The organism is Streptomyces polyrhachis (genome assembly GCF_042663125.1).
In the GTDB taxonomy this organism is placed as follows: domain Bacteria; phylum Actinomycetota; class Actinomycetes; order Streptomycetales; family Streptomycetaceae; genus Streptomyces; species Streptomyces polyrhachii.
Window position 1 is genome coordinate 1 of sequence record NZ_JBHSZO010000042.1, and the last position, 45,455, is coordinate 45,455.

Annotated in this window: 37 protein-coding genes and 1 pseudogene; 16 read left to right on the forward strand and 22 right to left on the reverse strand. The window is 72.1% G+C overall.

Annotated elements, in window-relative coordinates; genetic code table 11:
• Positions 1-131: 131 nt before the first annotated feature.
• The 6 genes from ACFQLX_RS21925 to ACFQLX_RS21950 all read right to left on the reverse strand — a co-directional run bounded on the left by ACFQLX_RS21925 (position 132) and on the right by ACFQLX_RS21950 (position 9,643).
• Entirely contained in the window at positions 132-530 is a 399-nt protein-coding gene (locus ACFQLX_RS21925) for a hypothetical protein (RefSeq protein ID WP_386417725.1), read from the reverse strand.
• Positions 523-4,977, reverse strand: a complete 4,455-nt coding sequence (locus ACFQLX_RS21930; protein WP_386417781.1) for a nucleic acid/nucleotide deaminase domain-containing protein — start codon at positions 4,975-4,977, stop codon at positions 523-525. Before ACFQLX_RS21930 ends, ACFQLX_RS21925 begins: the two co-directional genes overlap by 8 nt.
• Positions 4,978-5,528: 551 nt before the next feature.
• Positions 5,529-6,812: a hypothetical protein gene (locus ACFQLX_RS21935; protein WP_386417727.1), complete on the reverse strand. Its 1,284-nt coding sequence runs from the start codon at positions 6,810-6,812 to the stop codon at positions 5,529-5,531.
• A complete protein-coding gene (locus ACFQLX_RS21940; RefSeq protein WP_386417729.1) occupies positions 6,805-7,407 on the reverse strand; it encodes a DUF6114 domain-containing protein in 603 nt (200 codons plus the stop codon). Before ACFQLX_RS21940 ends, ACFQLX_RS21935 begins: the two co-directional genes overlap by 8 nt.
• A gap of 101 nt (positions 7,408-7,508) precedes the next feature.
• Complete coding sequence (locus tag ACFQLX_RS21945) at positions 7,509-8,165, reverse strand: DUF6230 family protein (RefSeq protein ID WP_386417730.1); 657 nt, start codon at positions 8,163-8,165, stop codon at positions 7,509-7,511.
• A 491-nt stretch (positions 8,166-8,656) separates the two neighbouring features.
• Entirely contained in the window at positions 8,657-9,643 is a 987-nt protein-coding gene (locus ACFQLX_RS21950; protein ID WP_386417732.1) for a tetratricopeptide repeat protein, read from the reverse strand.
• A 278-nt stretch (positions 9,644-9,921) separates the two neighbouring features.
• Between ACFQLX_RS21950 and ACFQLX_RS21955 the strand changes: the two genes are divergently transcribed.
• Entirely contained in the window at positions 9,922-10,590 is a 669-nt protein-coding gene (locus ACFQLX_RS21955; protein ID WP_386417733.1) for a TetR/AcrR family transcriptional regulator, read from the forward strand.
• A gap of 19 nt (positions 10,591-10,609) precedes the next feature.
• On the opposite strand, the gene ACFQLX_RS21960 is transcribed toward ACFQLX_RS21955, so the two are convergent.
• From ACFQLX_RS21960 to ACFQLX_RS21990, 7 genes are all read right to left on the reverse strand, one after another.
• Positions 10,610-11,395 (reverse strand): polysaccharide deacetylase family protein, encoded by a 786-nt coding sequence (locus ACFQLX_RS21960; RefSeq protein ID WP_386417734.1) that lies wholly within the window; start codon positions 11,393-11,395, stop codon positions 10,610-10,612.
• A 98-nt stretch (positions 11,396-11,493) separates the two neighbouring features.
• Positions 11,494-13,212: an acyl-CoA mutase large subunit family protein gene (locus ACFQLX_RS21965; RefSeq protein WP_386417736.1), complete on the reverse strand. Its 1,719-nt coding sequence runs from the start codon at positions 13,210-13,212 to the stop codon at positions 11,494-11,496.
• 153 nt (positions 13,213-13,365) lie between these two features.
• Positions 13,366-14,148, reverse strand: a complete 783-nt coding sequence (locus ACFQLX_RS21970) for a hypothetical protein (RefSeq protein WP_386417738.1) — start codon at positions 14,146-14,148, stop codon at positions 13,366-13,368.
• Between the two features lie 87 nt (positions 14,149-14,235).
• Entirely contained in the window at positions 14,236-14,994 is a 759-nt protein-coding gene (locus ACFQLX_RS21975) for an AIM24 family protein (RefSeq protein WP_386417740.1), read from the reverse strand.
• Positions 14,991-15,641 (reverse strand): AIM24 family protein, encoded by a 651-nt coding sequence (locus ACFQLX_RS21980; protein WP_386417742.1) that lies wholly within the window; start codon positions 15,639-15,641, stop codon positions 14,991-14,993. Before ACFQLX_RS21980 ends, ACFQLX_RS21975 begins: the two co-directional genes overlap by 4 nt.
• Positions 15,641-16,279, reverse strand: a complete 639-nt coding sequence (locus tag ACFQLX_RS21985; RefSeq protein ID WP_386417744.1) for an AIM24 family protein — start codon at positions 16,277-16,279, stop codon at positions 15,641-15,643. Before ACFQLX_RS21985 ends, ACFQLX_RS21980 begins: the two co-directional genes overlap by 1 nt.
• Before the next feature lie 63 nt (positions 16,280-16,342).
• On the reverse strand, positions 16,343-16,705 hold the full coding sequence (locus ACFQLX_RS21990) for a DUF3817 domain-containing protein (RefSeq protein ID WP_386417782.1): 363 nt from the start codon (positions 16,703-16,705) through the stop codon (positions 16,343-16,345).
• Positions 16,706-16,953: 248 nt separating this feature from the next.
• Between ACFQLX_RS21990 and ACFQLX_RS21995 the strand changes: the two genes are divergently transcribed.
• Together ACFQLX_RS21995 and glxA are read left to right on the forward strand one after the other, a co-directional pair.
• Entirely contained in the window at positions 16,954-18,789 is a 1,836-nt protein-coding gene (locus ACFQLX_RS21995; RefSeq protein WP_386417784.1) for a glycosyltransferase family 2 protein, read from the forward strand.
• 169 nt (positions 18,790-18,958) lie between these two features.
• Positions 18,959-20,878: a radical copper oxidase GlxA gene (gene glxA / locus ACFQLX_RS22000; RefSeq protein WP_386417785.1), complete on the forward strand. Its 1,920-nt coding sequence runs from the start codon at positions 18,959-18,961 to the stop codon at positions 20,876-20,878.
• A gap of 39 nt (positions 20,879-20,917) precedes the next feature.
• Here glxA and ACFQLX_RS22005 read toward each other — a convergent pair whose 3' ends face one another.
• Together ACFQLX_RS22005 and ACFQLX_RS22010 are read right to left on the reverse strand one after the other, a co-directional pair.
• Complete coding sequence (locus tag ACFQLX_RS22005; RefSeq protein ID WP_386417746.1) at positions 20,918-21,922, reverse strand: glycoside hydrolase family 6 protein; 1,005 nt, start codon at positions 21,920-21,922, stop codon at positions 20,918-20,920.
• A 148-nt stretch (positions 21,923-22,070) separates the two neighbouring features.
• Entirely contained in the window at positions 22,071-23,048 is a 978-nt protein-coding gene (locus ACFQLX_RS22010) for an ArsR/SmtB family transcription factor (protein WP_386417748.1), read from the reverse strand.
• Between ACFQLX_RS22010 and ACFQLX_RS22015 the strand changes: the two genes are divergently transcribed.
• From ACFQLX_RS22015 to ACFQLX_RS22025, 3 genes are all read left to right on the forward strand, one after another.
• Complete coding sequence (locus tag ACFQLX_RS22015; RefSeq protein WP_386417750.1) at positions 23,047-24,453, forward strand: MFS transporter; 1,407 nt, start codon at positions 23,047-23,049, stop codon at positions 24,451-24,453. The genes ACFQLX_RS22010 and ACFQLX_RS22015 overlap by 2 nt on opposite strands.
• Before the next feature lie 10 nt (positions 24,454-24,463).
• Positions 24,464-24,973: a MarR family winged helix-turn-helix transcriptional regulator gene (locus ACFQLX_RS22020; RefSeq protein WP_386417752.1), complete on the forward strand. Its 510-nt coding sequence runs from the start codon at positions 24,464-24,466 to the stop codon at positions 24,971-24,973.
• Between the two features lie 88 nt (positions 24,974-25,061).
• On the forward strand, positions 25,062-25,406 hold the full coding sequence (locus ACFQLX_RS22025) for a DUF3817 domain-containing protein (protein WP_386417754.1): 345 nt from the start codon (positions 25,062-25,064) through the stop codon (positions 25,404-25,406).
• Between the two features lie 238 nt (positions 25,407-25,644).
• Here the strand turns inward: ACFQLX_RS22025 and meaB are convergent, their stop codons facing one another.
• Positions 25,645-26,598 (reverse strand): methylmalonyl Co-A mutase-associated GTPase MeaB, encoded by a 954-nt coding sequence (meaB, locus tag ACFQLX_RS22030; protein WP_386417756.1) that lies wholly within the window; start codon positions 26,596-26,598, stop codon positions 25,645-25,647.
• A 64-nt stretch (positions 26,599-26,662) separates the two neighbouring features.
• A complete protein-coding gene (locus ACFQLX_RS22035) occupies positions 26,663-27,865 on the reverse strand; it encodes an acetyl-CoA C-acetyltransferase (RefSeq protein WP_386417757.1) in 1,203 nt (400 codons plus the stop codon).
• A gap of 311 nt (positions 27,866-28,176) precedes the next feature.
• On the opposite strand from ACFQLX_RS22035, the gene mce reads away from it, so the two are divergent.
• The 7 genes and pseudogenes from mce to ACFQLX_RS22070 all read left to right on the forward strand — a co-directional run bounded on the left by mce (position 28,177) and on the right by ACFQLX_RS22070 (position 37,171).
• Entirely contained in the window at positions 28,177-28,635 is a 459-nt protein-coding gene (gene mce, locus ACFQLX_RS22040) for a methylmalonyl-CoA epimerase (RefSeq protein WP_386417759.1), read from the forward strand.
• Between the two features lie 219 nt (positions 28,636-28,854).
• A complete protein-coding gene (locus ACFQLX_RS22045; RefSeq protein WP_386417761.1) occupies positions 28,855-32,196 on the forward strand; it encodes a hypothetical protein in 3,342 nt (1,113 codons plus the stop codon).
• A gap of 115 nt (positions 32,197-32,311) precedes the next feature.
• Entirely contained in the window at positions 32,312-33,247 is a 936-nt protein-coding gene (locus ACFQLX_RS22050) for a coiled-coil domain-containing protein (protein ID WP_386417763.1), read from the forward strand.
• Positions 33,248-33,404: 157 nt separating this feature from the next.
• Complete coding sequence (locus tag ACFQLX_RS22055; protein ID WP_386417765.1) at positions 33,405-34,391, forward strand: ATP-binding cassette domain-containing protein; 987 nt, start codon at positions 33,405-33,407, stop codon at positions 34,389-34,391.
• A gap of 5 nt (positions 34,392-34,396) precedes the next feature.
• Positions 34,397-35,176, forward strand: coding sequence for an ABC transporter permease subunit (locus ACFQLX_RS22060; protein ID WP_386417767.1), 780 nt, complete (start codon positions 34,397-34,399; stop codon positions 35,174-35,176).
• A 109-nt stretch (positions 35,177-35,285) separates the two neighbouring features.
• A pseudogene (locus ACFQLX_RS22065) lies at positions 35,286-36,263 on the forward strand (ABC transporter ATP-binding protein); the annotation flags it as partial.
• A gap of 32 nt (positions 36,264-36,295) precedes the next feature.
• Positions 36,296-37,171, forward strand: coding sequence for an ABC transporter permease (locus ACFQLX_RS22070; protein WP_386417769.1), 876 nt, complete (start codon positions 36,296-36,298; stop codon positions 37,169-37,171).
• Between the two features lie 76 nt (positions 37,172-37,247).
• On the opposite strand, the gene ACFQLX_RS22075 is transcribed toward ACFQLX_RS22070, so the two are convergent.
• Positions 37,248-37,580, reverse strand: a complete 333-nt coding sequence (locus tag ACFQLX_RS22075) for an ATP/GTP-binding protein (RefSeq protein ID WP_386417770.1) — start codon at positions 37,578-37,580, stop codon at positions 37,248-37,250.
• A 237-nt stretch (positions 37,581-37,817) separates the two neighbouring features.
• Here ACFQLX_RS22075 and ACFQLX_RS22080 point away from each other — a divergent pair, with 237 nt between their 5' ends.
• Positions 37,818-38,855, forward strand: coding sequence for an LLM class flavin-dependent oxidoreductase (locus ACFQLX_RS22080; RefSeq protein WP_386417771.1), 1,038 nt, complete (start codon positions 37,818-37,820; stop codon positions 38,853-38,855).
• 131 nt (positions 38,856-38,986) lie between these two features.
• Here ACFQLX_RS22080 and ACFQLX_RS22085 read toward each other — a convergent pair whose 3' ends face one another.
• A complete protein-coding gene (locus ACFQLX_RS22085) occupies positions 38,987-39,379 on the reverse strand; it encodes an SCO5389 family protein (protein ID WP_386417786.1) in 393 nt (130 codons plus the stop codon).
• Between the two features lie 168 nt (positions 39,380-39,547).
• On the opposite strand from ACFQLX_RS22085, the gene nucS reads away from it, so the two are divergent.
• Positions 39,548-40,225, forward strand: coding sequence for an endonuclease NucS (gene nucS / locus ACFQLX_RS22090; protein WP_386417773.1), 678 nt, complete (start codon positions 39,548-39,550; stop codon positions 40,223-40,225).
• Between the two features lie 65 nt (positions 40,226-40,290).
• Here nucS and ACFQLX_RS22095 read toward each other — a convergent pair whose 3' ends face one another.
• The 3 genes from ACFQLX_RS22095 to ACFQLX_RS22105 all read right to left on the reverse strand — a co-directional run bounded on the left by ACFQLX_RS22095 (position 40,291) and on the right by ACFQLX_RS22105 (position 44,428).
• Positions 40,291-42,858 (reverse strand): ATP-binding protein, encoded by a 2,568-nt coding sequence (locus ACFQLX_RS22095; protein ID WP_386417775.1) that lies wholly within the window; start codon positions 42,856-42,858, stop codon positions 40,291-40,293.
• Between the two features lie 164 nt (positions 42,859-43,022).
• The gene (locus ACFQLX_RS22100; RefSeq protein ID WP_386417776.1) at positions 43,023-43,364 is read right to left on the reverse strand and encodes an STAS domain-containing protein; all 342 of its coding nucleotides are present in this window, start codon (positions 43,362-43,364) and stop codon (positions 43,023-43,025) included.
• Between the two features lie 215 nt (positions 43,365-43,579).
• Complete coding sequence (locus ACFQLX_RS22105; RefSeq protein WP_386417777.1) at positions 43,580-44,428, reverse strand: 3-hydroxyacyl-CoA dehydrogenase family protein; 849 nt, start codon at positions 44,426-44,428, stop codon at positions 43,580-43,582.
• 266 nt (positions 44,429-44,694) lie between these two features.
• Between ACFQLX_RS22105 and ACFQLX_RS22110 the strand changes: the two genes are divergently transcribed.
• On the forward strand, positions 44,695-45,267 hold the full coding sequence (locus ACFQLX_RS22110; RefSeq protein WP_386417779.1) for a cob(I)yrinic acid a,c-diamide adenosyltransferase: 573 nt from the start codon (positions 44,695-44,697) through the stop codon (positions 45,265-45,267).
• Positions 45,268-45,455: the final 188 nt, after the last annotated feature.

Below are 45,455 nucleotides of genomic sequence, written 5' to 3' on the forward strand. Positions count from 1 at the left end.
AGCCCTCACCTGCTACAAGAGACTCGCGAAGCTCACCACGTGAGACATCCTCTAAGTCGCGACCATGTCGGACTCGCGAGGTCCCGTCGGCGCTATTATGGCTCGCCGCCGACGGGACCTGGCGAATTGAATCAGGACAAAAATCCCTTTACGTAAACTGCAGTCCCATGGGCGTGCCCATCCGCTTCTTCGACGTCAAACCCCGCCGATGAGAGGATTTCCAGAATAGCTCCCCGCATGCTGCGATGGACTGTTTCGAAATGACGAATTTCATAGGGGAGATCCAAAGGATCAACTCCACTCGCCAAGGAATTCACAGCGGCGACCTTCAGTTCCTCCCCCGTGTTCCATTCCACCAGAACGCCACTGGCGGAAGGGTTGTCTACGCGAACCTCCGCGCCGGGGCCGCCTTTCACCCCACCCTCAATATCTCCCCTACGAGCGGGAATTCCAGCCTGCATCAGTACATGGCAGGCTTTATTTGCCAGTGATTCGATGGCATTCGATTTCGAATCAAATTTCTCACCCATGAAGATTCTCCTCCTCTTCCTGTCGTGCTTCCGACAGGGAATTTGCCAAATGCGCACCACCTGCTTTTTTAATATATTCGGCCAAAAGCTCCTTCGCCCCGGACTCAATTCCGGCAAAATAGGGGACCGACCATGAGATCGGCGTTCCCTCTTTAAGCGCGGCAGCCAATTCGGACGCGCAATCTCCACAGGGTTGCCGCTCGGAGTACAGAGCGGTTATCTGGCGAGGATCAAATCCCTTCGCTTTCAGCATGTCCAAAATCGCCGTCTCCGAGTGGCCGGAAAAGCTGCTGCTGGCAACTACGAGATCTCCGGTCTTGGGATCATTCCAACCCGGCACCCTGGCGACAGCGACGTTGTGACTCGCTCCGTAGAAGCCGGACTCAGTCCTGAACTGGTAAGCCATATGGCTCAGTTCATCGCTGTTATAGAGGATCAAACCGATACATTCATCGCCAGGCACGGACGCTGAAGTGGTCAGGAGCATAGTGGCCCGGCTCCTAGTGCAGAACTGGACGAGCGCGTCCATCGCCCGGGAACCAATTCGAGCCACGACGTCGTCAGCCAGGCCAAGGGTACGCAGCGCCTTGAAGGCGTCGGTGAACCCGATGCCGGTCTTAGCGGCGGCGTCTATCGCCCTAACGGCATCTGCGATGGGGCGCAAGACCTTGCCAGCGAGTAGAGTCGCCACATCTACAAGTGCCCAGCCGCAGCCACCCCAGCTTCCGCCGTCAGTGGCAGGAGTGAGCTTATGGAAGCATCTGATCCAGCTACCGAAAAGAATATCGACCGGGTCGATATCCTTTTGGTATTCTGCGATTGTGATGGTGTGTTCAACTTCGTTGTACAGCGTTCCGGTCGTGTGCTCGCCCAGATACACCGTCACGTCAGAGGGGCATGTGTTCGCTATTACATCGGTGGTGCACAGATATAGGTCAAGATCGGCCTTGTATCCGATTTTCGCATTGATCGTGCAGTCACCGTCATAGACGAGATGGTTCCACCATCCATCACAGCCACTCGTCTTACTCAGTACCTGCGTGTCACCCACTTGCTCTATGTGTTTGACGACGTAGAACAGGCCCTTGATGGAGATGCCATTTTCGTCAAGGACCGTTCCGGTCTCGATCTGCTTGGCGTTCCCCGCATTTTCGGCTGCCTCGGCTGCCTGCTGAGCGGACTCGGCGTATTCCTGGGCCTGTTTGGCGGCTTCCTCTGCCGCTGTTGCTGCTACGTCGGCTCGGTCTGCGGCGGCGCGGGCGTCTGCGGCGGCCTGATCCGCTTGGGACGCTGCGGTACGGGCGGCGGCGGCGTCGAGCGCGGCCTGGTCTGCGGAGGCGCGGGCTGCTTCGGCGTGTCCTTCCGCGCGTCCGGCGGCCTGATCCGCTGCCAGAGCGTCTGCGGTTGCTTGTGCCTGGTAGCCGATGGTGCGGGCCAGGGACTGCTGGGCTTTGGCCGCTGCTGTTGCGGCGGCCGCTGCGTAGGTGAGGGCTTCCTTGGAGTAGCCGCGGGCCTGTGCCGCGTATCCGGCGGCATTCGCCGCGTGCTGGTAGGCGGCCTTGGCGTCTCCTTGTGCCTGGGTGGCAATGGCCTGGGCTGCCGCTGCTTCTTCTGCTGCGTTCACGGCGTGTGCGTCCGCGACGGCTTGCTGCTGTGCGGCGATCGTCTTCGACGCCTGCCCGGTCAAGACCACCAGCCCGGCGGCGGAGTCCTTGGTGACGTAGGGCGAGCCGAGCTGGATCGCGTCGTTCGCCGGAGCGGCCACCTGGGCGGCTGCGTTGCCGGCGTCCACTGCCGCCTGAGCGGTGATGTGGGCGAAGCCCGCTGCCTTGGCTGCTGTGACCATGGCTTTGTCGGCTTCAACTTGTGCGGCGTCCGCCTCACTCTTCGCGGTCTTGGCCTGTGCTTCCGCTTCATCGGCGGCCTTGACCGCGAAATTCGCCTCGCTGACGGCATGCTCCGCAGCGTCGATGGCGTCAGCAGCTGCGCTGGTGGCAGTGCGTACTGCGGCATCGGCCTTCAGCTTCGCGGCCTGGGCATCGTCTGCTGCTGCGCGGGCGCGCTTGGCGGCTGCCTCGGCACGGATGGCTGCGGCGTCCGCGTCGGCTGCCGCCTGGGTGGCTGCGTCGGCTTCCGTGCGTGCCCGGCTGGCTGCTGCTTCCGCTGCCGTCGCTTGCGCGTCCGCCGCATCGGCTGCGGCACGGGCTTCCTGGGCGTTGCTGTCTGCGGCGTGTGCCTCGGCGTATGCCTCCTTGGCATCGGCCTTGGCGCGCTCTGCGTCTGCTTTCTGCGCGGCGTCCCAGGCGTCGTCGCGTAGTTCCTTGGCCCGATCGCGGGCAGCTTCCGCATCGTTCTTGCGGGCTACCGCGGTGGCCTCTGACGCCTCGGCGGCGTTCTTGGCGTCGTTGGCCTTCACCGCTTCGGCTTCGGCGTTTTGCCGGTGCTGGGCGGCCTCGGCCTGCTTGGCCTCGGCGGTCTCCTTCTCCTTCTTCGCCGTCGCCTCTTCCGCCTCGGCCTTGAGCCGCTTGGCGTGCGCCTCGGCGGCAGCCGCCTTGGCATCCGCCTCCGCACTCAGTGTCTCGACGAGCTTGGCCTCGGCGGTCTCCTTGTCCTTCTTGGCGGCATCGCGGTGCAGCCTGGCCGCGTCCGCTGCCGCCTTGGCCTGCAGTTCGGCGGTGTAGGCGGCCTGCCGGCGGAACTCCGCCTTCGATTGAGCCGCCTGAGTCAGTGCCCGCTGCGCGATCGTCTCGCTGTCGGCGACTGCGGCGCGGGTAGCCGCCTCGGCGGTCGCAGCGGCCTTGGCCAACGCGGCCAGTGCGGCCGAGGCTCCCTGGGTGACCTGGGCTTTTTGCTGACCGACCAGCAGGCCCCGGCCCCGCGGAGCACCCTTGGCGTCCGCGATCGCGTACGCCGCCTGCTCGGCCGTGTTGCTGGCGGCGGCGGCGTTCACCGCGCTCGTCGCCTGCTTGTTTACCTCAGCTAGTTGGGCGAGTGCCCCGCTACGGGCGGCAGTGAGTCCTGCCTGGGCCTTGGTGAACTGGGTCGATGCCGGGATGGTGCCGTTGTGCGCGGAGACCTTGGGAGTGACCTTCTGGTTGGTCGTGGTGTTGCAGGTGGCCGCCAGCGCGTCCTGACCGTTGGTGAAGGTGGGGAAGTTCAGGCACTTGCCAAGCTTGACGTTCTTCAGCGTCGTGGTGGCTCTGGGGTTGAACTGCCACGGCTGCGTCGTCGTGCTGTCACAGGTCCAGATCTGGATCTTCGTGCCGTTGGTGGCCACGTCGAGGCACTTGTACGACTTCTCGTTGCGCAGGATCGCGCCGTTACTGTTGCCCTCGAAAATGCTCCACTGCTGGGCGGTCGTGTTGTCGCAGGTGACGACCTCTACTGCAGTCCCGCTCGTCGTAGCACCTCCCTGCACGCCGAGGCACTTGCCGGTGGCGCCCGGCACCTGGATGGTGAACGGGGAGGTGCCCAGCCAGCCGATGCCGCCGGAGGACCAGTAGTCCAGCCACTGGGTGAGGTGGTCGGCGACCCACGAGTGGCCGAGCAGTTTGCCCATCGCCTTGGATCCGGCGGTGAGCGCCTGGGTGGCGGTCTTGTTCGAGACCAGGATCTGGTTGCGCTGAGTGGCCTGGGAGGTGATCTCCTGCTGCCACTCTGCGGCAGCAGTGGCCGTGAGCGATCCGAGGGCCTTCTCCGGGTCAAGGGGGTCGCGCCAGGCACAGGCGGCGAACCGGCTCTTCAGATCCTCGACCGCGATCCGGTACTCCGCCGTACCTGGCGCCGGGGCCGTGCGGGGGAAGCCACCCGAAGAAAGGAAGAGGCGGGCATTGTCCGCGCCGACAGACTCAAGACCTCCCGGGTCTGTCAGATATTCGTAGGCTCGATGCAGGTCATACTGCCGGTTCCACTCGTTCGTCGGCAGCCCCGGATCCGGGTCGCTGCCGTACAGGGGCTGGCCCAGAGCCTTGACGGCCTGAACGGTCGCAGCGTCGGCCGGTGCGGTGGTGTCCTCGTAGAAGTCGCCGTCGCTCTTCGAGTACTGGTCGGCCACCCACTGGAGGAGGCCGGTCTGCTGATGGAAGGTCTGACCTCCATCGCCGCTGGTCCCGGGCGGCCAGTGAAAGCCCGCCACGGTGTAACCCCCCGGCGTCTCAAGGCCGGAGAGTGGCGCCTTCCAACTGTCGTGGAGCGTATCGAGGGCATCCAGCTCCGTGAGAGCGGCGGCCTTGTCCGTCGCGTAGGCGGCGGCAAGCGGAGTGTCGTCCCAGTAGTCGCGGTTCGCCAGCTCGTGCAGCAACTCCGGAGTCTTGTTGAGACCGTCCTTGCCGATGGCGGCCATCGACGGCCCACCCATCCGTAGGACTTCGGTCATCAGGCACTGGTCCTGCCGCAGCTGCTCAGCGGTGGTGTCCACATACCAGTCGTAGTCACTGGCCGGATCCATGGCCGGGTTAACAGGCTGATCGCCAATGGCCACACCGGCCAGCAGAGCGGCGGCCAGTAGGGACGGAATGACCTTGGCAGACGGTCGTGACCGCGCCAAGGAAGGGAACCTCAAGGGCCCCGATAGTCCGAAACGCAACTTCGCACACCTTTTGAATAGGAGTGCGGCCGGTCGATGGGAAGCTGGGATCGAGATTTCCGGCACTACGAACCAGACCCCCCGTGGGAATCAGGACGGCCGAACGCACGCCCCAACGGGCGGCATGGTGTGTTCTCCCCCCAGCGACCAGTTCCCCCCAGCCGCTTCTACAGTCTGCCCATATCCGGCGCGAACCCCGAACCGAGCTGCGTCAGTCTAAGTCGAAAACAAGCAGTTTGAACAGGGAAGATTGCCGCTGGCCTGTGACGGCACGCTGCGCGGCGGCTGCCGGAACGGCAGCCGCCGCGATACCCGCGTCGTTTCGACTCATCTTTGGAACGTCACACTGGCCAAGTGCCCACGGGCCTCCTACCCGCAGGGCCCCGCCCCCTTTTTCGCGGGTGCGGTGCGTACTACTCGATGGTCTGCAGCATGTGCAGCCGCAGGGTGCCGCCGAACTGGCCGGCCTGCTTGACCGTGGCATCGGTGAAGATCGCCAGCGGGACGTCCAGCGGCGGCGGGGACTCCGGGCTGAAGGTGACCGGGACCAGGCCGAAGAGGTTGCCCTTGAGCGACTCGGTGTACATCGTCACCGTGCCCTCGGTCAGGGTGGACGTGGTGCCCGCGGGCGTCCGGATGTGGGTCTTGTGGCCTTCGGGGCCCTCGACGATCTGGTGCAGGTCCTTGATGTCCACGCCGTTGGAGGCGGTGAACTTCAGGACCTTCTTGACCTGGCCCGAGTAGGTTTTGACCTCGACGATGCCGTGGTACTTCAGGCCCTTGAGCGTGAGCTTGGAGCTCTCCAGCGTCCACGGCTGGTCCGGCAGCAGGGGGACGTCCTCCTCCAGCTGCGCGGCCGCCAGCGCCTCCGCGTCGCGCTCGGGGCACGGGAAGCGCGGCTTGCCGTCCTCGCCGGTGGCGGTCTCCGGGTCGGCCGCGGGCTCGGTCGCGGACTCCGCCTCGGGCTCTGCCGTGGGCGCCTTGACGTCCTCGGACAGCTCCTCGACCTCGGCGCCCGCCTGCTCGGCCGCCTCGCGGATGCCCTCCTCGGAGGCGGCGTCGGTGGAGGCCCCCGCCTCGGGGGCGGTGGGCTCCGCCTCGGGGGCCGGGGACTCCTCCTCGGGGGCGGGGGCCGGCGCCGTGGGCTCCTGCGTCGTCGGCGCGGGCTCCTCGTCGGGGCCGTCCAGCAGGTCCCCGATCGTCTCGCCGATGCCCAGCGGGTCGAGCAGGCTGCGGGCCTCGGTCGGCTCCGGGCTGGGCGACGGGCTCGCCTCGGGGGCGGCCAGCGTCTCCTGGGTCGGCGTCTCGGCCGGCGCGGGCTCGGTGTCGGCCTCGGGCGCGGCACTCTCCTCGGGGGCCGGCGTAGGGCTCGCCTCGGGAGCGGGCGCGGCGCTCTCCTGCGGCTTGGGTGTGCTGCTCGCCTCGGGGGCCGGCGTCTCGGTCTTCGCCTCCTCCGCCGGCTCGTCGGACTGCGTCACGCAGGGCCCGGGAGCGAAGGGGAACGCCGGGTTGTCGTCGGCGACGGCGGGCTGGGGCGCGAGCGTCAGGCCGAGCAGGACGGCGGTGGGCATGGACGCCAGCGCCGCCGCCTTGCCGACGGGGAGGCGGTAGCGGGTGAACACCGACGTGCGCGGAGCGGCGTGCCGGGGGCCGTGCTTGACGGGCGCGGCCTCGGTAGCGGGGTGCTCACTACGCATACTGGCTCCCACCCGGCGCCTTGGTCACGGAGATGGTCGCGCTGCTGCGGCCGGGCTCGTCGTGGGGCTCGTCCTGGGCCTCGGGCGCCTCGGTGGGCTCGGTGTACTCACCGAGGAGCTGCTCACCGGAGACGTACCCGTCGTCGTGGTGCTCGTCGTACGGGCCCTCGACCTGCGGCGCGGACTGCCCGGCGTCCGGCACACCGGGCGCCCAGGATATGGAGAGCGCGCCGCCGACCATGGCGAACAGGAATCCGACGACCAGGCCGCCGAAGTTGGAGACGGGGAGCGACACCAGGGCCAGCACGATGGCGGCGACACCGGCGAAGACCCGCACGATGGAGTGGAACCACATCGTCAGCCCGAGGGTGAGCAGCAGGACACCGATGATCAGCGCGCCCGCGCCGGCTGTGGTGGCCATCCGCACGGTCATGTTGCCGAGCTGGAAGTTGTGGTAGGGCACGTACCCGATGGGAATGGCGCCCATGATGGTGAACACACCGGCCCAGAAGGGCCGTCCGCCCCGCCAGGCCTTGAAACGTCCTCGCAGGTGGCTCAGCCAGTGCTCGTCCTGGCCCGGGGACTCGACGCTCATGGAAAAACAGCTCCCTGCAACGGCATTGCGTAAGTGTGTGGTGGGGGGTGCGGGGGCGGGGACCCCGTGGCCGGGGACCCCGCCCCCGCAGCCTCAACTGCTCAGTAGCACTGCTTGTCGTCGCCCCAGTGCAGGCGCAGACTCAGGCCGTTGAGCGTGAACGTACCGGCGCTGGTCGCCCAGGCCGTCTGCTCGACGTCGGTCAGGACGGCCCGCTCGGCCTCCTGGGCGAAACCGCCAGGCGCCGTGTGGTCGCCCTTGCCGATGCCGGGTCCCTTGGCGTTCGGGCCCGAGGCGCCGGCGGCACCGGCGGCGACACCGATGTTGATGTTGGTCATCACCGCGTTGGCGTCCAGCGCCGACGAGTCGATGTAGAGCGTGTCCGCGGTGACCGGCTTGCCCTTGTGGCCGGCCTGAAGGCGCAGGGTGACCTTGTTCCCGCCCGGAAGCGGGGTCACGACGGACTGGCACATGTTGGTGATCTTGGCCGAGTCGAAGCCGGAGATGGCGACCGCGTGCTGCTTGGTCACCTTGCCGGACTCGTAGTCGACACCGGCGTCGATGCCGCCGTACTGGGTCATGCCCAGGCCGTCCAGCTCGTCGGCCGTGACCTTGAACTCCTGGCCGGAGACGGCGAACGACGCCGCCAGGGCGCCCTGCGCCAGCGCCACACCGATCACCGCGGTGGCGGCGACGGACGGCACCATCACGACCGCGAAGCGCTTCCATCGGGTCCCACCACGTACCTGGGACTGCATAGGTTCCTCCTTCTCGGGCATACGGGAAGGAGATGCGCACTGGCCGGCGCGGGCTGATATCCGCCCCGGCACCGGCGATCCACTCCCGAGCGACAACCGCGGCCGTACGTCACGTACGGCCGATGAAGACAGGCGCCGCCGGGTGGCAGCGACCCCCCTGTCCGCTCGGTGGGGTTCCCCTTCTCTTCGGCTTCGGGGTGGTCGAGTGATCGACGGTCGAATCCGTGGTCAGGGGACCGAGCTGAGGCGATCGTGGTCCATGCGGAGGAGCGACACAAGGGGTCCGTTACTCGCAGGTAACGGACCCCGAGCCCCCTGACACCCCGTCTACCGGGAGTGATTACCGAGGGTTGCGATTATGGCCGGGAAAGAGGCGGGCACTGTGGACGATTAGCGGACAATAGACCGCGCGCGGTCCACAGTCCGTCAACAATCGCCAATAGTGTCAAGATTTGGTAAACCACCGCCCGTTGTTATCGGTGCGTTACGACTCAGAACAGCACACGCGACAGGGCCCCGCGCGCCTTCGCCACCCGCGGGTCCTCGCCGCCGACCACCTCGAAGAGCGCCAGCAGCCGTACGCGCACCGCCTCGCGCTCGTCCCCGGCGGTGCGGGCCACGGTGTCGACGAGCCGGCTGAAGGCGTCCGGGACGTGGCCGCCGGCCAGATCGAGGTCGGCCACCCGCAACTGCGCCTCGATGTCGGAGGGGTCGTCGGCGGCGGCCTTGCGTACGGCCTGGGCGTCCAGCCCCTCGATCCGGTGCAGCAGCCGGGCCTGGGCCAGGCCGAGCTGCGCCTCGGTGTTGGCCGGGGCGTTGGCCAGCACGCTCTCGTACGCCAGGATCGCGCCCTCCAGCTCGCCGCGGTCCAGCGCCTCCGCGGCGGCGGCGAGCGGGCCGTCGTGCGGGCCCGCGGGCTCCTCGGCGCCCTCGTCACCCGGCTCCCCGGCGCCCGCGCCGGCGGGCAGGCCGGTGATGCCGAACTGCTGCTCGGCGACGGTGATCAGCTCGTCGAGGACCTGGCGGATCTGCGCCTCGGGCGTCACTCCGGTGAAGAGCGGCACCGGCTGGCCGGCCACGATCGCGACGATCGCGGGGATGCCCTGGATGCCGAGCTGCTGGCTGAACGCCTGGAAGATCATCTGGTTGGCGTCGACGTCGACCTTCGCCAGGACGAACTTGCCGTCGTACTCCTCGGCCAGCCGCTCCAGCACGGGGCTGAGCTGCTTGCAGGGCTGGCACCACTCGGCCCAGAAGTCGATGACGACCGGCACCTCCGTGGAGCGCTGCATGACCTCCTCCTGGAAGGTCGCCTCGTCGACGTCGACCACCAGCGGGACACTCGGCGCCGCTCCTCCGGCCGCCTGCCGGCGCTCGCGCTCACTACGGGCCTGCTCGGCCTTCTCCTTGGCCTCGGCGGCCGCCTTCACCGCGGCGAGGTCGACGGCGCCGCTCATGGACATGTTGCGTGGCTGCATGCGCCCATCCTCCCCGATCCGCCGTCGCCGTGGGGCCCCAACCCCCGCCGAGCCCCGTCCCGCCTGCCGTCCCGCGCCGTCCCGCCCGGTCCGGTCGCTCACCCCCGCGGAGCGACCGGACCGGGCCGGTTCGATCGCACACCCCCGCCGTAAGGGGGGCGGCGGGGATGCGCGGTGTAGCTGAGCCGGGTCCCCACCCGGCGCGTGCGGTTGCCGCTCGGTTTCGCTACGAGCCGTAGCGTAACTGATCCGATCGGGGCCGGGATAGGGTCCGCCGCATGAGCCGCAACACATCCGCCGGCCCTTTCGCCGACTCCGCCGACGGCACCGCCGACGGCACCGCCGCGCGCCGTACGGGACGCCCCCGCAGCCGCGCGGCGGACGAGGCGATCCTCGCCGCCACCCGGGCCGCGCTGGCCGAACTCGGCTTCAGCAGGCTGACGCTGGGCGACGTCGCGGCGCGCGCGGGCGTGGCGAAGACCACCCTCTACCGGCGCTGGCCGGGCAAGAGCGAGCTGGTCGTGGACGCGGTCGCGGACCTCTTCGACAAGCTGGAGCTGCCGCCCGGCGGGGGCAGCCTGGAGGCGGACATCGAGGAGGTGATCCTCCAGTTCGCGGCGCTGCTGGCACGCCCGGAGGTACGGACCGCGCTGATGGCGGTGGTCGCCGAGGCGACGGACGACGAGGCCCTGCGGGCCCGTATCCGCCAGGCGATCGTGGACCGCCAGAAGCGCCTGGTCCTCCAGGGACGCGCCCGGGCCCAGGAGCGCGGCGAGCTGACGCCGCCCGCCGACCCCCGCCAGGCGGAGTACGAGGCGGACCTGATCTTCGACACCCTGGCGGGCGCGGTGGTCCACCGCGCCCTGGTCAGCTGCGAGCCGGTGGACACCCCCTGGGCCACCGCCCTGGCCACCCTCGTTACCCAGGGGCTGCGCCCGCGCCCCTGAGAAAGCGGCGCTCAGCGGCTCACGGCCGGTAGACCTCCCCCGGCCGCGGCACGGCGGGCGCGAGGAGCTGCGAGAAGGTGACGAAGGTGTAGCCCTCGGCCTTCAGGCGGTCGATGATCGAGGGCAGCGCCGGCAGCGAGCCGGGGCGCTGGTCGTGCAGCAGCACCACCCCGTCGCGGCGTACGCCGTCGAGCACCCGCTGCTCTATGACCGCCGGGTCATGGGTCTCGTAGTCCTTCGCCGTCACGCTCCACAGCACCTGCGCCAGGCCCAGTTCGCGGCAGATCGCCGAGACCTGCTTGCCGGTACGGCCCTGGGGCGGCCGCATCAGCACCGGCGCGCGACCGGTGAGCCCGGCCAGGGCGCGCTGGGTGCGTTCCAGTTCGCGGCGGGCCTCGGCGGCCGGGATCTCCGTCAACCGGGGGTGGTTCCAGCTGTGGTTGCCGATCTCGTGGCCGGCGCGGTCGATGGCGCGGACCAGGCCGGGGTGGCGGGCGACGTGCCGGCCCTCCAGGAAGAAGGTGGCCGGGACATGCTCCCCGGCCAGGATCCGCAGCGCCTCGGGGGTCTTGGCCCCCGGACCGCCGTCGAAGGTCAGCGCCACGCACTTGGCGGTGGCGCAGTCCACCGCGCCCGGCCGGGGCGCCTTCGCGTCCGCGGCCTCCGCCGCCCGCTCACGCTCGGTGCGCGGCGAGAGGGTCTTCACGGCGAAGGCGTTGCCCACGGCCACCGTGACGGCGACCGCCGCCACCACGACCGCGAGCAGCGCCCACGCGAGTTTCGCTCTTCCCCGTATGTACTTCACTCAGGGAGTGTGTACAGACACCTCCGGCATGTACAGATCGATCCGGACAATTCGGACGTGACCTTGCCCACCGCCTCGGCGTCGGGCGGCCCTCCCGCTCAGAAGCCCGGCGGCTCCGTGTAGACGCCCCACTCCTCGCGCAGTACGTCGCAGATCTCGCCGAGTGTCGCCTCCGCGCGGACCGCCGCCAGCATCGGGGCGATCATGTTGGAGCCGTCGCGGGCGGCGGCCAGCATCGCGTCCAGCGCGGCGCGCACCTCGGCGTCGTCGCGGGCGGCCTTGCGCTCGGCCAGGGCGCGGGCCTGCTCGCGCTCGACCTCGTGGCTGACGCGCAGGATCTCCAGGTCGCCGGTGACCGAGCCGGGGTGGCAGTTGACGCCGACGACGCGCTTGTCGCCCTTCTCCAGGGACTGCTGGTAGCGGAAGGCCGACTCGGCGATCTCGCCGGTGAACCAGCCGTCCTCGATACCGCGCAGGATGCCCGAGGTGATCGGGCCGATGGGGTGGCGGCCGTCGGGGTGCGCCCGCAGGCCGCGCTCGCGGATCTGCTCGAAGATCTTCTCCGCCTCGGCCTCGATGCGGTCCGTCAGCTGCTCCACGTACCAGGAACCGCCCAGCGGGTCGGCCACGTTGGCGACGCCGGTCTCCTCCATCAGCACCTGCTGGGTGCGCAGCGCGATCTCCGCGGCCTGCGCGGAGGGCAGCGCCAGGGTCTCGTCCAGGGCGTTGGTGTGCAGCGAGTTGGTGCCGCCCAGGACGGCCGCGAGGGCCTCGACCGCGGTGCGCACCACGTTGTTGTAGGGCTGCTGGGCGGTGAGCGAGACCCCGGCGGTCTGGGTGTGGAAGCGCAGCCACTGCGCCTTGTCGCTCTTCGCGCCGTAGACGTCGCGCATCCAGCGCGCCCAGATCCGGCGCGCGGCGCGGAACTTGGCGATCTCCTCGAAGAAGTCCAGGTGCGCGTCGAAGAAGAAGGACAGGCCCGGCGCGAAGGTGTCCACGTCCAGCCCGCGGCTCAGGCCCAGCTCGACGTAGCCGAAGCCGTCGGCCAGGGTGTACGCCAGCTCCTGCGCGGCCGTGGAGCCGGCCTCGCGGATGTGGTAGCCGGAGACGGAGAGCGGCTTGTACGCGGGGATGCCCGCCGCGCAGTGCTCCATCAGGTCGCCGATCAGGCGCAGATGGGGCTCGGGCTGGAAGAGCCACTCCTTCTGCGCGATGTACTCCTTGAAGATGTCCGTCTGCAGCGTGCCGTTGAGCACGGCCGGGTCGACGCCCTGGCGCTCGGCGGCGACCAGGTACATGCAGAAGACCGGGACGGCCGGACCGGAGATCGTCATCGAGGTGGTGACGTCACCCAGCGGGATGTCCCGGAAGAGGACCTCCATGTCGGCGGCGGAGTCGATGGCGACGCCGCAGTGGCCGACCTCGCCCAGCGCGCGCGGGTCGTCGGAGTCGCGGCCCATCAGGGTCGGCATGTCGAAGGCGACGGAGAGGCCGCCGCCGCCGGCGCCGAGGATCATCTTGTAGCGCTCGTTGGTCTGCTCGGCGTTGCCGAAGCCGGCGAACTGGCGGATCGTCCACGTCCGGCCCCGGTAGCCGGTGGCGTGCAGGCCGCGGGTGAAGGGGAACTCGCCGGGCCAGCCGATGCGCTCGAAGCCCTCGTAGGTGTCGCCGGGGCGGGGGCCGTAGACCGGCTCGACCTCGTCGCCGGAGAGCGTGGTGAAGTCGGCGTCGCGCTTGCGGGCGGCGTCGTAGCGCGCCTGCCAGCGGGCCCGGCCCGCCTCGATGGTGCCGTTGTCTCCACCGGACTGGGGATTCACGGTCGGGCCTCCTCGGCTGCGCGTCGTTGCGCGGGAAGTTACTAGGACGTCCTAGTAATTCTCCCCGCTCGGCGCCCGCCTACGCAAGGCGCGCGCCTGGTGGCCCCGGACACGTCGCCGTCCAGGCCCGGTACGAACCGCGGACGCCGCACCTCAGGCCACCTCTTCCCCGGTACGGGCGGAGTAGCGGTGCTCGCGCCGCTCGCCGCCCTGGTAGGAGGCCACCGCCCACTCGCGGGCGTCCGCGTCGTAGGCGATCTCCACGGGGGTGCGCCCCGCCGCGTCGACCAGCTCGGCGACCGCGGCGGCGGTGACGGGCGCACCGGCGGCGGCCCGCACCTCGGCGGGGTCGGCGTAGGTGTCCACGGCGGCGTCCAGGACGCGGCCGTTGCCGGGGTCGACGTGGATGCGGCGCAGGTGGCCGCTGTCGCACAGGACGGCGACCTCCCACTGGGCGTGGCCGCCGGTGGTCCGCAGGCTCTGCGCGACGACCGGTCCGGCGTGCCGGCCGGCGGCGATGGCGCGCGCCGCGCGGGCGTCGATCTGGACCTCGGCCAGGACGCGGCGCAGCTCGGTGGGATAGGGCAGCTGCTCGTCGAGGGTCATCGAGGAGACGGGGCCCGCCCCGCCGTCGCCGCGGGCCACGTAGATCCCGCCGAAGCTGAGCGCGAGGGCGCACAGGGCCGCGACGGGCAGGAGGCGCAGGGCGGTGCGTTTACGGGACGCGGGCGCGCTCTCGGCGCTCGGGGCGCCCGGTGCGGCGCCTGCGTCCGGACCGGAGGGCGCGGGCGGGTCCTCCGGGACCGCCGCCGCCTTCCGCACCGCCTCCGCATCCGCGCCGTCTACCGCGCCGCCTACCGCCCCACCTGCGGGTATGCCTGCCCGATCCACCCGGCCCGGGCCCGGCGCGGGCCCCGGATTCTCGAAGCTGGTCATACCCCCCAATGTCCGGGATGTGAGGCTGCTCGCAACTTGAGCCCCGAGGGGTTCATGCCAAGGATGCGACCGAGGGCCGCACCCCGCTCACAGCCCGAAGCGCCGCTGGAGGTCGCCGAGGTTCCCGGGGAGGCGCGGGACGCCCGGCACGGCGCCCTGGCCGGGGACGCCGGCCTGCTGCGGGGTGGTGCCGACCGCCCGCTCGGGCATCAGCGCCTCGCTGGACTGGAGGAGGACCGTGCCCGCGCCGACGAACTCGAACTGGTGCTCCTCGCCCGAGACACCGCCGATGCCGGTCAACTGCCGCAGCCCGCCCACGACACCGCGCAGGTAGCCGTGGTCGTAGTGGTGGCAGGGCGCGGGGCAGTCGGCCCAGCCGACCAGCGCCTGCGGGTCGACCCGGATCGGCGGCTCCACGAACTCCACCGGCCCGTTGGAGGCGGCGACGAACTTCCCCGTCCCGATGAGGGTGAGGAAGCCGGGGATGATCGACTGCTTCAGCGCGAGCGTCGGCTCGAAGGCCAGCAGGTTCCCCGAGCGGATCGTCAGGTTGCCGTTGTCGAGGTCGAAGGAGTTGACGTCGAAGGCGCGGTCGGCGAGCAGCATCCTGCCGGTGCCCTCGGCGACCACCCAGTCCGAGGCGTGCAGCGGGGAGTGGAAGCTGGTGGCCACCAGCCGGTCGAGCCGCCCGTGGCCGATGCCGTCGAAGCTGATCTGCCCGTAGTAGGCGATCATCTTGCCCTTCTGCAGGAACCACTGGCCCTTGAGGTCCACGCAGAAGGTGTACGGGTTGACGTTGTCGTTGCCGGGGAGCGTGTGCACGTCGTGCACGACCGGGGCGGTCACAGCTTGTCCTCCGATGCCTGTACGTACACCGTGCCGTTGCCGGAGAGTTCCAGTTGGAACGCCTCGCCGGAGCCGCGGCCCACCATGTCGCGCCAACCGAGCGCGGTGGAGAGCTTGTTGGTGACCTGGCCGCGGTGCGCCACGTACGCCTGCGGGTCGACGTGCACCGGGCGCTGCGGGGTGATGGGCAGCTCGATCACGCCGCCGTGGGCCAGCACGGCGGCCGAGCCGGCGCCCTGCAGGGTGGTGGTGAAGAGGCCCTGGCCGGTGACCTGGCCGCGGACCATGCCCATGACGCCGCCCTGGGCGCCCAGGAACATCGTGCCCTGGCGCAGGGAGCCGTCGAAGGCGAGCAGCCGGTCGGCCTCGACGCACAGGGTGTCGCCGGTCAGCTCTATGACCGTGACGTGGTGGCCGCCGTGCCCGAAGAGCACCGAGCCGCTGCCCTCGACGGTCATCAGCGCCGCCGACTCGCCGGCCACCCGGCGGCCGATCATCGCGGCGACGCCGCCCTGGCCGCCCTGGATGTTCGGGGTGAAGGAGACGTCGCCGGTGTAGGCGAGCATGGCGCCGCGCTGGCTGAAGAGCCGCTGGCCGGGGAGGACCTGGGCGCGGACCATCTTGGAGTTGACCGCGGTGAAGGGCATCAGACGTCGCCTCCGACCGTGAGCCGCTCGGCGGGCTGGACGTAGACCAGGCCGTCGCCCTCGAAGCGGATCTGGAACGCCTCACCGCCGCCCTCGCCCAGCACCGTGCGGAAGGTGACGCCGGACTGGAAGGTCTGCTGGAGGTTGCCCTGGTGGGCCACGTAGGCCCCGGGGTCGACCTGGAGCGGCAGCCCGGGGGCCACCCGCAGCACCACGGCGGGGCCGTCGGACATGATCGCCGCCTGGCCCGTGCCCTCGACGGTCGTGGTGAACAGCCCGTTGCCCTGGGTCGCCCCGCGCAGGCCCGTGAAGGCCGTGCCGGTGCGCAGGCCGCCGTCGGTGCACAGCAGGTTGCCCGCCTCGACGTGCAGCTTGTCGCCGTGCAGGTGGACGAGGTTGATCTCGCTCGCCCGGTCCGCGAGATAGCAGGTGCCCTGCCCGCTGACCTCCATCACCGTCATCTGCTCGCCGGTGAGCCGGCGGGTGACCATGCCGCGCATGCCCTCGCCGCCCCCGGTCAGCTTCTTGAAGGCCATCCGGCCGTCGTACGCGACCATCGAGCCGTTCTTCGCCTTGACGGCGTCACCGTGCAGATCGACGGCGAGCACCTTGCTCCCCTGGAGCCTGAATTGAGCCACGGGAGGGACGTTATCGCCCCGGACGCCCCAATGGCCAGGGCGTCCGGGGCAGCTGTGGACAACTCAGGCCCGAGCCGCGTCCTTGACGCCCGCGGCATCCCCCGCGCCCGCGTGCGCCGCGGCCACCGCGGCCTGCGTCTCGCCCCGCAGCGACCGGTCGGCGAAGAAGCCGCCGGCCGGCAGCAGGGAGAGGACGAAGAGGAGCGCCGGGCGCTTCCAGCCCCACCGGGTGCGGTACCAGGCGACGGCGAGGAGGGCGACGAAGAGCACGACGAGCACGCCGTGCACCGGGCCCATCACCGGCACCGCGTCGAACTCGGTGGTGCGCTTGAGGACCGAGCAGGCCAGCAGCACGAGGAAGGAGACGGCCTCCAGCACGGAGACGAGGCGGAGGCGGTGCAGTGCGGAGGCGGTCTTGATGTCCACGGTGGGCCTTCGGGGGTCGGGGATCGGGTCCATGCGGGTCTTGTGCGTCGGTTCACAAGCCCTGGCCATTGTGTCACGGTGCGCCCGCGCCCCTCCGGCCCGTCCCGCCCCGCTCCCACCGCCGCGCGTGCTAACTCCCGTCCCGAACGGCCCCCTCCGGTCGCCATCTCCCGGTACGTCCACTTTTGTGGACTCGTATTCACCGTCAAGACCTCGGAGGGAACGTGCGGCCGGACGGCGCTGAGACGATACGGCCGGGAGGCTCCCCGTACGAGAAGACGTACGAGAGGTACAGCCTCCTCGCCGGTCCGCTGACAGAACCGGAGCCCGGGGAGGACTACCGGGTCCGCACCCGGAGCCTGCTCGCCGCCGAGCCGCACCGAATACGCGCCGTCGCCCTGATGGCGATAGCCCCGCTGCTCTCCCTCGCCCTGCTGCTCTACCTGGTCTGGCCCAGCCACTGGACCGACCGCCAGGGCGCCCCCGGCTGGCTGCGCGCCGCCGATGCCGCGATGCTGCTGGCGATCTTCCTCATCGAGACCTTCCGGCTGGTCAACGTCGTCTCGATCGCACACGCCACCCTGGTCGCCTGCGACCCCGTGCCGGTGCGGCCCCGGTCCGGCACCCGCGTCGCCTTCGTGACGACCTACGTCCCGGGCAAGGAGCCCCTGGCGATGGTCCGCGCCACCCTGGAGGGCGCGAAGGCCCTCACCCACGACGGCCCCCTGGACGTCTGGCTGCTGGACGAGGGCGACGACGCACAGGCCCGGGAGCTGTGCCGGGAGCTGGGTGTGCGCCACTTCAGCCGCCGGGGGGTGCCCTACTGGAACCAGGAGTCGGGCCCGCACCGTGCGAAGACCAAGCACGGCAACTACAACGCCTGGCTGCAGGCGCACGGCCGGGACTACGAGTTCTTCGCCTCGGTCGACACCGACCACGTGCCGCTGCCCAACTTCCTTGAGCGGATGCTCGGTTACTTCCGCGATCCGGACGTGGCCTTCGTCGTCGGCCCGCAGGTCTACGGCAACTACACCGCGCCGGTCACCAAGTTGGCGGAGAGCCAGCAGTTCCTCTTCCACGCCCTGATCCAGCGCGCCGGGAACCACTACGGCTCCCCCATGTTCGTCGGTACGAACAACGCCGTGCGCGTCTCGGCGCTGCAGGGCATCGGCGGCCTGCGCGACTCCGTCACGGAGGACATGGCCACCGGCTTCGAGCTGCACCGCGCGAAGAACCCCGCCACGGGCCGGCACTGGCGCTCGGTCTACACCCCCGACGTACTGGCGGTGGGCGAGGGCCCGGAGTCGTGGACGGACTTCTTCACCCAGCAGCTGCGCTGGTCGCGGGGCACGTACGAGACCTGGACGCGGCAGTACTTCAAGCAGCCGGGCCGGATGCCCGCGCGCCGGCTGTGGAGCTACACGCTGATGCTCACCTACTACCCGATGACGGCCGTCAACTGGCTGATAGGCGTGGCCTCCTGCGTGCTCTTCCTCTGGCTGGGCGCCTCGGGCTCCCAGGTCCCGGCCTCGCTGTGGCTGATGCTGTACGCGGACGCCGCCGCCGCGCAGATCGGCCTGTACCTGTGGAACCGCCGGCACAACGTCTCCCCGCACGAGCCGGAGGGATCGGGGGGGCTGGGCGGCATGGCGATGTCCGCGATGTGCGCGCCGATCTACCTGAAGTCCCTCGCCGACACGGTGCTGCGCAAGCGCTCGGCCTTCGTCGTCACGCCCAAGGGCGCCTCGGCCAGCGCCGACCAGCCGGCGACCTTCCGGGTGCACCTCTTCTGGGCCGGTGTGCTGGGGGTGTCGTTCCTGGCCTCCATGGCCTTGGGGCACACCCACGCCGCCATGCGCACCTGGTCGCTGCTCGCGCTGGCGGTGGCGCTGGCCCCGGCCGCGATCTGGGGCTACGGGGAGCTGGCCGAGCGCCGCCGCAGAAGGGCGGCCGGCAGCGGGGGCGGGCTGCGGCCCGTACCGGCCGGGGAGCCGGCGCCCGCGAGCGCGGGTGCCGCGGGCCCGGCGCCCACCGCCAACACCCCGGCCGCCAGCACCACTTCGATGTCCTCAGGAGGTAACTGACGTGCCCCATCTGCCGAACAAGCGCGAGCCGAGCGGGCACGTGCCGGGCAGCCGCACCCCCCGCTCCCCCCGCGCGCGGGCGGCCAGCGCGCGCTGGGCCGTCAAGCGCGCGGCGCTGCGCGGCCTCGCCGTCCACGGCGCCGCGGCGAGGCGCCGGGCGGCCGGCGCGCTGGCCGAGAGGCGGGTGCGCAAGGCCCTGGCCGGTACGGCGGTCGCCCTGGTCCTGGCCGGGCTGAACGCCCCGGCGGCGATCGGCTTCGCCCGCGAGCAGTACCGCGCGTACGAGATCGCCCAGCCCGCGTACAAGGCGCGCTACGGCTCGTGGCAGGTGATGGAGACCCCCGGCGGCGACCGGCTCAACGCCATCCACGCCGCCCTGCTGCACACCGGCAAGGTGCTGCTGGTGGCCGGCTCGGGCAACGACCGGGTGAAGTTCGACGCGGGCACCTTCACCACCGTGCTGTGGAACCCGAAGGACAACAGCTACAAGAAGATCAGGACGCCGGCCGACCTCTTCTGCGCCGGCCACACCCAACTCGGCGACGGGCGGCTGCTGGTGGCCGGCGGCACCGCGCGCTACGAGCGCCTGGACGGCGACGTGGAGCGCGCGGGCGGCCGGATGCTGGTGAAGAACGAGAACCCCGACCGGCCGCTGAAACTGGCCAAGGGCACGCGTTTCACCGCCCCTTCGGGCCTCACCTACCGCTCGATGACCGCCGCCACCGTCCCGGCGGCGACCAAGCACGGCCAGGGGAGGAAGACCCGGGTCACCGCCGGGGAGACCAACGTCTTCGTGGAGGCGGAGAGGAAGGGCCCGAAGTTCGCCAACTCCCGCCAGTCGCAGTACGAGATCGAGGGCCTGCGCGGCGAGGACGTCTACAACGTCTACGGGCTCGCCCAGAAGATCACCATGGACAAGCAGGACTTCCAGGGGATCAAGGACGCCTTCGAGTTCGACCCGGTGAAGGAGGAGTACGTCCGGGTCGACCCGATGAAGAAGGCCCGCTGGTACCCGACCCTGGTGACGCTGGCCGACGGGCGCGTGCTCTCGGTCTCCGGACTGGACGAGGCCGGCGAGGTCCTCTACGGCGACAACGAGATCTACGACCCGAGAACGAAGAAGTGGTCGAAGGGGCCCACCCGTTACTTCCCCACCTATCCGGCCCTCTTCCTCACCAAGGGCAACAAGCTCTTCTACTCCGGGGCCAACGCCGGCTACGGACCGGCCGACCAGGGCCGCACCCCCGGCCTGTGGGACCTGGAGAGGAACACCTTCGAGCCGGTGAAGGGCATGAGCGACCCCGACCAGCTGGAGACCGCCGGCTCCCTGCTGCTGCCCCCCGCGCAGGACCAGAAGGTGATGGTGCTGGGCGGCGGCGGGGTCGGGGAGTCCAAGCGCTCCACCGAACGCACCACGATCGTGGACCTGAAGTCCGGCAGGCCCGCCTACCAGGACGGCCCGAAGCTGAGCGAGCCCACCCGCTACCTCAACAGCGTGATCCTGCCGGACGACTCGGTCTTCACCACCGGCGGCTCGCGCGACTACCGGGGGCGCGGCAACTCCGACATCCTGAAGGCCCAGTTCTACGAGCCCGGCGCCAACGCCTTCCGCCCGGCCGCCGACCCGCTCGTGGGCCGCAACTACCACACCGAGTCGCTGCTGCTCCCCGACGGCCGGGTGGCGGTCTTCGGCTCCGACCCGCTCTTCTCCGACAAGGCCGGCTCGCGCCCGGGCTCCTTCGAGCAGCGCATCGAGGTGTACGAGCCGCCGTACCTGCACCGCAAGGACGTCGGGCAGCGCCCGGTGATCGGCGCGGGCCCCGAGCGCCCCGCGCCGGGGTCGGCTGCGGTGTACGAGGTGCGGGGCGCCGAGCGCATCGCCAAGGTCCGGCTGCTGCGCCCGAGTTCGGTCACGCATGTGACGGACGTCGAACAGCGGTCGATCCAGGTGGACTTCACCGCGAAGGGCGGGAAGGTGACGGCGAAGATCCCCGCGGACCGCTCGCTGGTCCCGCCCGGCTGGTACATGCTCACCATGACGGACGCCAAGGGGCTGCCGTCGGAGGCGAAGTGGGTCCATCTGCCCTGAGCTGGCGACGGGTTGGAGGCGCTGACCGCGCGGCCGGGGTCAGCGCCTCCGGCGTGCCACCGCCGTGCGGCGCTCGTTCCAGGCGGCGGCGCGGGCCAGGCCCAGGGCGTAGTCGGGCCACCAGGTGCCGGCCGCCGGGCCGCCGCGGCACCAGCCGTCGGAGTCGCCGGGGCGCTTGACCCACAGGTAGGCGTCGGCGAGGGGGTCGCCGGTGGCGGTGGTGGGCGGGATGCCGAGGGCGCGGCCGGGCGGGTTGCACCAGGGGTCGGGGCCCTCGGTGGCGGGGCCGTTGCCGTTGCGTCCGGTGTCGACGACGAAGTGCTTGCCGCCCAGGAGGGCGGCGAGGTCGCGCCCGTAGCGCAGGGAGTCCCCGGTGGTCTGGAAGTTGGCGGTGTTGATCGCGAAGCCGTCCGCGTCCGCGATGCCCGAGGACCACAGGCGGCGGGAGAGGAGGCCGAGGTCCTGGTGCCAGGCGGAGTTGCCGGCGTCCAGGTAGACGCGCACGCCCGGCCGCTGCTTGAGGCGGCGCACCGCGTCGCCCAGCATCCCCTGGCGCTCCTGGTGGTACTCCCCCGGTGTGCAGCCGCTCTCCATCTGCGCCACCGCGTCGGGCTCCAGGACGACCACGGCCCGCGCGTCCCCGATGTTGTCGGCGAAGGCGCCGATCCAGCGCTGGTAGGCGGCCCGGTCGGGGGCGCCGCCCGCCGAGTGCTGGCCGCAGTCGCGGTGCGGGATGTTGTACGCCACCAGCACGGCCGTGGCACCGGCCGCGCCCGCGCCCCGTACCGCCCGCGCCACGTCGGCGCCGACCCGGGACTCGTCGCCCGAGGGCCACACGGCGAGGGACCGCTCGGAGATCAGGCGCAGCAGCCGGGCGTCGTCACTACGCCCCTGCGCCTCCCAGTCGCGCACCTGCACGGCGGCGGCACTGTCCGGATCGACCCAGAAGGGGGCTGGATCCCCGACGGGGGTGGGCTGGGCGGCGGGCGAGGCGGCGATGAGCGCCAGGCTGACCGCGGCGAGGAGGAGGGGGCGTCCTGGCATCCGGATTCCTGGGCGGGGCGCGGGCGGACAAGAAGCCCCTACCCTGACATATAAGACAATCCATCCGGCCGTACGAGCCCCGGCGAGGCGGCGGAAAGCCGGAAAACCCCGGTGGCCGCCATCCCGCGGCCCGCCGCCCCGGACCGCGTCACCCGCCGCCGAGCGCGATCCCCAGCGGCGTGCGCTCGTACAGCACGTGGTGGCGCACCCGCCGCGAGGTGAGCAGCCCCGCGTCGCGCAGGGCGGCCAGATGCGCCGAGACGGTGGACGGCGCCAGCCCCAGCCGCGCGGCCAGCACGGTGGTGGCGGCGGGCTCGTCGAGCGCGGCCAGCACCTGGGCGCGGCCCGCGCCCAGCAGCCGCGCCAGCGCCTCGCCGGCCTCCGGGCCCGCCCGCTGCCAGAGCGAGCCGACGCCGCGCGCCGGATAGGCCAGCGCGGGGCTCCACGGCGGCTCGAAGCCGGTCACCACGTCCGGCCAGAGGAAGGCGCTGGGCAGCAGCAGGAGCCCCTGGCCGCCCAGATCGCGCGTGTACTCCCAGCGGGTGTCCAGCGTCAGCACCCCGCCGGCCCACCGCACCTTCGGATGCAGCTCCGCGAACAGCGCCTCCAGCCCGCCCAGCGCCAACCGCCGGGTGTGGAAGGCGACATCGGCCTCCAGCAGCGCCCGCAACCGGGGCCAGTGCGGCTCGACCAGCGCGTGCCAGGCGGCCTGGAGCAGGTCGGCGAGCACCGCGACGGCCCGGACCGGATCGGCCAGCAGCTCCCGCGCCACCGGGTGCTCCGCCGCCCCCGGGGTGTGGGCCAGCGACAGCCGCATGTCCCGCAGCGCGGCGTCCGGGTCGGCGGCCCGGACCACCGCGATCTCCTCCGCGAAGCCGGCGGTGAGGCTGAGCGGGGGCGGGCCGAGGAAGTCCGGCGAGGTGCCGCTGCGCGGCATGAACAGCCACAGCGGGGTGAGGTCCAGGTCGCGGGCGCGCTCGCGGATCTCGCGCAGCCAGGGCAGGTGGAAGCCCTGCCGGTCGGGGCGGATGAGGGTGCGGACCGCGTCGTGGGTCTCCCAGAGCGGGGAGATCGCGAACCGCAGCCGCAGCAGGTCCTCGGGGCCGAAGACCAGTCGCGACGCCATGACCGCCCCCTCCCCCGGTGATTCGCTCCAGCCCGAAAGACTACGCCGCCGCCCGCCGCCGCGCGAGGCTGCGCCCATGAGCACCGACGCCCACCCGCCCGCCGGCCCGGACACCGCACCCGGCCCGGACACCGCGCCCGAGACCGCGCCCGAGACCGCCGCATCCGCCGGCTACCGCGCCGTCTTCGCCGTCCGCGAGTTCCGCGCCGTCTTCGCCGCGCACCTGCTCTCCCTGCTCGGCGTGATCCTCAGCGAGATCGCCCTGTCGGTGCTGGTCTACCGGCTGACCGGCTCGCCCCTGATGAGCGCGCTGGCCTTCGCGGTGGGCTTCCTCCCCTACCTCCTCAGCGGCACCCTGCTCGCCTCCGTCGCCGACCGCTACCCGGCCCGGCGCGTACTGGTCACCTGCGACCTGCTGTGCGCCGCCGCCGCGGCGGCCATGGTGCTGCCCGGCACGGGCGTCGGCACGCTGCTCGCCCTGCGCTGCGCGATCGCCGCCGTCGCCCCGGTCTTCGCCGGCACCCGCGCCGCCACCCTCGGCGACATCCTCGGCAGCGGCGACCTCTTCGTCCTGGGCCGCTCGCTGCTGCGGATCGTCAGCCAGTCCACCCTGATCGCCGGCTACGGCGCCGGCGGCGTCCTGCTGGCGTTCCTCTCCCCGCGCGCCGCCCTCACCACCACCGCGCTGACCTTCCTGGCCTCCGCCGCCATCCTGCGCCTGGGCACGCGGCGCCGCCCGGCCCGCCACCACGCCCAGGAGCGCGGCGCCGCGCTGCTGCGCGCCTCCCTCTCCGGCGCCCGGCAGCTCCTGGGCCACCGCAGGATCCGGCTGCTGATGCTGCTGTCCTGGGTGCCGCCGCTGTTCTCCGTCGCGCCGGAGGCCCTCGTGGCCCCGTACACCGACAGCATCGGCGCGGGCACCGTCGCGCTGGGCGTGCTGATGTGCGCGCTGCCGGTGGGCACCATCGCCGGGGAGGTCTTCGCCGGCTCGGCCCTCTCCCCCGCCACCCGGGCGCGGATCGTCGCACCGCTGGCGGCGACCGCGCTGCTGCCGTACCTGCTGTACGTCCTGCATCCCGGCGTCCCCCTGGCGCTGGTCGCGCTGGTGGTCTGCGGGCTGGGCTCGGCGTACACCCTGGGTCTGGACCGCTGGTTCGTCGACGCGGTGCCGGAGGAGCTGCGCGGGCGGGCGATGACGCTGCTGCAGGCCGGGCTGATGACGCTGCAGGGCGTCGGGATGGCGGCGGCGGGCGCGGCGGCGGAGTTCGTCCCCGTGCAGTACGTCGTCGCGGGTGCGGGGGCGCTGGGCACGGTGTGCACGGTGTGCCTGCTGGCGGGGCTGCGCAGGGCCGAGGGCCGTACCAAGGAGTGGGACCGGACCGACCGCGATGTGACCACCGGGTAATCTCTGGCCCGTGCCCAAGCCCCTCAGCCTCCCCTTCGACCCGATCGCCCGCGCCGACGCCCTGTGGACGCGGCGCTGGGGCGGCGCCCCCGCGATGGCCGCGATCACCTCGGTCATGCGCGCCCACCAGATCCTGCTGGCGGAGGTCGACGCGGTCGTCAAGCCCTACGGGCTGACCTTCGCGCGCTACGAGGCCCTCGTCCTGCTCACCTTCGCCAAGGAGGGCGAGCTGGCGATGTCGAAGATCGGCGAGCGGCTGATGGTCCACCCCACCTCGGTGACCAACACCGTCGACCGGCTGGCCGCCTCCGGCTACGTCGCCAAGCGCCCCAACCCCAACGACGGGCGCGGCACGCTCGCCTCGATCACCGCCAAGGGGCGCGAGGTGGTGGACGCGGCGACGCGGGAGCTGATGGCGATGGACTTCGGCCTGTCGGCCTACGACGCCGAGGAGTGCGCGGAGATCTTCGCGATGCTGCGCCCGCTGCGGATAGCGGCCGGGGACTTCGAGCCGGAGTAGACCGGAGCAGGCCGGCGCCGGCCAGGGTGACGCGTCTCGCACCGGGGGGCCGCCGGGGCACCGGCGGGGCCCGGCTAGTCTCGTACGCATGAAGCGAAGTGTGCTGACCCGCTACCGGACGATGGCGTACGTCACCGGTGTCCTGCTGATCCTGCTGGTGCTCGGCATGATCGGGAAGTACGTGCTGGAGCTCGACGGCGCCGACAGCTTCACCAAGGTCGTCGGCATCGCCCACGGCTGGCTCTACATCCTCTACCTGGTCTTCGCCTTCGACCTGGGCTCGAAGGCGAAGTGGCCGCTGGGCAAGCAGCTCTGGGTGCTGCTCGCGGGCACGGTCCCCACGGCGGCGTTCTTCGTGGAGCGCCGGGTGGCCGACGAGGTGGCCCCGCTGATCCGCGACACGGACGGGGACGCGGCGATCGCGAAGGCGTGACGGCGGAGGCATGGCGGCGGAAGCGTGACCGCGAAGGCATGACAGCGGAAACGTGACCGCGGCGGCGACGACGAACGCGAACCCCGCTCCCCCCGCCAGGACTCCCCCCGTGAAGCCCCCACACCCGCCCAAGGGTAGCCACCCGCACTGACAGGAGCCCTCCGCCGGATCGATGCCGGCCGGAGGGCTCCTGCCAGTGCGCCGAGCGCCGGTGCGTCGGGCCGCGCACGCGCCCCGGCTACCCCGTCAGCCCCGCCACCAGCTCGTCCGCCGCGCGGTACGGGTCCAGCTCGCCGGCGACGATCCGCTCCGCCAGCCGCGTCAGCCGCCGGTCGCCGTGCAGGTCGCCGATGCGCTCGCGCAGCCGTGTGACGGCGATCGTCTCCGTCTCGTCCGCCGCCCGCGCCACCCGCCGCTCGGCCAGCACCCCGCGCTCCTCCATCCACGCGCGGTGCTTCTCCAGCGCCTCGACGACCTCCTCGACGCCCTCGCCGCGCGCCGCGACCGTCTTGACGATCGGCGGGCGCCAGTCGCCGGGTTCGCGGGCCTCGCCCAGGCCCAGCATGTGGTTCAGCTCGCGGGCGGTGGCATCGGCGCCGTCGCGGTCGGCCTTGTTGACGACGTACACGTCGCCGATCTCCAGGATGCCCGCCTTCGCGGCCTGGATGCCGTCGCCCATCCCCGGCGCGAGCAGGACGACGGAGGTGTCCGCCTGCGAGGCGATCTCCACCTCCGACTGCCCGACGCCGACGGTCTCCACCAGCACCACGTCGCAGCCGGCCGCGTCCAGTACGCGGATCGCCTGCGGCGCGGCCCAGGCGAGCCCGCCGAGGTGGCCGCGGGTGGCCATGGAGCGGATGTAGACGCCGGGGTCGGAGGCGTGCTCGCTCATCCGCACCCGGTCGCCCAGCAGCGCGCCGCCGGAGAAGGGCGAGGACGGGTCGACGGCCAGGACGCCGACCCGCTTGCCGCGCCTGCGGTACGCCGACACCAGCGCCGAGGTGGAGGTCGACTTGCCCACCCCGGGCGAGCCGGTGAGCCCCACCACGTACGCCCCGCCGGTGAGCGGTGCGAGCGCGGCCATGACCTCCCGCAGCTGCGGGGAGGCCCCCTCGACCAGGGAGATCAGCCGGGCCACGGCCCGCGGCCGGCCCTCCCGGGCCTGGGCTACCAGCGTGGGGACGTCTGCCATGGGTGCGCGTGCTCCTGTCGTACGTGGTGGTGCCGGACGGCCGCCGGGGTGGCGGCGCCCCTGACTACTTGCCGGGGACCTTCACGATGAGCGCGTCACCCTGACCGCCGCCACCGCACAGCGCCGCCGCGCCGACGCCGCCGCCGCGCCGCTTCAGCTCCAGCGCCAGGTGCAGGACGAGCCGCGCGCCGGACATCCCGATCGGGTGGCCCAGGGCGATGGCACCGCCGTTGACGTTCACCTTTTCGGGGGTGACGCCGAGGTCCTTCATGGACTGCACGGCGACGGCGGCGAAGGCCTCGTTGATCTCGATCAGGTCGAGGTCGCCGACGTCCAGGCCCTCCTTCTTCAGGGCGTGCAGGATCGCGTTGGAGGGCTGCGACTGCAGGGAGTTGTCCGGGCCGGCGACGTTGCCGTGGGCGCCGATCTCGGCCAGCCACTCCAGGCCCAGCTCCTCGGCCTTGGCCTTGCTCATCACGACGACCGCCGCGGCGCCGTCGGAGATCTGCGAGGCGGTGCCGGCGGTGATGGTGCCGTCCTTGGCGAAGGCCGGGCGCAGCCTGCCGAGGGACTCGGCGGTGGTCTCCGGGCGGATGCCCTCGTCCTTGGCGAAGAGCACCGGCTCGCCGCGGCGCTGGGGGATCTCCACCGGGGTGATCTCGGCGTCGAAGACGCCGGCCTCCCGGGCGGCGGCGGCGCGCTGGTGGGAGAGGGCGCCCAGTTCGTCCTGGGAGGCGCGGTCGATGCCCAGGCGGGTGTTGTGCTTCTCGGTGGACTCGCCCATGGCGATGTTCTCGAAGGCGTCCGTCAGGCCGTCGTGCGCCATCGAGTCCAGCATCTCGACGGCGCCGTACTTGTAGCCCTCGCGGGACTTGGGGAGCAGGTGCGGGGCGTTGGTCATCGACTCCTGGCCGCCGGCGACGACGATGTCGAACTCGCCGGCGCGGATCAGCTGGTCGGCCAGCGCGATGGCGTCCAGGCCGGAGAGGCAGACCTTGTTCACGGTCAGCGCGGGGACGTTCATCGGGATGCCGGCCTTGACGGCGGCCTGGCGGGCGGGGATCTGGCCGGCGCCGGCCTGGAGGACCTGGCCCATGATCACGTACTCGACCTGGTCACCGGAGATGCCGGCCCGGTCCAGGGCGGCCTTGATGGCGAAACCGCCGAGGTCCGCGCCGGAGAAGCTCTTCAGCGAACCGAGCAGGCGCCCCATGGGCGTACGGGCTCCTGCGACGATCACGGAGGTGGTGCCGGGAGTGCCAGTCATGCGTCCGCCCCTTCGGGGAAAAAGTAAGTGAGGGTAGGAGGCTGCCGCCGAACCCCCGTCTGCGCCCCGGCGCCCGGCACGCACTCTCGGCGCACGGCGCCCCAGGACAGGTGGCTCCGCCACATGACCTGTGACACCGCACGCCGAGAGCACGCACCGACCACCGCGACGCCCGCGCTCCGCGCGGACGACGGGGGTTCGGCGGCAGCCTCCACGTCAATGTACTTACGCACGCCTATCCGGGTCACTGCTCCGCGACTGTGACCGTGCGCACGTTGCGTAACCGCATGGAACAGCGGTGGACTGGATACATGCTGACGCGAATCGATCACATCGGGATCGCCTGTTTCGACCTCGACAAGACGGTGGAGTTCTACCGCTCCACCTACGGCTTCGAGGTCTTCCACAGCGAGGTCAACGAGGAGCAGGGCGTGCGCGAGGCCATGCTGAAGATCAACGAGACCTCCGACGGCGGCGCCTCCTACCTCCAGCTGCTGGAGCCCACCCGGGAGGACTCCCCGGTCGGCAAGTGGCTGGCGAAGAACGGCGAGGGCGTCCACCACATCGCCTTCGGCACCGGCGACGTGGACGCCGACGCCGCGGAGATCCGGGGCAGGGGCGTACGCGTGCTGTACGAGGAGCCGCGCACCGGCTCCATGGGCTCGCGGATCACCTTCCTGCACCCCAAGGACTGCGGCGGAGTACTGACGGAGCTGGTCACGGCCGCCCCCACGGCGGAGCACGGCCAGGAGCACGGCCAGGAGCACTGACCGCGCCCCCGCCGAAGGCCGCGGGCACCCGGGAGGAGATCGCTTACCCCCGGCCCACTGACCGTTGCGTTCCGGTCCCGGTACAGTGCATGGGGGCCGCCTCCGTCCTGGGGCGGCCCGATGAGCTGACGCGATCATCGCCGACGGGTCCGTGCCCGGGCATGTCGGCTCATCAGTTCAGCAGGACACAGACGACCAGGGGACGGATGGGACCGCGCAGTGCGGGGCTACGACCGCTACCAGCCTGAGCAGGCCGAGGCAGCCCACGAGGGGCTGGACGGACTCTCGCAGTTCGAAGCCGAGATCAAGCGGCTGAAGAAGGAGCGCGAGAAGGCCGTCCAGCGCGTCGAGGACCTCGGCTACCAGGTCGAGGTGCTGCGCGCCAAGCTCCACGAGGCGCGCCGCGCCATCGCTTCCCGGCCTGCCTACGGAGACGTCGGCCAGCAGGCCGAGCAGCTGCTCCGTACTGCCCAGATGCAGGCCGAGCAGATGCGTGCGGACGTCGAGCGCGAGCTGCGCGAGGCCCGCGCCCAGGCCCAGCGGCTGCTGCAGGAGCACGCCGAGCGCCAGGCGCAGCTGGAGTCCGAGCTGCACGCGGAGGCGATCAAGCGCCGCCAGCGCCTCGACGAGGAGCTGGCCGAGCGCCGCAGCAGCGTCGAGACCCACGTCAACGAGAACGTCCGCTGGGCCGAGCAGGTCCGCGCCCGCAGCGAGTCCCAGGCCGAGCGGCTGCTCGCGGAGAGCCGCGCGGAGGCCGAGCAGGCCGTGGCGGCCGCCCGCGCCGAGGCGCAGCGGCTGACCGAGCAGGCCCGCCGGCGCGTCGGTGACGAGGCGCAGGGCGCCCGCCGCGAGGCCGAGGAGATCCTGCGCCGGGCCCGTACCGACGCCGAACGGCTGCTGGGGGCCGCCGGCGCCCAGGCCGCGGAGGCCACGGAGCACGCCGAGAAGCTGCGTACCTCCACCACCGCCGAGTCCGAGAACGCACGGCGCGAGGCCGCCGAGCTGCAGCGCACCGCGCAGCTGCGGGCCCAGGAGGCCCAGGAGGCGCTTCGCGCGGCGCGCGCCGAGGCCGAGCGGCTGCTCGCGGAGGCGGAGAAGACCGTCGCCAAGCGGGTCGCCGACACCGAGGCCAACGCCGAGCAGCGGATGAACACCACCCGCGCGGAGATCTCCCGGGTGGTCGGCGAGGCGACCAAGCAGGCCGAGAAGGTCAGGGCGGAGGCCGAGCAGCTGCTCGCCGACGCCCGCCGGCAGGCGGACAAGCAGCTCTCGGAGGCCGGCGAGCAGGCCCGCAGCAAGTCGGCGGAGGAGAGCGCCAACGCGCTCGCCCAGGCGGCCAAGACCGCCGAGGACATCATCACCAAGGCCACCGCCGAGGCGGCGGAGTCCACCCGGGCCGCCGCCGCGGAGGCCGAGCGGATCAAGGCGGAGGCCGCCTCCGAGTCCAACCGGCTGCGCCGGGAGGCCGCCGACACCGCCGAGCAGGTCAAGGGCGCCGCCAAGGACGACACCGCGGCCTTCCGGCAGAAGACCGTGGAGCTGCAGGAGGAGGCGCGCCGGCTGCGCGGCGAGGCCGAGCAGCTGCGCGCGGAGGCCGTCGCCGAGGGCGAGCGCATCCGCGGCGAGGCGCGCCGCGAGGCGCTGGCGAAGATCGAGGAGGCGGCGACGTCCGCCGAGGAGATCCTCGCCAGGGCCGGCCAGGACGCCGAGCAGGTACGCGAGAGCGCCGCCGCCGACGGCGCGGGGGTGCGCGCCGAGGCGATCGAGCGGGCCGGCGCCCTGCGCCGCCAGGCCGAGGAGGCCCTGGAGCGGGCCCGCGCCGAGGCCGAGGAGCTGCGCGCCGGCGGCGAGAGCCGCGCCGGGGAGCTCGTGGCCGCCGCGGAGGAGGCCGCCCGCGGTGTCCGCCGGGAGGCCGAGGAGGCCGCACAGGCCCAACGGGCCGATGTACAGGAGGAGTTGGACCGGCTGCGCCGCGAGGCGGAGTCCCGCGTCGCCGCTGCCGAGGAGGCGCTGGGCCAGGCCCGCGCAGAGGCCGAGCGCATCCGCCGCGAGGCCGCGGAGGAAAGCGACCGGCTGCGCGCGGAGGCCGCCGCCCGGCTGCGCACCCTGCAGCAGCAGGCCGAGGAGGAGGCCGGACGGGTCCGCGAGGAGGCCGCCGCCGCGGCCGGCGCCGCCCGCGCCGAGGCCGAGACGGCCGCCGCCCGGCTGCGTACGGACGCCGCCGAGGAGGCCGAGCGGCTGCGCACCGAGGCCCAGGAGACCGCCGACCGGCTGCGCGCGGAGGCCGCCGCCGCGGCGGAGCGGCTGCAGACCCAGGCCGCCGAGGCGCTCACCGCCGCTCAGGAGGAGGCGTCGCGCCGCCGCCGGGAGGCCGAGGAGCTGCTCTCCGACGCCCGCCAGGACGCCGACCGCGAGCGCAGTCAGGCCCGGGTGGAGAGCGACGAGCTGCTCGCCAACGCCCGCAAGCGCGTCGAGGAGGCCCAGCAGGAGGCGTCCCGGCTGCTGGCGGACGCCGAGCGGCACTCCCGCGAGCAGGTCACGGCCGCCGAGAGCACCGCCCAGCAGGTCCGCGACGCGGTCCGGGACCTGCACGCCCAGGCCGAGGAGGAGATCTCCGGTCTGAAGGCCGCCGCCGAGCACTACACCGCCACGCTGCGCCGCGAGACGGAGGAGGAGACCTCCGCCGCGAAGGCCCTCGCGGAGTCCGCGGTCAACGAGGCGCTCGCGGAGGCCGAGCGGATGCGCGAGGGCGCCGAGCGGCTGCGCGACGAGTCCCGCCAGGACGCCGCCAAGCGCCGCGCCGAGGCCGCCGAGCAGGTCGACACCCTGGTCGCCAAGGCGCAGGAGGAGGCGCTGCGCGCCGCCACCGAGGCCGAGGAGCAGGCGGACCGGCTGGTGGGCGCCGCCCGCAAGGAGGCCGAGCGGCTGGTCGCGCAGGCCACCGCGCAGGCGCACGCGCTGACCGAGCGCACCCGCGGCGAGGCCGACACCGTGCTGGAGGAGGCGCGCCGCGACTCGGCGCACATCCGCGAGCGGGCGGAGGAGCTGCGGACCCGTACGGACAAGGAGATCGAGGAGCTGCACGAGCGCTCCCGCCGGGAGAGCGCGGAGCTGACCCGCGCCGCCGGGGAGCGCGTCGACAGGCTGGTCGCCGCCGCCGAGGAGCAGTTGACCGCCGCGCAGGCCAAGGCCAAGGACGTGCTCTCCGACGCGAGCGGCGAGGCGAGCAAGGTCCGTATCGCCGCGGTGCGCAAGGCCGAGTCGCTGCTGAAGGAGGCGGAGGCGCGCAAGGCCGAGTCCTTCGACGAGGCGGAGCGCACGAAGATCGAGGCCCGCGCGGAGGCCAAGCGGATCATCGAGGAGGGCCGGCGGGAGCTGGAGGTCATCACGCGGCGCCGGGAGGACATCAACGCGGAGATCTCCCGCGTGCAGTCCGTCCTGGACGCGCTGGAGTCTTTCCAGGGGCCGCCCGCAGGGGGTAGTAAGGACGCCAAGGACGGCGCGAAGGCCCCGGCCGCGGCCGGGGCGCCGCGCTCGGGTGGCAAGCAGAGCGACGGCTAAGCACCCGAAAGGAGGGTCATTCTCCAGATCAAGTGCGGAATGACTCTCTGACACGCCGTCGAGGCCCCTAAGATTCCCCCTATCACCTCACCCGGTCTCACCCGACAGGAAATCCATGAGCGACACATCCTCCCCCTTCGGCTTCGATTTCGTGCGGCGCGGATATGACCGCGGTCAGGTGGACGAGCGCATCACCAAACTCGTCGCCGACCGCGACAGCGCGCTGGCGCGTATCACCGCCCTGGAGAAGCGGATCGAGGAGCTCCACCTCGAGACGCAGAGCGCCCAGGCCCAGGTCAACGACGCCGAGCCGTCCTACGCCGGTCTCGGTGCCCGGGTCGAGAAGATCCTGCGGCTGGCCGAGGAGGAGGCGAAGGACCTGCGCGAGGAGGCCCGTCGCGCCGCCGAGCAGCACCGCGAGCTGGCGGAGTCCGCCGCCCAGCAGGTCCGCAACGACGCGGAGTCCTTCGCCGCCGAGCGCAAGGCCAAGGCCGAGGACGAGGGCGTCCGGATCGTCGAGAAGGCGAAGAGCGAGGCGGCCGGCATGCGTGCCGACGCCCAGAAGGACGCCCAGTCCAAGCGCGAGGAGGCGGACTCCCTCTTCGAGGAGACCCGCGCCAAGGCCGCCCAGGCCGCCGCGGACTTCGAGACCAACCTCGCCAAGCGCCGCGACCAGTCCGAGCGCGACCTCGCCTCCCGCCAGGCCAAGGCCGAGAAGCGCCTCGCCGAGATCGAGCACCGGGCGGAGCAGCTGCGCCTGGAGGCGGAGAAGCTGCGCACGGACGCCGAGCGCCGCGCCCGCCAGACGGTGGAGACCGCGCAGCGCCAGGCCGAGGACATCGTCGCCGACGCCAACGCCAAGGCCGACCGGGTGCGTTCGGAGTCGGAGCGCGAGCTGGCGGCGCTCACCAACCGCCGCGACTCCATCAACGCCCAGCTGACCAACGTCCGCGAGATGCTGGCCACGCTCACGGGCGCGGCGGTCGCCGCCCAGACGACCCCGGAGATCGAGGACAGCAAGCCGGGCGTGCCCGCGCAGCAGACCCGCTGAGCCGGGCGGCCGCCGGATCGGCCGTCCTCCAGCACCTTGCGGCGAAGCCCCGCACCGGTGGCGGTGCGGGGCTTCGCCGTGCCCGCGCGTCGCAGTGGGCCCGTCTTCCCGGCCGCACTTAGCGTGGGGGCGTTGTCCTACGGGAAGGGCTGGACGGATGATCGAGGTCGAGGGGCTGACCAAGCGCTACGGTGCCAAGCTCGCCGTGGACGACGTGTCCTTCCAGGTGCGACCGGGCCGTGTGACCGGCTTTCTCGGGCCCAACGGGGCCGGGAAGTCCACCACGATGCGGATGATGCTCGACCTGGACGCGCCGACCGCCGGCCGGGTCCGTATCGACGGCAGGCGCTACCGGGACCTGGACGAGCCGCTGACGTACATGGGCGCCCTGCTGGACGCCAAGGCGATGAACGGCGGCCGCAGCGCGTACAACAACCTGCTCTGCCTGGCCCAGAGCAACCGCATCCCCCGCCACCGGGTGGGCGAGGTGCTGGACACGGTGGGGCTGGGCGCGGTCGCGGGGAAGAAGTCCAAGGGCTTCTCGCTGGGCATGGGCCAGCGGCTGGGCATCGCCTCCGCGCTGCTGGGCGATCCGCGGATCCTGATGTTCGACGAGCCGGTCAACGGCCTCGACCCCGAGGGCATCCACTGGATCCGCAACCTGATGAAGAGCCTGGCCGCCCAGGGCCGTACCGTCTTCGTCTCCAGCCATCTGATGAGCGAGATGGCCCTGACCGCCGACCACCTCATCGTCATCGGCCAGGGGAGGCTCCTCGCGGACACCTCGATGGCGGACTTCATCGCGGAGAACTCCCGCTCCTTCGTCCGCGTGCGCAGCCCCCAGCACGAGCAGCTGAAGGACGCCTTCCACCGCGCCGGCCTCACGGCCGTGGAGGTCGGCGACGGCTCCTTCGAGGTGGAGGGCCCGGACGCCGCGAAGGAGATCGGGGAGCTGGCCGCGCAGAGCGGGATCACGCTGTACGAGCTGAGTCCGCAGCGCGCCTCGCTGGAGGAGGCGTTCATGCAGATGACGGCCGGTGCGGTGGAGTACCACGCGCACAACCTCAACGAGCCGGGACAGACCGCCGCCGCTCCCGCGGGCCCGCAGTGGGGCCGGGGCGACGGCGCGAACGGGAAGGGCTGAAGACGATGGCATCCGCTTCCGCGGTCCTGGAGTCCGAGTGGACCAAGATCCGTACCGTCGCCTCCACGAAGTGGACGCTGGCGGCCGTGCTGCTGATCACGCTGGGGGTGGGTATCGCGCTCTCGGCAGTGACGAACGCCCTCTTCGACGATATGAGCGAGAACGAGCGCGCCACCTTCGACCCGACGTTCGTGAGCTTCTCGGGCATGATCCTGGGGCAGCTCGCGATGATCGTCTTCGGGGTGCTGGTGGTGGGTACGGAGTACAGCTCCGGCATGATCCGTACCTCGCTGCAGGCGGTCCCCCGCCGGGGGCTCTTCTACGCCTCCAAGGTCGCTGCCGCCTCCGCCCTCGCGCTGGTGGTCGGCATGCTGACGAGCTTCCTCACCTTCTTCGCCTGCCAGGCGGTGCTCGGCGGCCACCGGACGTCGATCGGTGAGCCCGGCGTGCTGCGCGCGGTGGTCGGGGGCGGGCTGTACCTGATGCTGATCGCGATGCTGGCGATGGGCGTGACGGCGATGCTGCGCAGCTCGATGCTGGCGCTGGGCATCCTGATGCCGCTGATGTTCCTGGTCTCCCCCATCCTCGCGGCCGTCCCGGGCGCGAAGAAGGTCGCCCGCTACCTGCCCGACCAGGCGGGCTCGAAGATCATGCAGGTGGTGCCGGGCGCGATGGACAGCGACGAGGTGCCGTACGGACCCTGGGGCGGCCTGGGCATCATGGCGCTGTGGGTGGCGGCGGCGCTGATCGGCGGCTATCTGGTGCTCAAGAACCGCGACGCCTGAGCGGGTTGGGAACGCACCGCCCGGTGCGGAACCGAAAACGGGCCGATAGCCTCTCACTTCACACGGGGGGCGGTGTTCCCCCCGCCCACCAGTGAGGGGATGACGCACCTTGATCGAGGCTCGCGGACTGAGTAAACGCTACGGCGCCAGGTGGGCCGTGTCGGACCTGTCGTTCACCGTCCGCCCCGGCGTCGTGACCGGCTTCCTCGGGCCCAACGGGGCCGGGAAGTCCACCACGATGCGGATGATCCTCGGCCTCGACGCCCCCGACACCGGCACGGTCACCGTCAACGGACTGCCCTTCCGCGAGCTGCCCAACGCCCCGCGCCAGGTGGGCGCGCTGCTGGACGCGAAGGCCGTGCACGGCGGGCGCAGCGCCCGCGCGCACCTGACCTGCCTGGCGCAGCTCTCCGGTATCCCGCGCCGGCGGGTGGACGAGGTGCTCGACGTGGTGGGTCTGCACGGGGTCGCCGAGCAGCGCTCGAAGGGCTTCTCGCTGGGCATGGCGCAGCGGCTGGGGATCGCGGCGGCGCTGCTGGGCGATCCGCGGGTGCTGCTCTTCGACGAGCCGGTCAACGGCCTCGACCCCGAAGGCATCCGCTGGGTGCGGGAGTTGATGCGGGGGCTGGCCGCCGAGGGGCGGACCGTCTTCGTCTCCAGCCATCTGATGAGCGAGATGGCGCTCACGGCCGACCACCTCGTGGTCATCGGGCGCGGGCGGCTCATCGCGGACACGAGCGTCGCGGAGTTCATCGCGCGCAGTTCCGCGGGCTACGCCCTGGTGCGTACACCGGACGCCGAGCAGGCCCGTACGCTCGCCGGGTTGCTGCGGGGCGAGGGCGCGGCGGTGGAGGAACTGCCGGACGGGGCGCTGAAGGTGGGCGCGCTGCCGCTGCCGCGGATCAGCGACCTCGCCCACGGGGCGCAGGTGCGGCTGTGGGAGCTGTCGCCGCACACCGGGTCGCTGGAGGACGCGTACATGCGACTCACCGACTCCGCCGTGGACTACCGGTCCGTCGCCGATCCGCGCGCCGGACTGTCGGCCGAGGCACCGCCCGAGCCGGCCCCGTCGTCGCCGCTGCCGGGCGGCACCGAGATCCTGCAGAGCGAGGGCGCCCGATGAGCCGGATCACTGCCACCACCGCTACCGCCGACGGCGGTTACGTCTCCGCGCTGCCCGTGCGGCGCACGCACCTGGGCGACGCGCTGCTCTCGGAGTGGACGAAGATCCGCTCGGTGCGCTCCACGATGTGGACGCTGGGCATCATGCTGGTCCTGGTCATCGGGGTGGGCGCGCTCATGGCGGCGAGCCAGAACGGCTCCATGTACGTCACCGACCCGCTCTCGGGCGGCTTCGCGGGGCTGCTGCTGGGGCAGGTCTGCGTGATCACGCTCGGGGTGCTGGTGGTCACCTCGGAGTACAGCACGGACATGGTCCGTACGACCTTCACCGCCTGTCCGCAGCGGCTGCGGGTGCTGGCGGCGAAGGGGATCGTCTTCTTCGCGCTCGCCTTCTCCCTCACCGCGGTGGCCGCGACGATCGCGGCGGCGCTGAACTACGCGGCGGTGGACGACCCGCGGATCGCCTACTACGAGACCATGGACGGCATGGGGTACCAGGGCCACACCGACGCCCTCACCGCCGAGGTGTGGCTCGGGGCGACGGTGGGCGCCGCGCTGTACGTGGCGCTGCTGGGGCTGCTCGCGGTCGGCGCGGGCGCGCTGCTGCGGCACACGGCGGGGGCGGTGACCGCGATGCTGGGGCTGATCCTGCTGCCGGTGGTGATCGGCATCTTCCTGCAGACGAGCGGCTCGGCGACACTGGCGAACCGGCTGGTGGAGTACTCCCCGCTGAACGGCCTGGCGGCGCTCTTCGGCATCCCGCTGGAGAGCGGCGGCGGCACCGACGGCTGGGAGCTGCTGGGCCTGCTGGGGCTGGCCACCGCGGCGGTGCTGGCACTGGCGGCGTGGTCGGTGTCACGGCGGGACGTGTAGGACCCGGGCGCCGGCTCTTGGGTCGGCGGTACGAGGCGGGGGCGGCGCCCGAACCGGGCGCCGCCCCCGTTCGCCGTCAGTAGCGCGGGGCGCCGCGTCCCCGTAGCGGACGGACGCCCCGCCGGTCGCGGGCCCGCCAGCACGCCGAGTGCCAGTGCCGGCGGTCGTCCGCGCCGCCGTGCTCCGGCCAGGCGACCAGGTGCGGGGTCCCTGGCGGGATCTCCTGGTCGCAGCCGGGGCAGCGGTAGTGCTTGGCCGCCGCCGCGCCGCCGATCTGGCGGACCAGCCAGTCCTCGCCGCGCCACTCCTCGCGGCGCCCGCCGCCGAGGAGGGAGCCCGGATCGCGTTCCTCCCCGCTGGGGGAACGGCCGGTGCTGCCGCCCCGGGGGCGGTTCTTGCGCGGGGACATCTCGCTGGTCCTTCCCGGCCGGCAGGGTCGGGCCCGTGATGTCCCGTTTGCCCCCGTAGAGCCGTCGTCTCCTTACCAGCCTAAGGCGCCTCTGTCATAGTCTCCGGGCAACTGGCGCCGGGATCACTCAACTCGGCGAGAATCATGGCTACTTGTCGGGCCTGGACCGCGCCTGGGGTATGGGGCGGGCACGCCGCCTGTTGAGGAGATCACCAGAACGAAGCTAGGGGCCGATAGATGGATATCGGAGCGTTTGTACTCGGAGCCCGGTTCCCGGGCCAGGGGCACGGCGAGGCACTGCACCGCGCCGTGCGCGCCGGGGAGGCGGCCGAGGCCGCCGGGCTGAGCGACGTGTGGCTGGCCGAGCACCACTTCATTCCGTACGGCAGCTGCCCGAACGCCGCGACGCTGGCCGGGCTGCTGCTGGGCCGCACCAGCCGGATCGGGGTGGGGACGGCCGTGAGCGTGCTGTCCTCGCAGCACCCGGTGGCGCTCGGCGAGCAGGCCGCGCTGCTGCACCTCGCCTCCGGCGGGCGCTTCACGCTCGGCGTGGGGCGCGGCGGACCGTGGGTGGACCTGGAGGTCTTCGGCACGGGGCTGGCGGCGTTCGAGGAGGGCTTCCCGGAGTCGCTGGAGCTGCTGCTGCGCTGGCTGCGCGAGCCGCGGGTGGGCGCGGCCGGGCCGCGCTACCGCTTCCGCGAGGTGGACGTCGTACCGCGGCCGGACGAGGCGCTCGACGGACTGGGCGGACCGCCGGTGATGGTGGCCTGCACCTCGCCGGGGAGCGTGAAGCTGGCGGCGCGGCAGTTGCTGCCGATGCTGCTGGGCATGCACTGCGGGGACGCGGAGAAGGCGGAGGCGGTCGCCCTGTGGCGGCGCGAGGCGCTGGCGGCGGGGCACGATCCGGACCGGGTGGCGGCGGCCGCGCGGCGGCACGTCTCGGCGGGGGTGGCGCAGATCGAGGACGATCGGCGCACGGCCGCGGAGGTGCTGCTGAAGACGCTGCCGGAGCTGCTGCGGACGTCCTTCGAGTCCTACGTGACTGTCGACGGGCGGCCCGGGCCCGCGCGCGATCCGTACGCCTACACCGAACTGCTCTGCAAGCTGCACGCGGTCGGGCCCCCGCGGCTGGCGGCGGACCGGCTCGCGGCGACGGCCGAGCGCACCGGGATCACGCGTTTCGCGCTGCTGGTCGAGGGCTCGGGCGAGCTGTCGGCGACCGAGCGCAACGTGGCGCGGCTGGGCGAGGAGGTGCTGCCGCTCCTCGAAAGCTGATGAGCCTGTCCGTGGAGGTGTCGGGGTCCGGGACGTCTCGGGCTGTCGGGCGGCGAGGGGAGCGGCAGCGGTGATGCGATGGTGCGAGGGGCTGCGGGCCGGAGCGGCCGGCGGCCCCCGGGTGGGCGGCATCAGCAGTCGCGCAGCTCCGGCGACTGGTTCAGCAGCTGGTTGCGGGGCGAGGTGAAGCGCGCGAGCGTCTCGTCGACCACGGGGTCGAGTGGGAAGACCGCCACTCGGTGGCAGTTCTGGAAGGCGAGACGGACGCCGAAGTGGCGCTGCAGCGCGCCGCGTATGGCATCGCTCGCCAGTGCGCGCAGCAGCTGGCCGCGTGCCTGCTCGCTGGGCGGCGGCGTCTGATTGTCGGCGAAGTCCCCTCCGTCGACCTTCAGTTGCGCCACCAGCGAGCTGATCATCTCCCAGGCGTACGGCAGGGAGCTGCGGACGCAGTCGACGAATGCTGCCTCGTCGACCTCGCCCCGCTCAGCCTGTGCGAGCAGAGCCGGTGAGACGTCCAGCGACATGGTTTCTCCTCTCATGACCGCTCCTCCTGTCAAGAGCGGTCACACGGACAGGGAAAGCGGTCGCCACCGTACGTACATGCGCAACGACCGCCTGCATCCACGGTAGGTGGCGGGATGGGGGCGCACCACAAGAATGCGAACAATCGAACACTGCTAGCGTGGTCCGTCATGCGCCTTGTGATCGCCCGTTGCTCCGTCGACTACGCCGGACGCCTCACCGCCCATCTCGCCCCTGCCCTGCGCCTGATCCTCGTGAAGGCCGACGGGAGCGTCTCCATCCATGCTGACGACCGGGCGTACAAGCCCCTCAACTGGATGTCGCCGCCGTGTGTACTGAAGGAGGCGGAGGCGGACGCCTGCGGCACGGTCGTGTGGACGGTGGTGAACAAGGCCGACGAGAAGCTGATCATCACCATGACGGAGGTCCTGCACGACTCCTCGCACGAGTTGGGCGTGGACCCGGGTCTGGTGAAGGACGGCGTCGAGGCGCATCTGCAGGAGCTGCTCGCGGACCGGATGGAGACGCTCGGCGCGGGCTGGACGCTGATCCGGCGCGAGTACATGACGGCCATCGGGCCGGTGGACATCCTCGGCCGCGACGCGGACGGTACGACGGTCGCGGTGGAGATCAAGCGCCGCGGCGAGATCGACGGGGTGGAGCAGCTGACGCGCTACCTGGAGCTGCTCAACCGCGATCCGCTGCTGGCGCCGGTGAAGGGCGTCTTCGCGGCGCAGGAGATCAAGCCGCAGGCGCGGGTGCTGGCGACGGACCGGGGGATCAGCTGCGCGGTGCTGGACTACAACGCGCTGCGGGGGATCGACGACGACAAGCTGCGGCTGTTCTGAGGCGGCCCTTCATGCGCCGACGCCGCGCCGGACTCGGGGAGTTCGGCGCGGCGTCGGCGTACGGGTCAGGCGAAGCCTGCGTCGGTGCCGGTGTCGCCGGTGGTTCCGACGGTGACGCCGTCGGTGGTCAGGCCGATGGCGTTGGTCCCGCCATCGGGCGTCGTGCCACCATCGGGCGTCGTGCCACCGTCGGGTGTCGTGCCGCCGTCGGCGGTACCCGCGTCAGTGGTACCCGCGTCGGTAGTGCCAGCGTCAGTGGTACCCGCGTCGGTAGTGCCGGCGTCAGTGGTACCCGCGTCGGTAGTGCCGGCGTCAGTAGCGCCCGCGTCAGTAGTACCCGCGTCAGTGGCACCGCCGACAGCGGCTGCGCCTCCGTCGGTCGCCGTGCCTGAGGTGGACGTACCGCCCCCAGTGGAGCTGCCCGACGTCGTGCTCCCGCCCGAGGTGGACGTACCGCCGCCCGACGACGAACCGCCGCCCGTCGTGGACGAGCCCCCGTCCCCCGTGCCCGGGGTCGTGGGGTCCTCGCTGCCGGGGGTGGCGCCCGGGGCCGTGGGGTCGCCCGGCTTCTTGGGCTTCTTCGACGGGTCCGCGCTCGTCGCGTCGTCCGCCGGGAGGCCGTCGTCCGGGACTGCCTCCTCCGCGGAGGGGTCGATCCGGACGGTGCCCGGGTCGTCCCCGCCGCCCTTGGCCTCGTCCCCCATCGCGCCGATCGCCAGCACCGTGCCCAGCACCACCACGACCGCCGCACCGGCGCCGGCGGCGATGACGTTGCGCCGCCGGCCGCGGCGGGCCGCGGCGTCGGAGCCGGCCGGGCCGCCGGCCGCCTGGCGCAGGACGACCGTGTGCTCCTCCGGCGGCGACACCCGCAGCGGCGGCGCCTTGGCCGCGGGCCCGCCGGGCCCTGAAGGCCCTGAAGACACCGCGGGCGCCGGCGCGAAGCCGCCCACGTCGGAGATGAGCGCCAGCGTCCGCCGGCCGGTGATCTCGCCGCCCCGGTCGGAGATCGCGTCGCGCAGCGCGAGGGATGCCTCCAGCTCGGTCCGCGCCCGGTCCAACACCCCACCGCACAGGGCGAGTACGCCCAGCTCGTGGTGGAAGTACGCCTCCTGCGCCAGCTCGCCGGAGAGCTGCGCGCCCTCCACGCCGAGCCGCAGGGTGCGCTCCCAGGTCCCCCAGTCCAGCGCCAGCGCGAAGACCGGCGCGGTGGTACGGGCCAGCAGCACGGCCGCGTTGACGTGGCCGGGGCCGCGGACGGCGAGCAGCCTGGTCAGCGCGGCGAGCACCACAACCGACTCGGCGGCGGCCCGCTCGGTGGGGACGGAGCTGTGGCCGGCCCACCAGGCGTAGTGCTGGGCGATGGTCAGCGCCGGGTCCTCGCCGCCCTCGGGGACCTCCAGCAGCCCGGCGGCGCGCAGCTGCCCGGCCACCCCGGTCGCCAGCCGGTAGCCGCTGCCGGAGGCGGTGATCAGCCCGTACTCCAGCAGCTCGGCGACGGCGGTGTCGGCGTGGGTGTCCTCGGTGAGCGCGGGGAGCTGGGCGTGGTGCGGGACCTCCCCGTCCAGCGCGGCGGCCAGGACGAGCGTGCGGCGGGCGGCGTCCGTGCCGCGCGCGGCGAGCAGCGGCGCGGCGGCGGCGCTCTGCGCCAGCGTGGGCAGCGCGGCGGCCTGGTCGGGCTCGGCGTCGGGGGTGGTGCCCGGCTCGGCGCCGCTCCCGGCAGGGGTCTCGGCGCCGGTCTCGCCGCGGGGGTCCTCCAGCGCGGCGTCGCGCTGCCGCAGCAGCCCGCTGGCCTGTACGAAGCGCAGTGGCAGGCCCTCGGACTCGAACCACAGGTCCCCGGCCCAGGCCCGCTCCTCGTCCGACAGCAGCCGGTCGGCCGCCAGCTCCAGCAGCTGCAGGCAGCCGCGCCGGCTGAGGCCGCCGAGGAAGACCTCCTCAAGCTGCGCCTCAGCCGAGGGCGAAGGCACCTCGGGGGTGGCGGAGACGAGGAAGGCGCACTCGGGGGTGGCGGCCAGCAGCTCGTCCAGGGCCGCGGCGCCGAACTCCAGGTCGTCGATCACCACGACCGCGCCGACCTCCGCCAGCGCGGCGAGCAGCTCCGGGCGGGTGGGCCGCCTGCGGGCGGTCTCGAAGACCAGGCCGTGGAGCTGGTGGAGCAGGTCGGCGGTCGTGCGGCGGCGGCCGGAGAGGCGGATCACGCCGTCGGGGGCGAGGTTCGCGCAGTCGGCGGCGACCGCGTCGAGGATCTTGGTGCGCCCGGCGCCGGAGGCGCCCGTGACCCGGACGGACCGGCCGCGCGAGAGCAGCCGCACCAGCCGGTCGCGGACCTCCTCGCGCTCCAGCAGCGGCAGCTCGGGGATGACGGTGCCGGGCGGCAGCGGGGCGGTCAGCGCGGCTCTGCGCCGCGCCGCCTCGGCCTCGGCCAGTCGTTCCGGCACTCCCGTACGGTCCTCGGGGCGCCCCCCGGCGGCCAGCTCGACCTGGCTGCCGTCCACCGGGTTGACCGTGACGCGGTAGTCGCCCGCGATCAACGCGGCCGTGCGGGCCGTACCGGCCGCGGGTGTGCCCGCGGCGGGTGTGCGGCCCGTCGCGCCTATCGGCTCGGGACGCTGCCGCTTGTTCTTCGGGTCCATTGGAGACGATCCCCCTGAGATGCCGCCCGCCTCCCGGTCGTCCAGGGTCCGTGTCGTGCCCTGGTGGCGCGGCGGTTCAGCCGCAGCCTAGACCTTTCGAATGAGGAAACGAACAGCTGAGCCTATCGGGGGTGCAGCTGTCATCCAATCGTTGAACTACGGCCTCAGGAGGGGTGCCGCGTATCAACCCGGACGTCGTAGGAACGGCCGTTCTCAATTGCGAGAATTCTGTGCAGTCTGGTCGCGACGAGCAGCCGCTGCATCTGCGGCGGCACCCCGCGCAGCACGAGCCGGCGGTCCGCCCGCCCCGCCCTGCGGTGCGCTCCCATGATCACGCCCAGCCCGGTGGCGTCCCAGGAGTCGAGGCGGGTCAGATCGAGGACCAGGTCGGATCCGGCCTCCCCGGAGTCGACCGCCTCGTGCAGGGCCGTACGGGCGTCCGCCGCGCTGCGGACGTCGAGGCGGCCCCCGACGACCAGCTCGGCATGGTCGCCCCTGATATACATCTGTGCTCCCCGGGTCTTCTGCGGTGCTCTGTGCCTACTGGTGTCTTCTGGTGCCTTTACTGATCTGACTGTGTAGGGCTACGTCAGGTTGTCGTTTGTGCGCATATCGCGAGGGAATTCACTCGTGCGAGTGAAGTAGTCGGCATGTCCGCCAACCGTCGGCGTGATCACGTCGACAGCTGGCGGCCACCCGGCTTCCGCCGCGCACCGTGCGCTCAGTGTTCGTAGAAGCCCTTACCGCTCTTACGGCCGATATCCCCGGCGTCCACCATGCGCCGCATCAACTCCGGGGCGGCGAACTTCTCGTCGCGCGACTCGGTGTAGATGTTCTCCGCGGCGTGCAGCAGGATGTCGACGCCCGTGAGGTCGGCGGTGGCCAGCGGGCCCATCGCGTGGCCGAAGCCCAGCTTGCAGGCGATGTCGATGTCCTCGGCGGTGGCGACGCCCGACTCGTAGAGCTTGGCGGCCTCCACGACCAGTGCGGCGATCAGCCGGGTGGTGACGAAGCCGGCCACGTCGCGGTTGACGACGATGCAGGTCTTGCCGACGCTCTCGGCGAACTCCCGGGTGCGGGCGAGGGTTTCGTCGCTGGTCTTCAGGCCGCGCACCAGCTCGCACAGCCGCATCATCGGCACCGGCGAGAAGAAGTGCGCGCCGACGACCCGCTCCGGGCGCCGCGTGGCCGCCGCGATCTTGGTGATCGGGATGGCGGAGGTGTTGGACGCCAGCACGGTGTCGTCCTTCACCAGTTTGTCGAGCGTCCGGAAGATCTCCTGCTTGACCTCAAGCTTCTCGAAGACGGCCTCGACGACGATGTCCGCGTCGGCGGCCCCGTCCAGCTCGGTGGTGGTGGTGATCCGGGCGAGCGCGGCCTCGGCGTCCTGCGCGCGCATCCGGTCCTTGGCGACGAACCTCTCGAAGCTGGCCTTGATCCCGTCGGTGCCGCGGGTGAGGGCGGCGTCGGTCACATCGCGCAGGACGACGTCCCAGCCCGCCTGGGCGGACACCTGAGCGATGCCGGATCCCATCAGACCGGCCCCGATGACGGCGAGCTTACGAGCCACGATGCGTATTCCCCTTGCTGGCGGTGGTGTGGACGGGCGTGACGTGCACGTGCGGGTACGCGCAGCGCCCTTCGCCCCCGTCCGGCAACGCTGCCGTGCGGACCGGCCGGAGGCCGGAGCGGGAGGGCCCGTGGCGCTGCCCCTGGGCGGACACTAGCGCCGAGGGAGGGCTTCGGGAGTGCTAAGAGATGCGCATCACGTCCAAGTTGACGCACATCACACCGCCGCCCCCGATTTCCCGAGCCCGCCTGGCTACGCTCTACCGCATGGTCAATCTGACGCGTATCTACACCCGCACCGGCGACAAGGGCACCACCGCGCTGGGCGACATGAGCCGGGTAGCCAAGACGGATCTGCGCATCTCCGCCTACGCGGACGCGAACGAGGCCAACGCGGTGATCGGCACGGCCCTCGCCCTCGGCGAGCTGCCCGAGGACGTCAGGGCGGTGCTGACCCGCGTCCAGAACGACCTCTTCGACGTCGGCGCCGACCTCGCCACCCCCGTGGTGGCGGACCCGCAGTACCCGCCGCTGCGGGTCGAGCAGTTCTACGTCGACAAGCTGGAGGAGGACTGCGACCGCTTCCTGGCGGAGCTGGAGAAGCTGCGCAGCTTCATCCTCCCCGGCGGCACCCCGGGCGCGGCGCTGCTGCACCAGGCGTGCACGGTGGTCCGCCGTGCGGAGCGCTCGACCTGGGCGGCGCTGGAGGAGCACGGCGAGAGCATGAACCCGCTCACCGCGACCTACCTCAACCGCCTCTCGGACCTGCTGTTCATCCTGGCCCGCACCGCCAACAAGGCGGTGGGCGACGTCCTTTGGGTCCCGGGCGGCGAGCGCTGAGCCCCGTACGACACGCGTGAGGGGCGCCCCCGTACGACACGGGGGCGCCCCTCAGGACGTCAGCGGGGCCCTCAGAGGCTGTTGCCGAACCCCCGTCTGCGCCCCGACGCCCGGCACGCCCTCTCGGCGTGCGCCGTCGCAGGACAGGTGGCTCCGCCACATGACCTGCGACGGCGCACGCCGAGAGC

What these genes read in the sequence shown, in the direction of transcription:
- ACFQLX_RS21980 (WP_386417742.1), bottom strand. Translation starts at nt 15,641, where the DNA reads ATGCCCTTCACCGCGGTCAACTCCAAGATGGTCCGCGCCCAGGTCCTC.
- ACFQLX_RS21940 (WP_386417729.1), bottom strand. Translation starts at nt 7,407, where the DNA reads ATGAGCGTCGAGTCCCCGGGCCAGGACGAGCACTGGCTGAGCCACCTG.
- ACFQLX_RS22110 (WP_386417779.1), top strand. Translation starts at nt 44,695, where the DNA reads ATGGTCAATCTGACGCGTATCTACACCCGCACCGGCGACAAGGGCACC.
- ACFQLX_RS21955 (WP_386417733.1), top strand. Translation starts at nt 9,922, where the DNA reads ATGAGCCGCAACACATCCGCCGGCCCTTTCGCCGACTCCGCCGACGGC.
- ACFQLX_RS22075 (WP_386417770.1), bottom strand. Translation starts at nt 37,580, where the DNA reads ATGTCCCCGCGCAAGAACCGCCCCCGGGGCGGCAGCACCGGCCGTTCC.
- ACFQLX_RS22100 (WP_386417776.1), bottom strand. Translation starts at nt 43,364, where the DNA reads ATGTATATCAGGGGCGACCATGCCGAGCTGGTCGTCGGGGGCCGCCTC.
- ACFQLX_RS22080 (WP_386417771.1), top strand. Translation starts at nt 37,818, where the DNA reads ATGGATATCGGAGCGTTTGTACTCGGAGCCCGGTTCCCGGGCCAGGGG.
- ACFQLX_RS21925 (WP_386417725.1), bottom strand. Translation starts at nt 530, where the DNA reads ATGGGTGAGAAATTTGATTCGAAATCGAATGCCATCGAATCACTGGCA.
- ACFQLX_RS22025 (WP_386417754.1), top strand. Translation starts at nt 25,062, where the DNA reads ATGAAGCGAAGTGTGCTGACCCGCTACCGGACGATGGCGTACGTCACC.
- ACFQLX_RS21970 (WP_386417738.1), bottom strand. Translation starts at nt 14,148, where the DNA reads ATGACCAGCTTCGAGAATCCGGGGCCCGCGCCGGGCCCGGGCCGGGTG.
- mce (WP_386417759.1), top strand. Translation starts at nt 28,177, where the DNA reads ATGCTGACGCGAATCGATCACATCGGGATCGCCTGTTTCGACCTCGAC.
- ACFQLX_RS22085 (WP_386417786.1), bottom strand. Translation starts at nt 39,379, where the DNA reads ATGTCGCTGGACGTCTCACCGGCTCTGCTCGCACAGGCTGAGCGGGGC.
- ACFQLX_RS22070 (WP_386417769.1), top strand. Translation starts at nt 36,296, where the DNA reads ATGAGCCGGATCACTGCCACCACCGCTACCGCCGACGGCGGTTACGTC.
- ACFQLX_RS22055 (WP_386417765.1), top strand. Translation starts at nt 33,405, where the DNA reads ATGATCGAGGTCGAGGGGCTGACCAAGCGCTACGGTGCCAAGCTCGCC.
- ACFQLX_RS22095 (WP_386417775.1), bottom strand. Translation starts at nt 42,858, where the DNA reads ATGGACCCGAAGAACAAGCGGCAGCGTCCCGAGCCGATAGGCGCGACG.
- ACFQLX_RS22010 (WP_386417748.1), bottom strand. Translation starts at nt 23,048, where the DNA reads ATGGCGTCGCGACTGGTCTTCGGCCCCGAGGACCTGCTGCGGCTGCGG.
- ACFQLX_RS21950 (WP_386417732.1), bottom strand. Translation starts at nt 9,643, where the DNA reads ATGCAGCCACGCAACATGTCCATGAGCGGCGCCGTCGACCTCGCCGCG.
- nucS (WP_386417773.1), top strand. Translation starts at nt 39,548, where the DNA reads ATGCGCCTTGTGATCGCCCGTTGCTCCGTCGACTACGCCGGACGCCTC.
- ACFQLX_RS22005 (WP_386417746.1), bottom strand. Translation starts at nt 21,922, where the DNA reads ATGCCAGGACGCCCCCTCCTCCTCGCCGCGGTCAGCCTGGCGCTCATC.
- ACFQLX_RS22060 (WP_386417767.1), top strand. Translation starts at nt 34,397, where the DNA reads ATGGCATCCGCTTCCGCGGTCCTGGAGTCCGAGTGGACCAAGATCCGT.
- ACFQLX_RS22015 (WP_386417750.1), top strand. Translation starts at nt 23,047, where the DNA reads ATGACCGCCCCCTCCCCCGGTGATTCGCTCCAGCCCGAAAGACTACGC.
- ACFQLX_RS21930 (WP_386417781.1), bottom strand. Translation starts at nt 4,977, where the DNA reads ATGGATCCGGCCAGTGACTACGACTGGTATGTGGACACCACCGCTGAG.
- meaB (WP_386417756.1), bottom strand. Translation starts at nt 26,598, where the DNA reads ATGGCAGACGTCCCCACGCTGGTAGCCCAGGCCCGGGAGGGCCGGCCG.
- ACFQLX_RS22035 (WP_386417757.1), bottom strand. Translation starts at nt 27,865, where the DNA reads ATGACTGGCACTCCCGGCACCACCTCCGTGATCGTCGCAGGAGCCCGT.
- ACFQLX_RS22050 (WP_386417763.1), top strand. Translation starts at nt 32,312, where the DNA reads ATGAGCGACACATCCTCCCCCTTCGGCTTCGATTTCGTGCGGCGCGGA.
- ACFQLX_RS21935 (WP_386417727.1), bottom strand. Translation starts at nt 6,812, where the DNA reads ATGCGTAGTGAGCACCCCGCTACCGAGGCCGCGCCCGTCAAGCACGGC.
- ACFQLX_RS21945 (WP_386417730.1), bottom strand. Translation starts at nt 8,165, where the DNA reads ATGCAGTCCCAGGTACGTGGTGGGACCCGATGGAAGCGCTTCGCGGTC.